General features: G+C 63.5%; 56 protein-coding genes and 2 pseudogenes (1 of these 58 running past the window's edge). 27 read left to right on the top strand and 31 right to left on the bottom strand.

Annotated elements, in window-relative coordinates:
• A partial coding sequence (locus tag AC3WLT_RS13770) for an integrase core domain-containing protein (RefSeq protein ID WP_492592387.1) occupies positions 1-107 on the top strand: 107 nt, incomplete at its 5' end.
• 41 nt (positions 108-148) lie between these two features.
• Here AC3WLT_RS13770 and tssA read toward each other — a convergent pair.
• The 9 genes from tssA to AC3WLT_RS13815 all read right to left on the bottom strand — a co-directional run bounded on the left by tssA (position 149) and on the right by AC3WLT_RS13815 (position 10949).
• A complete protein-coding gene (gene tssA / locus AC3WLT_RS13775) occupies positions 149-1252 on the bottom strand; it encodes a type VI secretion system protein TssA (RefSeq protein WP_492592388.1) in 1104 nt (367 codons plus the stop codon).
• 66 nt (positions 1253-1318) lie between these two features.
• Positions 1319-3994: a type VI secretion system ATPase TssH gene (tssH, locus tag AC3WLT_RS13780; protein ID WP_492592271.1), complete on the bottom strand. Its 2676-nt coding sequence runs from the start codon at positions 3992-3994 to the stop codon at positions 1319-1321.
• Positions 3995-4029: 35 nt separating this feature from the next.
• On the bottom strand, positions 4030-5124 hold the full coding sequence (gene tssG, locus AC3WLT_RS13785) for a type VI secretion system baseplate subunit TssG (RefSeq protein ID WP_492592272.1): 1095 nt from the start codon (positions 5122-5124) through the stop codon (positions 4030-4032).
• Positions 5088-6926, bottom strand: coding sequence for a type VI secretion system baseplate subunit TssF (gene tssF, locus AC3WLT_RS13790; protein WP_492592273.1), 1839 nt, complete (start codon positions 6924-6926; stop codon positions 5088-5090). Before tssF ends, tssG begins: the two co-directional genes overlap by 37 nt.
• 90 nt (positions 6927-7016) lie before the next feature.
• Positions 7017-7496, bottom strand: coding sequence for a type VI secretion system baseplate subunit TssE (gene tssE / locus AC3WLT_RS13795; RefSeq protein WP_007176945.1), 480 nt, complete (start codon positions 7494-7496; stop codon positions 7017-7019).
• Between the two features lie 84 nt (positions 7497-7580).
• On the bottom strand, positions 7581-8084 hold the full coding sequence (locus AC3WLT_RS13800) for an Hcp family type VI secretion system effector (protein WP_006052923.1): 504 nt from the start codon (positions 8082-8084) through the stop codon (positions 7581-7583).
• A gap of 72 nt (positions 8085-8156) precedes the next feature.
• Positions 8157-9647 (bottom strand): type VI secretion system contractile sheath large subunit, encoded by a 1491-nt coding sequence (tssC, locus tag AC3WLT_RS13805; protein WP_492592274.1) that lies wholly within the window; start codon positions 9645-9647, stop codon positions 8157-8159.
• Between the two features lie 14 nt (positions 9648-9661).
• Positions 9662-10210, bottom strand: coding sequence for a type VI secretion system contractile sheath small subunit (gene tssB, locus AC3WLT_RS13810; RefSeq protein ID WP_492592275.1), 549 nt, complete (start codon positions 10208-10210; stop codon positions 9662-9664).
• Positions 10211-10247: 37 nt separating this feature from the next.
• Positions 10248-10949, bottom strand: coding sequence for a tetratricopeptide repeat protein (locus AC3WLT_RS13815; RefSeq protein ID WP_492592276.1), 702 nt, complete (start codon positions 10947-10949; stop codon positions 10248-10250).
• Positions 10950-11322: 373 nt separating this feature from the next.
• Between AC3WLT_RS13815 and tssJ the strand changes: the two genes are divergently transcribed.
• The 3 genes from tssJ to icmH all read left to right on the top strand — a co-directional run bounded on the left by tssJ (position 11323) and on the right by icmH (position 14180).
• On the top strand, positions 11323-11949 hold the full coding sequence (tssJ, locus tag AC3WLT_RS13820) for a type VI secretion system lipoprotein TssJ (RefSeq protein WP_492592389.1): 627 nt from the start codon (positions 11323-11325) through the stop codon (positions 11947-11949).
• Between the two features lie 108 nt (positions 11950-12057).
• Positions 12058-13404 carry a type VI secretion system baseplate subunit TssK gene (gene tssK / locus AC3WLT_RS13825; RefSeq protein WP_492592277.1) on the top strand — a complete coding sequence of 449 codons (1347 nt, stop codon included), beginning with the start codon at positions 12058-12060 and terminating at the stop codon, positions 13402-13404.
• Entirely contained in the window at positions 13401-14180 is a 780-nt protein-coding gene (gene icmH, locus AC3WLT_RS13830; RefSeq protein ID WP_492592278.1) for a type IVB secretion system protein IcmH/DotU, read from the top strand. The genes tssK and icmH overlap by 4 nt, the downstream gene beginning before the upstream one ends.
• A gap of 124 nt (positions 14181-14304) precedes the next feature.
• Here icmH and zwf read toward each other — a convergent pair whose 3' ends face one another.
• From zwf to AC3WLT_RS13850, 4 genes and pseudogenes are all read right to left on the bottom strand, one after another.
• Complete coding sequence (gene zwf / locus AC3WLT_RS13835; RefSeq protein WP_492592279.1) at positions 14305-15786, bottom strand: glucose-6-phosphate dehydrogenase; 1482 nt, start codon at positions 15784-15786, stop codon at positions 14305-14307.
• A 239-nt stretch (positions 15787-16025) separates the two neighbouring features.
• Positions 16026-16988 (bottom strand): bifunctional Delta(1)-pyrroline-2-carboxylate/Delta(1)-piperideine-2-carboxylate reductase, encoded by a 963-nt coding sequence (lhpI, locus tag AC3WLT_RS13840; RefSeq protein ID WP_492592280.1) that lies wholly within the window; start codon positions 16986-16988, stop codon positions 16026-16028.
• A gap of 42 nt (positions 16989-17030) precedes the next feature.
• Positions 17031-17141, bottom strand: a pseudogene (locus AC3WLT_RS13845) (proline racemase family protein); the annotation flags it as partial.
• A 13-nt stretch (positions 17142-17154) separates the two neighbouring features.
• Positions 17155-17787 (bottom strand): cysteine peptidase family C39 domain-containing protein, encoded by a 633-nt coding sequence (locus tag AC3WLT_RS13850; protein ID WP_492592281.1) that lies wholly within the window; start codon positions 17785-17787, stop codon positions 17155-17157.
• Between the two features lie 396 nt (positions 17788-18183).
• On the opposite strand from AC3WLT_RS13850, the gene AC3WLT_RS13855 reads away from it, so the two are divergent.
• The 3 genes from AC3WLT_RS13855 (at position 18184) to AC3WLT_RS13865 (ending at position 21015) form a co-directional block, all read left to right on the top strand.
• On the top strand, positions 18184-18438 hold the full coding sequence (locus tag AC3WLT_RS13855) for a helix-turn-helix transcriptional regulator (protein ID WP_492592282.1): 255 nt from the start codon (positions 18184-18186) through the stop codon (positions 18436-18438).
• A 2-nt stretch (positions 18439-18440) separates the two neighbouring features.
• Positions 18441-19781, top strand: coding sequence for a type II toxin-antitoxin system HipA family toxin (locus AC3WLT_RS13860; RefSeq protein ID WP_492592283.1), 1341 nt, complete (start codon positions 18441-18443; stop codon positions 19779-19781).
• Positions 19782-20160: 379 nt separating this feature from the next.
• Entirely contained in the window at positions 20161-21015 is an 855-nt protein-coding gene (locus tag AC3WLT_RS13865) for a helix-turn-helix domain-containing protein (protein WP_492592284.1), read from the top strand.
• Positions 21016-21087: 72 nt separating this feature from the next.
• Here AC3WLT_RS13865 and AC3WLT_RS13870 read toward each other — a convergent pair whose 3' ends face one another.
• A complete protein-coding gene (locus AC3WLT_RS13870; RefSeq protein ID WP_492592285.1) occupies positions 21088-22980 on the bottom strand; it encodes an ATP-binding response regulator in 1893 nt (630 codons plus the stop codon).
• Positions 22950-23468: a putative pterin-binding protein gene (locus tag AC3WLT_RS13875; protein ID WP_492592286.1), complete on the bottom strand. Its 519-nt coding sequence runs from the start codon at positions 23466-23468 to the stop codon at positions 22950-22952. Before AC3WLT_RS13875 ends, AC3WLT_RS13870 begins: the two co-directional genes overlap by 31 nt.
• A 302-nt stretch (positions 23469-23770) precedes the next feature.
• On the opposite strand from AC3WLT_RS13875, the gene AC3WLT_RS13880 reads away from it, so the two are divergent.
• Positions 23771-24718: a phosphoribosyltransferase gene (locus tag AC3WLT_RS13880; RefSeq protein WP_492592287.1), complete on the top strand. Its 948-nt coding sequence runs from the start codon at positions 23771-23773 to the stop codon at positions 24716-24718.
• Between the two features lie 9 nt (positions 24719-24727).
• Here the strand turns inward: AC3WLT_RS13880 and AC3WLT_RS13885 are convergent, their stop codons facing one another.
• Positions 24728-26449, bottom strand: coding sequence for an ATP-binding domain-containing protein (locus tag AC3WLT_RS13885; protein ID WP_492592288.1), 1722 nt, complete (start codon positions 26447-26449; stop codon positions 24728-24730).
• Positions 26450-26665: 216 nt separating this feature from the next.
• Here AC3WLT_RS13885 and AC3WLT_RS13890 point away from each other — a divergent pair, with 216 nt between their 5' ends.
• A complete protein-coding gene (locus AC3WLT_RS13890) occupies positions 26666-27292 on the top strand; it encodes a glutathione S-transferase family protein (protein ID WP_492592289.1) in 627 nt (208 codons plus the stop codon).
• Between the two features lie 76 nt (positions 27293-27368).
• Positions 27369-27944: a Fur family transcriptional regulator gene (locus AC3WLT_RS13895; RefSeq protein ID WP_492592290.1), complete on the top strand. Its 576-nt coding sequence runs from the start codon at positions 27369-27371 to the stop codon at positions 27942-27944.
• Positions 27945-28070: 126 nt separating this feature from the next.
• On the opposite strand, the gene AC3WLT_RS13900 is transcribed toward AC3WLT_RS13895, so the two are convergent.
• The gene (locus tag AC3WLT_RS13900) at positions 28071-28625 is read right to left on the bottom strand and encodes a response regulator (RefSeq protein WP_492592291.1); all 555 of its coding nucleotides are present in this window, start codon (positions 28623-28625) and stop codon (positions 28071-28073) included.
• A gap of 563 nt (positions 28626-29188) precedes the next feature.
• On the opposite strand from AC3WLT_RS13900, the gene AC3WLT_RS13905 reads away from it, so the two are divergent.
• A complete protein-coding gene (locus AC3WLT_RS13905) occupies positions 29189-29920 on the top strand; it encodes a ribonuclease activity regulator RraA (protein ID WP_492592292.1) in 732 nt (243 codons plus the stop codon).
• A 10-nt stretch (positions 29921-29930) separates the two neighbouring features.
• Here the strand turns inward: AC3WLT_RS13905 and AC3WLT_RS13910 are convergent, their stop codons facing one another.
• Positions 29931-30611: a TetR/AcrR family transcriptional regulator gene (locus AC3WLT_RS13910; protein WP_492592390.1), complete on the bottom strand. Its 681-nt coding sequence runs from the start codon at positions 30609-30611 to the stop codon at positions 29931-29933.
• A gap of 75 nt (positions 30612-30686) precedes the next feature.
• On the opposite strand from AC3WLT_RS13910, the gene AC3WLT_RS13915 reads away from it, so the two are divergent.
• The 4 genes from AC3WLT_RS13915 (at position 30687) to AC3WLT_RS13930 (ending at position 35947) form a co-directional block, all read left to right on the top strand.
• Positions 30687-32198, top strand: coding sequence for an MDR family MFS transporter (locus AC3WLT_RS13915; RefSeq protein ID WP_492592293.1), 1512 nt, complete (start codon positions 30687-30689; stop codon positions 32196-32198).
• Positions 32199-32649: 451 nt separating this feature from the next.
• Positions 32650-33783, top strand: coding sequence for a hypothetical protein (locus AC3WLT_RS13920; RefSeq protein ID WP_492592294.1), 1134 nt, complete (start codon positions 32650-32652; stop codon positions 33781-33783).
• A 251-nt stretch (positions 33784-34034) separates the two neighbouring features.
• A complete protein-coding gene (locus tag AC3WLT_RS13925; protein ID WP_492592295.1) occupies positions 34035-35102 on the top strand; it encodes a TAXI family TRAP transporter solute-binding subunit in 1068 nt (355 codons plus the stop codon).
• 134 nt (positions 35103-35236) lie between these two features.
• On the top strand, positions 35237-35947 hold the full coding sequence (locus AC3WLT_RS13930; protein WP_492592296.1) for a hypothetical protein: 711 nt from the start codon (positions 35237-35239) through the stop codon (positions 35945-35947).
• A 58-nt stretch (positions 35948-36005) separates the two neighbouring features.
• Here AC3WLT_RS13930 and AC3WLT_RS13935 read toward each other — a convergent pair whose 3' ends face one another.
• Positions 36006-36908, bottom strand: a complete 903-nt coding sequence (locus AC3WLT_RS13935) for a LysR family transcriptional regulator (protein WP_492592297.1) — start codon at positions 36906-36908, stop codon at positions 36006-36008.
• 117 nt (positions 36909-37025) lie between these two features.
• On the opposite strand from AC3WLT_RS13935, the gene AC3WLT_RS13940 reads away from it, so the two are divergent.
• On the top strand, positions 37026-37475 hold the full coding sequence (locus AC3WLT_RS13940; protein ID WP_492592298.1) for a GlcG/HbpS family heme-binding protein: 450 nt from the start codon (positions 37026-37028) through the stop codon (positions 37473-37475).
• A 114-nt stretch (positions 37476-37589) separates the two neighbouring features.
• On the opposite strand, the gene AC3WLT_RS13945 is transcribed toward AC3WLT_RS13940, so the two are convergent.
• A complete protein-coding gene (locus AC3WLT_RS13945; protein WP_492592299.1) occupies positions 37590-38030 on the bottom strand; it encodes a hypothetical protein in 441 nt (146 codons plus the stop codon).
• Between the two features lie 22 nt (positions 38031-38052).
• Between AC3WLT_RS13945 and AC3WLT_RS13950 the strand changes: the two genes are divergently transcribed.
• The 4 genes from AC3WLT_RS13950 (at position 38053) to AC3WLT_RS13965 (ending at position 40886) form a co-directional block, all read left to right on the top strand.
• Complete coding sequence (locus AC3WLT_RS13950) at positions 38053-38649, top strand: putative pterin-binding protein (RefSeq protein ID WP_492592300.1); 597 nt, start codon at positions 38053-38055, stop codon at positions 38647-38649.
• Positions 38650-38776: 127 nt separating this feature from the next.
• Positions 38777-39694 carry a sap1 transcriptional regulator SapR gene (gene sapR, locus AC3WLT_RS13955; protein ID WP_492592301.1) on the top strand — a complete coding sequence of 306 codons (918 nt, stop codon included), beginning with the start codon at positions 38777-38779 and terminating at the stop codon, positions 39692-39694.
• 163 nt (positions 39695-39857) lie between these two features.
• The gene (locus tag AC3WLT_RS13960; RefSeq protein ID WP_492592302.1) at positions 39858-40124 is read left to right on the top strand and encodes a hypothetical protein; all 267 of its coding nucleotides are present in this window, start codon (positions 39858-39860) and stop codon (positions 40122-40124) included.
• Between the two features lie 159 nt (positions 40125-40283).
• Complete coding sequence (locus AC3WLT_RS13965) at positions 40284-40886, top strand: GNAT family N-acetyltransferase (RefSeq protein WP_492592303.1); 603 nt, start codon at positions 40284-40286, stop codon at positions 40884-40886.
• A gap of 117 nt (positions 40887-41003) precedes the next feature.
• Here AC3WLT_RS13965 and AC3WLT_RS13970 read toward each other — a convergent pair whose 3' ends face one another.
• Positions 41004-41558 (bottom strand): putative glycolipid-binding domain-containing protein, encoded by a 555-nt coding sequence (locus AC3WLT_RS13970; RefSeq protein WP_492592304.1) that lies wholly within the window; start codon positions 41556-41558, stop codon positions 41004-41006.
• Positions 41559-42123: 565 nt separating this feature from the next.
• Here AC3WLT_RS13970 and AC3WLT_RS13975 point away from each other — a divergent pair.
• The 5 genes from AC3WLT_RS13975 to AC3WLT_RS13995 all read left to right on the top strand — a co-directional run bounded on the left by AC3WLT_RS13975 (position 42124) and on the right by AC3WLT_RS13995 (position 46803).
• Positions 42124-43023 carry a LysR family transcriptional regulator gene (locus AC3WLT_RS13975; protein WP_492592305.1) on the top strand — a complete coding sequence of 300 codons (900 nt, stop codon included), beginning with the start codon at positions 42124-42126 and terminating at the stop codon, positions 43021-43023.
• 229 nt (positions 43024-43252) lie between these two features.
• Positions 43253-44575, top strand: coding sequence for an MFS transporter (locus tag AC3WLT_RS13980; RefSeq protein ID WP_492592306.1), 1323 nt, complete (start codon positions 43253-43255; stop codon positions 44573-44575).
• A 55-nt stretch (positions 44576-44630) separates the two neighbouring features.
• Complete coding sequence (locus AC3WLT_RS13985) at positions 44631-45671, top strand: amidohydrolase family protein (RefSeq protein WP_492592307.1); 1041 nt, start codon at positions 44631-44633, stop codon at positions 45669-45671.
• Positions 45668-46336 (top strand): RraA family protein, encoded by a 669-nt coding sequence (locus AC3WLT_RS13990; RefSeq protein ID WP_492592308.1) that lies wholly within the window; start codon positions 45668-45670, stop codon positions 46334-46336. The genes AC3WLT_RS13985 and AC3WLT_RS13990 overlap by 4 nt, the downstream gene beginning before the upstream one ends.
• Before the next feature lie 74 nt (positions 46337-46410).
• The gene (locus AC3WLT_RS13995; protein WP_492592391.1) at positions 46411-46803 is read left to right on the top strand and encodes a hypothetical protein; all 393 of its coding nucleotides are present in this window, start codon (positions 46411-46413) and stop codon (positions 46801-46803) included.
• A gap of 51 nt (positions 46804-46854) precedes the next feature.
• Here the strand turns inward: AC3WLT_RS13995 and AC3WLT_RS14000 are convergent, their stop codons facing one another.
• Positions 46855-47037, bottom strand: coding sequence for a hypothetical protein (locus AC3WLT_RS14000; protein WP_492592309.1), 183 nt, complete (start codon positions 47035-47037; stop codon positions 46855-46857).
• Between the two features lie 212 nt (positions 47038-47249).
• A pseudogene (locus AC3WLT_RS14005) lies at positions 47250-47399 on the bottom strand (IS21 family transposase); the annotation flags it as partial.
• A 170-nt stretch (positions 47400-47569) separates the two neighbouring features.
• Between AC3WLT_RS14005 and AC3WLT_RS14010 the strand changes: the two are divergent.
• Positions 47570-48097 (top strand): hypothetical protein, encoded by a 528-nt coding sequence (locus AC3WLT_RS14010; protein ID WP_492592310.1) that lies wholly within the window; start codon positions 47570-47572, stop codon positions 48095-48097.
• Positions 48098-48196: 99 nt separating this feature from the next.
• On the opposite strand, the gene AC3WLT_RS14015 is transcribed toward AC3WLT_RS14010, so the two are convergent.
• Both AC3WLT_RS14015 and AC3WLT_RS14020 read right to left on the bottom strand, forming a co-directional pair.
• On the bottom strand, positions 48197-48397 hold the full coding sequence (locus AC3WLT_RS14015) for a DUF2905 domain-containing protein (protein ID WP_492592311.1): 201 nt from the start codon (positions 48395-48397) through the stop codon (positions 48197-48199).
• Between the two features lie 171 nt (positions 48398-48568).
• Positions 48569-49279, bottom strand: a complete 711-nt coding sequence (locus tag AC3WLT_RS14020; RefSeq protein ID WP_492592312.1) for an HAD-IA family hydrolase — start codon at positions 49277-49279, stop codon at positions 48569-48571.
• A gap of 134 nt (positions 49280-49413) precedes the next feature.
• On the opposite strand from AC3WLT_RS14020, the gene AC3WLT_RS14025 reads away from it, so the two are divergent.
• Positions 49414-50385: a LysR family transcriptional regulator gene (locus AC3WLT_RS14025; RefSeq protein WP_492592313.1), complete on the top strand. Its 972-nt coding sequence runs from the start codon at positions 49414-49416 to the stop codon at positions 50383-50385.
• Here the strand turns inward: AC3WLT_RS14025 and AC3WLT_RS14030 are convergent.
• The 6 genes in view from AC3WLT_RS14030 to AC3WLT_RS14055 are tightly spaced (each overlapping or abutting the next) and all read right to left on the bottom strand, a layout consistent with a single transcriptional unit that may run on beyond the window.
• Positions 50356-50814 carry a helix-turn-helix domain-containing protein gene (locus AC3WLT_RS14030; RefSeq protein WP_492592314.1) on the bottom strand — a complete coding sequence of 153 codons (459 nt, stop codon included), beginning with the start codon at positions 50812-50814 and terminating at the stop codon, positions 50356-50358. The two genes, AC3WLT_RS14025 and AC3WLT_RS14030, sit on opposite strands and share 30 nt — an antisense overlap.
• On the bottom strand, positions 50811-52007 hold the full coding sequence (locus AC3WLT_RS14035; protein ID WP_492592315.1) for an NAD(P)/FAD-dependent oxidoreductase: 1197 nt from the start codon (positions 52005-52007) through the stop codon (positions 50811-50813). Before AC3WLT_RS14035 ends, AC3WLT_RS14030 begins: the two co-directional genes overlap by 4 nt.
• Positions 52004-53374, bottom strand: a complete 1371-nt coding sequence (locus AC3WLT_RS14040; RefSeq protein ID WP_492592316.1) for an FAD/NAD(P)-dependent oxidoreductase — start codon at positions 53372-53374, stop codon at positions 52004-52006. Before AC3WLT_RS14040 ends, AC3WLT_RS14035 begins: the two co-directional genes overlap by 4 nt.
• Entirely contained in the window at positions 53359-53673 is a 315-nt protein-coding gene (locus AC3WLT_RS14045) for a (2Fe-2S)-binding protein (protein ID WP_492592317.1), read from the bottom strand. The genes AC3WLT_RS14040 and AC3WLT_RS14045 overlap by 16 nt, the downstream gene beginning before the upstream one ends.
• Positions 53670-55517 (bottom strand): ABC transporter ATP-binding protein, encoded by a 1848-nt coding sequence (locus AC3WLT_RS14050; protein WP_492592318.1) that lies wholly within the window; start codon positions 55515-55517, stop codon positions 53670-53672. Before AC3WLT_RS14050 ends, AC3WLT_RS14045 begins: the two co-directional genes overlap by 4 nt.
• A protein-coding gene (locus AC3WLT_RS14055; protein ID WP_492592319.1) for an ABC transporter permease crosses the window boundary here: on the bottom strand, positions 55517-55646 show its 3' portion. It continues 830 nt past the right edge of the window; only the last 130 of its 960 coding nucleotides appear in the window; its start codon lies off the right edge, out of view; it ends in the stop codon at positions 55517-55519. Before AC3WLT_RS14055 ends, AC3WLT_RS14050 begins: the two co-directional genes overlap by 1 nt.

A 55646-nucleotide genomic window follows, 5' to 3' on the forward strand; every position in this document is an offset into this window, starting at 1 on the left:
GGCAGTCGGTGCAGATCTACAACCAGGAACGACCGCATCATTCTTTAAAATACAAAACGCCCGATGAACTTCATCGGGCGTTTCTAACCGCGAACAGCGGTGCGTAGGTGTCAACCTATGTCAGGACGGGTCATTGCCGTGGATGGCGTTAACTGTTTTCGTCAGGCTTCACACCCAGCAACTCGCGAATATGCGCGAGCGACCCATCGTCTTTCACGACCGAGGACAGCCACTGATGCAAAGGCATATCCGCGCATTCCGCCGCCTTGTCGGCGAGATAAGCGGCCGGATTATGCGGCTCCGTGCTGCGAAAGAACTTGGCCACCGCGCGCAATTGGGCGACGGCCTGCGCACGGCTCTGGATTCCTGCAATCGGACCGCTCGGCGTGGTCGTCAACACGGGCTCCTCGCGTTGCGGTGACGTCTTGAAGGTAGGCTCGGCGCGTTCGTGCTCGTCTGGCTTCGGTGCGTTCGGCGGCGCCGCTTCCGCGCTCACTCCAAGCTCGCGTGCGAAGCGCTCGGCCAAACGATAGACGCTGTCATACGCGTCCTTGACCTGACGGAAGCTCGGCGCGAAATCCGCGGCGCGCCGGTCCAGTTCCTGTTCGAGCGCGAGCATCGCCGCTTCGAACGCTTTCAGATCGGCCAGCAGCGCCGAATAAAACGCAGGCGGTGTGGCGCGTTTCGAAGCTTCGATCTGCTCGATCGACGGCTTGCCGCGCACGATATCGTCGGCGTGGTCCGGATCGCGTTTGACCGCTTGCGCGACATGCGTGGCGACGTCCCAATCGATCGTGCTGTACGAATTGCCTTGCGATGAAGTCAGCGGCATCGCGCGCAGCAGCTCGCCGGTGCGCCCGACCAGCCAGGCGACGTTGCCGAGGCGGTATTCGGTATCGTCGCCTTCAGGCAGCGGATGCACATGATCCCAATAGCGTTCGCACAGCCCGCTCAGCAACGCATAACCTTGCGTGAGACCGGTGACGCCCTCTTCGATCGCGAGCGCTTCGGTCAGCCACACGGCCAGCCGCAAATCCTTGGTCTGGGTTTGCAGCAGGCGGCTACAGCGTTCGACGACGAACGGCCAGTCGGCCTCTTTGATATCCGTGACCCATTCGCCCTGATCCAGCGACGGGTCTTCGAAACGGCGCGCGTGCTGGATCGCATCGAAATCGGCCGAAAACAGCAAATCTTCTCCGCACGGCGAGGATTCATTGATCGGAGCCAGCAGCGTGTTCAGGTTGGTCGGCATGACAGAAAGCAATAAGTATCCAGTACGGCATTAAATCAGATTGGCGGGCGCAGCGCGCATGCCCCTTTACACAACCGTGTATTCGAACTCACCCGCGTCGCTCGCCCGCACCGCGATGCGTTCGATCGCGACGCCGTTCGCAATGCGCTCCAGCACCTGCTGCGCGACTTCAGGCAGGAGCGTGCCGTTCAGAATGTGATCGACATTGCGCGCACCGGAATCCACTTCGGTACAACGCGCGAGCACCGCGTCGACGAGCGATTCGTCCCATTCGAACACCGCCTTGTGATTCGACTCGATGCGGCGGCGAATCCGCTCCAGTTTCAACTCGATGATTTCGGCGAGCACGTCATCCGAAATCGGATAGTACGGCACCACTTTCATGCGGCCGAGAAACGCCGGTTTGAACGCTTTGTACAACTGCGGGCGCAAGGTCTCGGCGAGTGCGTCGGCGTCCGGCAACGCTTCGGCGCTCTTGTTCAGGCACGCCTGCATCACCGCTTGCGAGCCGACGTTCGAGGTCAGAATGATCAGCGTATTGCGGAAATCTATTTCGCGTCCTTCGGCGTCGTCCATCATGCCCTTGTCGAACACCTGGAAGAACATTTCGAGCACATCCGGATGCGCCTTTTCGACTTCGTCGAGCAGCACCACCGAATACGGATTGCGCCGCACCGCCTCGGTCAGCACGCCGCCCTCGCCGTAACCGACATAGCCCGGCGGCGAGCCCTTCAGGCCCGACACACTATGCGCTTCCTGATACTCGCTCATGTTGATGGTGACCATCTTGCGTTCGCCGCCATACAACACATCGGCAAGCGCCAGCGCGGTTTCGGTCTTGCCGACACCCGACGGTCCGACGAACATGAACACGCCACGCGGTTTGTTCGGGTCTTCGAGATTCGCGCTGGCGGTGCGCACGCGTTGCGCGACCGCTTCGAGCGCATGATCCTGGCCGATCACGCGCGCGGCCAGCAGCGGTTGCAAGTTCAGCACGGTCTGGATTTCGTCCTTGACCATGCGGCCGAGCGGAATGCCGGTCCACGAGGCGACGATTTCTGCAACCACGTGAGCGTCGACCTGCAACGGCACCATCGGTTGACCGCCCTGCAATGCGTGCAATTCGGCGACGCGCGTGGCAAGCGTTTCGCGCGCCTGCTGCGCCTTTTCGGCCTGCCCGGCGTCCGCGCTGCTCACCCGCGCCGCGTCGATTTCCGCGCGCAAGCCGACGATCTCCGTGACCAGCGCGCGCTCCTTGTCGTAGCGCGCTTCGTCTTCGGCGAGATCCTTTAGGTCTTCTTCGCGCAGGCTGCGGAGTTCCGCGAGCCGCTCGTCGTGCAGCGCGCCGCTCGCCACTTCGCGTTCCAGCGCGGCGATTTCAGCGTCGATACGTTCGAGCCGTTTCTTTGTGTCGTCGATGGCGGCGGGCGTCGAGCTATGCGCGAGCGCGACCTTCGCGCAGGCGGTGTCGAGCACGCTGATCGCCTTGTCCGGCAACTGACGTCCGCTGATGTAGCGATGCGACAGACGCACCGCTTCGGTGATCGCGTCGTCGAGCACGCGGACATTGAAGTGCTTTTCCATCAACGCGGCCATACCGCGCAGCATCGCCGCCGCCAGCGTCTCGCTCGGCTCCTCGATCTTGACGACCTGGAAACGCCGCGCGAGCGCCGCGTCTTTTTCGAAGTACTTCTTGTATTCGCTCCAGGTGGTTGCCGCGATGGTGCGCAATTCGCCGCGCGCCAACGCCGGCTTCAGCAGATTCGCCGCATCGTTCTGCCCGGCCTGGCCACCGGCGCCGATGATCGTATGCGCTTCATCGATAAACAGAATGATCGGATGCGGGCTCTTCTTGACCTCGTCGATCACGTTCTTCAGACGGTTCTCGAATTCGCCCTTGACGCTCGCGCCGGCTTGCAGCAGCCCCATATCGAGCACATGCAGTGCGACGCCTTTCAGCGGTGCGGGCACGTCGTCCGCTGCAATGCGCCGCGCGAGTCCTTCGACCACTGCCGTCTTGCCGACACCCGCCTCGCCCGTCATGATCGGATTGTTCTGCCGGCGGCGCATCAGAATATCGATGGTCTGGCGAATCTCGCCTTCACGGCCGATCACGGGATCGATCTTGCCTTCGCGCGCACGCTGCGTGAGATTGCTCGTGTAAGTATCGAGGGCGGGCGTTTTCGAAGGCGCACCGGGCGTTGCATCGGCCGCCGCCGGGTTCCCGGCGCCTTCAGGCGCGTTCTCGGTTGCCTGGCCGCGTTCGACTTCACGCGACCCGGCGGTCAGTTCGTCGAACTTGTGCTTCAGATCCGTCACACGCACATCGCGCAGCAGCGGCGACATGCGCTCTGCAAACTGCGCGAGGTCCGGCGCGCTCAGCAGCGCCAGCAACAGATGCCCCGAACGAATCCGCCCGATCTGTGAATCGAGCGATGCAATCAGCCACGCCTGTTCGAGCAGCGCGATCAGATGCACGGAGAACACCGGAGTGCGCGTATTGCCGGTTTTCAAACGCTGCAACTCGCGTTCGAGATCGGCGCGCAGCGCGTGCGCATCGACCTTGCTCGCGCGCAGCACCAGCGCGACATCGCTCGCCGGTTCATCGAGCAGCGCCAGCAACAGATGTTCAAGGTCGACCTCATAGTGACCGCGTGCGAGACAATTGTTCGCCGCCAGCAAAGCCGCCTGTCGGCAGGTCGGATTCAGTTTGGCGATCAGGGTGTTGAGGGACGTGCTCATGTCGTGAGATCCGGGTCCAGGTTCTATCGTTATGGTCAGTGAATCACGTGCAATTCGTAGCGGGCATCCGCGCGATCGCCGTCGGCTTCCCTGGTGCACAGGAACGCGTCCCAGCCGAGGCGCGCGCCGTTGCCAAGAATGCTTGCGCCCACCTCCGCACGGCGCAACACCAGCGAGACCTCGTATTCGAGCGTCACGCCGGCGAGCAGCGTCAGCATGCGTTCGAGCCCGACGGCACGCTCGGCGCCGGGTAAGAACGCTTCGTAGTTCTGCTTGTCGAGCGGTCCGATCACGAGCCGCGCGCGCATGTCGCGCTGCCAGACCCGTTCGCCCGCCAGCGCAGTGGCGCCGAGCGTCGCGTTGACGCTGCCGAGCACGGTGAGCTGATCGCGCGGCACGTCGTACCATTTGCCGACGAACTGCTCGACGCGCACCGGCACCTTGAAGTACTCCGACAGCGTGCGTTGCAGATACGCCGCCGACACCGGCCGATGCCGCGCGGCCAGTGCGTAGCCGGCAATCGCTTCGTCGAACAGCGCGCCGTCGCCGCTTTGCAGACTGTTGCGCGTGTCGTCGTCGGCGACGCCGGCCAACGCGAGCAACAGCGGCAGATAGCGTTCGTCGCGATCCAGTTCGTAATGAAACGGCAGCCGGTATTTCTTCCATGCCGCGTAGAACAGCGCGGTCGCGCGATTCGCAAATACGTCGAAGAACTCGCGCGCCGCGCGATCGCGCCTGATCTGCTCGCGCTCGATGATCTGTTCGGTGTAGTGCAACGGCAATGCGCCCTGGCCACCGAGCAAACCGAAAAACGCCGGCGTGATATCGACCTTGTCGAGTGAACCGTCTTCGAGCGCGGCCGTGCGCTGCGGTTTCTCTTTCAGCGCTGCGCCTGCGTCGTCGTAAGACTGTGCGCTGTGAATTTCGCTCGGCGGAAACGACATCGACAGCGAATTGCGAAAGGCAATCCGCTGCGCGACGATTTCGCCAGGACGTCCAGCACTTGACGGCGTTTGCTGCGCGAACCACTTCTCGAGAATCCGCACCGCCTGAAAAAACTCGAAGCGATGCGGTTCGTCGAGAAGCTGCTCGACTACGCCAGAATCGATTCGCCGCTGCGCGGTTTGCATCGCAGGATCTCCTCGCCGGTGCGCTTCGACACGACGACCAGTTGCACAAAGCTGTTCAGATGCACGTACAGCCCAAAAAACGTGTCGATCACCCGTACGAACGACGCGAGGCTCGTACCGACGAAATGCTCTTCGTCGATCGTCAGGCGGATCTCGATGCCGCGCACGAACGTCGCGAACGGTTTGCCCGGCAGCCATTGCACGGCCGCGCACTGTTCGATGCCCACCAGCCCGTCGATATGCCGTGCGGACACCGCCGTGCGCCGCAAATCGTACAGAACCAGCATTTCCTTGAGCGCCGACAAGCCGCTATTGGCGAGCGATACATGATTCAGCGCCAGATGCGAAATCAGCCGCCAGTGCGCGGCGCGCCCGCGTTCGAAACGCACGCTCGGCGTCGGCCGGCGCAGCATCGTGATGCTGCCGGTCAGCGAACCGCCTTCGAGATACAGATCGCCGCCTTCGAGACCCACCGCGAGGCCAGCGGGCAAGTCGCGATTGGTGCAGGTCAAATCGAGGCTAAGCGTGTCGGTTTGCGGCGCGGCCGGTTCGAAGTCGATATCGACGATCGAAATCTCGGTCTCGTAGCCGGGACTTTTCTGCGCGACCCAATCGTTGCGCCGCGCGAACCAGTAATGCCCGGCCCGCCCCGCTTCGCCATGATGCAGCGAATAGAACGGCCGGAATTCGATCACCGATTCTCCATGCGCCTGCTGCCTGACCAGCTGCACCGAATCGATCGAATAAACCTCATACGCAAACGCGCGGCGCGCTTCGGCGATCACCGGATACGAAATCGCCTGATGGCTGATCCGGATCGGCTCGCCGTGCTGCTCGAACAGATTGACGACCGGCGTGCAGAACAGCCGGAAATGATGCGCCGACAACGAATCGAGCAGTCGCGCGACGTGCGAATCGCTGCGCACATCCTTGAGCACGACGTGCAGCGTCAGGCGCTGGCAGCGGCCGCTTGCGCGCGTCATCGCCGCCAGATCGAAGTCGGCGAAATTGAATTTTTCGGGGAATGCGAAGTATTCGGTCAGCAGCCGGTACGCCGGGTGCGATTTGGCCGGATAGTCGATCAGCGCGTCTTCTTCATCGAAGCCCGCTTGCACGACCGGCGATTCACGCAGTTGCTTCCACACGCCGCGCCGGTCAGGTTCTACATAGGTGGCCATTGCGTTGACGAACAGGCAATCGGCCAGCGCCGCGATAAACGATTGTTCGCCGTGCAGGTGAGTGCGCAGCGTACCGACTTTCAGCGCGGACAGATCGAGTTGCGGCGCCGTCGATTCGAACGTGATAGACACGATCGCCGTAGCGTTGCCCGGCAAAATGGTGGCGCTCGGCGCCATCGCCACCGACGTGTATTTCGCCTCGGAGATACGAATCGGCGCCAGCGTCACGTCGTAGGCGGTGCGGAAACGGCATTGCACGCCGCGAATCGGCCGCGATTTGAGTTCAGTGCCGCGCGCCACCAGGACCGGCTCGGTCAGGTGACTGAGCGCGGCGGAGGTCCCCAACTGCGCGATCGAGCAAGACGGAAACGGCCGTAGATAGTGCGGATACAGCACTTCCAGCAGCGCTTCAGTGAATTCGGGGTAGTCGTCGTCGAGTTTCTTGTTGATGCGCGCGCCCAGCAGCGCGAACGATTCGATCATCCGCTCGACGTGCGGATCTTCGCAGTGCTCGCCGGACATCGCCAGACGCGCCGCGATCTTTGGATAGCGCTCGGCGAAATCGCGCGAATAGCGCCGCAGAAATGATAATTCGCGCTCGTAATACGGCAGCAATTCTTCCATCGATCTATCCCCGGACCTGAACCATCTCCGCCCAAACTATCGCCGCCGTTGCGCGTAACGGCGGCAGAAAAGCGGTACTGAAGTGCGGTACTAAAGCTTCGCGCGTGCGCGCGTCACCGAGTATTGCAGCGTGGAAGGCTGCAGCATCGCATCGAAACTCACCGGTTCTTCTGCCGGATGCACGACCAGCAGCGCCTGAATCGCAAAGTTGAGCGCGTTGGTCGATTGTTCGTTCAGCTCGAGCGTTACCGCAACCTGTTGCAGACGCGGCTCGTGCCGCGCAATTGCCTGTTGAATCGATTTACAGATGAACGTGCGGTCGTAATGACTCGCGAGACTCAGGCCCGCGAAATCGTTCAGACCGTACGTCAGCACCGAGCGCTGACATTCCGGCAGCGCCGCCAGTTCGTGTTCGGTCAGCGCAATCCGCGTGTTCAGGATCGCCTCGACGTCGCGAGCGACAGTGCTCTTCAATTCATCCAACGACAATTGCCGCATCGCCGGGGAAGCCGGCAGATGCGGTTCGTCGTCGAACAGCTTGTCGAGAAAGCTGGGTTCGAAGCGTTTCATCAGGTACCGAGAACCGGTTCGACGCGAGGCGCGCACGGCATGCGCGAGCGGATTTACACCGCGCGCGCCATGTGCGCCCTGACATCAGACCGCGTACGTCTTGTCGTTCTTCGTCAGGCTCCACGCTCCTTGCGCGTTGCCGCCCTGGTTGCCGCCGATCTTCTGCTGCGTGTACTTCCACTGCACGGCAGCGTACTTCAGCGAGAACTGTTCGCTCGGCAGGCCTTCGCCCACCACGCTCGGCGTCACGCTCGAGATGATCACGTACTTGAGTTTCACTTCCAGGTACTTGATGCGGTTGCCTTCGCCGTCCGAACGCATGAAGTCGATCGTCACTTCGTCGAACGTCGTGCCGCCCGATGCGTGCTGATAGATCAGCGGGCTGACCACGTCGATATCTTTCGTGAACTGCATGTCAGCATGTTCGCAACGCTCGGACGTGTGACCGCCCGCCGTCGAAGCCGTTGCCGAACGCGGCTGCGTGATCGAGTGGCTCCACGAATCGATTTCGATCCAGCCAGCATGATCCTTATCGGCGGACTCGCCTTTGATCGCCGGATTGCCGAATTTTAAATAGATGTCCTTCATAACTCATCGACTCCCCAAAGAGGTGGTTTTAACAGCCTACCCGTGCGGCCCGCACGGGCTTTCTGACTTCGTTTATGAATTTGCCGGTTTCGGCAAGTCGGCGACAAGCCGCAAAGAGATCGAAAGCTCGTCCAGTTGAAAGTGCGGGCGCAGAAATGCGACCGAACGATACGCACCAGGCTTGCCCGGAATCTCCGAGACCTGTATCGATGCCTCACGCAGCGGAAACTGCGCTTTCTGCTCCTGAGTCGCGTTGTCGTCCAGCAGCACGTACTGGGAGATCCAACGGTTCAGGAATACTTCGACATTGCCGGCTGAAGCGAAACTGCCGATCTTGTCGCGCATCATCGCTTTCAGGTAGTGCGCAACGCGCGACACCGAGAAGATGTATTGCAACTGCGCGGACAACACGGCGTTCGCATTCGCGCTATCGGTGCTGTATTTCTTCGGCTTCTGTACCGACTGCGCGGCGAAGAACGCGGCATAGTCCGAGTTCTTGCAATGCACGAGCGGAATGAAACCGAGGTCGCTCAGTTCTTTTTCGCGGCGATCGGTAATCGCGATTTCGGTCGGGCATTTCAGCGCGACTTCGCCGTCGTCGGTCTTGAACGTGTGAGTGGGCAGATCTTCCACCAGACCGCCGCCTTCCACGCCGCGAATCGCCGCGCACCAGCCGAAGTCGTCGAATGCGGCCGTCAGGCGTGCCGCGAAGGCCCACGCCGCGTTACACCACAGATATTTGCTGTGATCGGTGCCGTCCACATCTTCAACGAAGTTGAAGCCTTCCGCGGTCGCGCCGTCTTTCGGATTGAACGGCAGGCGGCCGAGAAAACGCGGCAACGTCAGGCCGACATAGCGCGAATCTTCAGCGTCGCGGAACGACTTCCACTTTGCATATTCGACCGTGTCGAACACCTTGCCGAGGTCGCGCGGCTTGCCGAGATCCGCGAAGGTTTCAAGGCCCAGCAACTCGGGCGACGCCGACGCGATGAACGGCGCATGCGCGGCCGCCGCCACGTGCGACATCTGCTCGATGAAGTAGACGTCTTCCGGCTGACGGGTCACTTCGAAGTCGCCGATGATCGTGCCGAACGGCGCGCCACCGAAGGTGCCGAACTCTTCTTCATACACCTTCTTGAAGAGTGCGCTCTGATCGAATTCGATCGCGGTCTTGAAGTCGCGCACGAGGTCGCGCTTGGGCGCATGCAGCGCCTTGATCTTGACCGTCGCACCGGTATTGCTTTCCTTGCACAGGTAGTCCAGACCGCGCCACGTGCTTTCCATACGCTGGAATTCCGGCGCGTGCATCACCGCGCTCAGCTGCGCGGAGATCAGGCGGTCGAGTTCCGCGACGCGCGCGTCGATCGTGGCCGACAGATTGTCGGACACCACCACGGTGCCGTCGAGCACCTGATGCACGAGTTCGCCGATCAGGTCCTTCGCACGCGCGTGTTCCGAATCGGACTTCGCCACGCGGCTTTTCTCGACGATTTCGTCGAGCAGCGTGGATTCCGTGCCGCTTTGCGCGGTGGCGAGTTGGGCTGCTGCCGTTTGCTGGTTCATCTCACACCCCGTACTTATTCGCCCTGCTTGTCATGATCCGGCGCGCCGGCGTGCTGGTCCGCTGCGTTGCCCTGGTCTTTCGCCAGCGTTTGCAACTGCTGCGTGTTGTTGAGCACTTCGCTCAGCAGGTCCTCGAGCTTGTCATTGCCGGCCAGCTTGTTGCGCAGGTCGGCGAGCTTCGAACGCGCATCGAGCAGGCGCGCGAGCGGCTCGATTTGCGCGACCACTTCATCCGGATTGAAATCGGCCATCGACTTGAAACGCAGATCGACGGCGAATTTGCCGCCCGCTTCGCTCAGACGGTTTTCAACCTGGAACGCGGCGCGCGGTTCGATCGCCTTCATCACGTCGTCGAAATTGTCGCGATCGATGTTGACGAACTTGCGATCGCGCAGCTTCGGCTGTTCGATTTCGGACTGCCCCGCCAGATCGGCCACCACACCGACGACGAACGGCAACTCCTTTATTTCAATCGCATCGCCGCGCTCGACCTCATAGGTCAGTTGAACGCGGGGCGGCCGCACTTTTTGCAAGCGTTTTTGAATGCTTTCTTTCTTCGCCATCGTCGGCTCCCGGATGCAGATGAATCAGGCGTGTGGATCAGCGCAGTGCGCTGAACGGATCGGATGCACCGCCGCTTTTTGCGGCTTTGACGGGTGCGGCAGGTGCCGCCGCGGCCGGCGCCGGTGCTGCAGGCGCGGCCGGAGCTGCAGGCGTAGCAGCCGGAGCCGCCACGCTGGTGGCCGTATCCGCCGCATCTGCGGGCTTGCCCTTCGGGACGTGGCGAACGATGCGCTTCTTCTTCACCGCGGGTTTGTCGCTCGGATCGGGCGGGAACAACGAGGCTTCGCCAAGCGTGTCGCGCAGTTGCTTGGCGAGCGCTTGCGCGTCGGACTTCGCATCGCCCGCGAGCGACGCATCCTGACGCAATTCGCCGAGCGATTGCGTGGCGACGCGCAGGCCGGCTACAGCCAGAACGCTCTTCGCCTGACGGTCGCTCTGATCGCGTTGCAGCGCTTCTTGCGCAGCGACGATGGCCTGGCCGTAATGACCTTGCGTGAACTGGATCTGGGCAATGCGCGACCACGGTTCTTCACGGGTTGGATCGGACTTGGAAAGTTGCTGGTAAAGCGCGATTGCACGATCCTGATCACCGCCCTTGGCGACGGTATCGGCGTCCGCGAGTTGCTTATTAAAAGCCTCCGGCGTGGTCGCTGCGTTGTTGCCTTGTGTCGCGCAGCCGGCAATCACGCCGCATGCCAACACTACCCCAGATAATTTTACTAACAGACGCTCATTCATCGTTTTTCACCGACGTGCGAATTTTTTAATTCAAGGAGAAACCGGAGTTTTGCTTTGCTTCAAGTGCGCGGGTATAGTACAGGCCAATTTTCGATAATTCAACTTTCGTGTGAAGAAGCATTGCACAAAAAAAACGCATGCGGACGATTTAAACGAAACATGCAGAAATTGTTTCCTGGTGCAATAGTGGCAAAGCAGAGAACGGAAAAAATTTCCGCTCGGCCGGCGGCAAGCATGTATGTGCTGTGACAGCAATGCGCTTTGCATAAAGCGCAATACGCGGCATAGCGTTGCTGCTGATTGCCGCCGATTGCCGGATTGGTTTCGTTATTGGTGTTTTGACGGGGGGACGGCGTCGAGCCGGTCGATGTATATGAATTCGCGTCTTGTTCGCCGTGCATCGCTATTGATTGCAAACGCCGCTGCATGCGCGCTTCTGGGCGGCTGCGCGGCCGGCGTGACCGTGCTGGGAGCCGCCGCCAACGCGGCTTTGCAGGCAAGCGGCCTCGGCAAGCCGGACCTGCCCGATGCGCAAAAGCCGCCGCGCAATGTCGGGCTCACGTTATATGCCGCACCGAATCTGAATGCCGCCAATGATAAACGGCCATTGGCGCTCGTCGTTCGGCTTTACGTGCTGAAGGACCCCACTTCATTCCAGCAGGCGCCATTCGACGCCTTTACCGATCCGGCGAAGGAAAAGACCACGCTCGGCGACGATTTGCTGGGTGTGCGCGAAGTGACGCTGATCCCGGGTCAGCGCTACGTTGTCACTGAAAAAGTCTCGCGTGAAGCGCAGGCATTCGGTATCGTCGCGCTATTCCGCGATCCCGCGATGCAGCGCTGGAAATTCGCCTTCGATCCGGCGAAGTCGGAGAAATCCGGCATAATGATCGGCCTGCATAACTGTGCAATGACGGTGACCAACGGCGCGGTGATCCCGCCTGAACAGGGATTGCCTGCGCAACCGCTGAATATGCTTTCTTCCGTAAGTTGCGGTTAAAGATGCCGGGCAAATACGATTTAACAGTTTTTAGAGAATTAACAATGCAGCGCTCGAATCGGTTATCACCGGGCGCGCCACAAGCTGAACGCATATAACAGGTTTGAGATGAGTTATTCCGCAAAAGTGCTCTGGGGGGAAGGCCTTTTTCTCAGGCCGCAGCATTTTCAGCGTCAGGACGCCTATCACGAAGCACGCCTGTTCGAATCGATTCAGGCGATCCAGCCATACAACTGGGGCGTGCGTTCGGTGCGCTTCGACCGCGATGCGCTCGGCAGCAATGTGCTGCGCGCGAGCGAACTGTCGCTGGTGTTTCCGGACGGCGCGCTCTACTCCGCGCCGCAAGCCGACGACCTGCCGCCGCCGATCGCGCTGGACACCTTGCCGGACGGCATCAACGAATTCACCTTTTATCTGGCGCTGCATCCGCTGCGCGAAACCGGCGCGAACTATTCGCACGACAGCAACGCGGGCTTCGTGTCGCGTTACGTCAGCGAGCAGACGCCGGTGTCGGACCATTTCACCGACGCCGCCGAAGCCGACATCACCTTCCTGAAGACCAGCGTCAAACTCATTGCGCATAGCGAGCCGCGCGACCAGTTGCTGTCGGTGCCGCTCGTGCGCGTGCGCCGCACCGCTACTTCAGGCTTCGAGATCGACGACGGCTTCGTGCCGCCCTGCCTCGCGATCGACGCGTCGGCGATCCTGCACCAGCGGCTGCGTCAACTGATCGACGCATTGCAAGCCAAGGTCAATGCGCTGTACGGTTTTCACCGCGAGCCGACCAAGAACATCATCGAGTTCCGTTCCGGCGACATCGCGTCGTTCTGGCTGCTGCACACCGCGAGCGCGGCGTTCGCGTCGCTTGCGCATCTGTATCAGCACCCGGCGCTGCATCCGGAGCGCCTGTTCCAGGAGCTGCTGCGTCTTGCCGGCCAGTTGATGACGTTTTCGAAGGGTTATGCGCTGTCCGATCTGCCCGCTTACCGGCACGACGATCCGGGCCCGGGCTTCGCGCGGCTCGACACGATCCTGCGCGATCTGCTCGAAACGGTGATCTCGACACGCTACTTCGCGATTGCGCTCGAAGAGGTACGGCCGTCGTTCCATGCCGGCCGGCTCGACTCGGGCAAGATCGACGACAAGACCATGTTCTATATCGCGGTGTCGGCGGACATGCCGACCGCCGAACTCGTCGAAGCCGTGCCCGCGCGCTTCAAGGTCGGCGCGCCGGACGACGTCGACAAGCTGGTGCTCTCGGCAATGCCGGGCGTGCGGCTCGTCTACACGCCGCAGGTGCCGCCCGCCATTCCGGTACGGCCGGGCGCATGCTACTTCTCCTTCGAATCGCGCGGCGCACTGTATGACCGCATGTTGCAGGCCCAATCGGCGATGATCTACGCACCGTCGGGCATCAACGATCTTCAACTCGAACTGATCGCCGTCACATCATGAGCTACGCGCCTTCCCTGTTTGGCGGCAGCACGCCTGCCGCGCCCCCCGCCCCCGCCGCCGAGCCGAGCTACCAGGTTCGCTCGCTGCTCGATCTGCTGTACGACGGCTTCTTCATGCTGTTCCTGCTGAAGAACGGCCGCGAGCCCGGCGACGCGCACGAATTCAGCCAGCGTATCCAGCAGTTTCTCGGCGACTTCGAACGCGGCGCGAAAAAGCTCAACGCGTCGGCGGAAGACGTGTACGCGTCGAAGTTTGCGTTCTGCGCGGCGATCGACGAATCCGTGCTGTCGTCGACGTTCAGGATCCGTACTGAATGGGAGCGCCGTCCGCTGCAGCTGGTGCTGTTCGGCGAGCAGCTGGCGGGCGAGAAATTCTTCCAGTATCTCGAGGAATGCCGCGCGCAAGGCGCCGCCCGGCTGCAATCGCTCGAGGTGTTTCACATGTGTCTGCTGCTCGGCTTTCAGGGCAAGTATTTGCTCGAAGGGCCGGAGAAGCTCGCGTATCTGACCGCGCGTATCGGCGATGAAATCGCGCATATGAAGGGCAAGCGCGCGCCGTTCGCGCCGCACTGGCCGGTGCCCGACCAGGTCGCGCACCGGCTCAAGCGCGAGGTGCCGTTGTGGTCGATCGGCGCGGTGTTCGCGCTGGTCGGGCTGCTGGCTTACCTCGGCCTGAACACATATCTGCGCGATCAGACGCTGCATACGCTCGCGCCGTATTCGCAAGTGGTCAAGCTCGGGCCGCAGTCGGCTACGCTGACGATCTCGTTGCCGTAATTCGAGTTGTCGTCGCGGGGGCGTCGAAGGAGCGTAATGACGGCGTCACCCTGCAAAATAAAGGCGGCCCGCTCACGCGCGGCCGCCTTTGCATTACCACCTTCCTGTCACGCCGAAGAACCGCTTACTGCGACTCTTCCGCCCACACCGCATTTTCCCGCGCCATTAGCGCAGTCGATGCCGCCGGTCCAAAGGTGCCTGCCGTATAACCGCGCGGCCGCTCGCCCGATTTACTCCAGCCTTCCAGAATCGGCTCGGCCCATGCCCACGCGGCTTCGAGTTCGTCGCGGCGCATGAAGTGCGTCAGGCGGCCGCGAATCACGTCGATCAGCAAACGCTCATAGGCTTCCGCGCGACGCTCGGTGAAGGCCTGCTGCAAGTCGAGGTTCAGATTCACCGGCAGCATGTGCATGCCGCTGCCCGGCTCCTTCGCGAGCATTTGCAGCTGGATCGATTCCTCCGGCTGCAACTGGATCACGAGACGGTTGCCGTAATTGCGCCCGCCGCTCGGAATGATCGAGAACGGCAGCTCGGAAAACTCGATGACGATCTCCGACACCTTTTTCTGCATGCGCTTGCCGGTGCGCAGGAAAAACGGCACGTTGGCCCAGCGCCAGTTGTTGATAGACGCGCGCAATGCGACGAAGGTCTCGGCGCGGCTGTTGGGCGGCACGTTGTCTTCCTCGAGGTAGCCCTTGACCGGCTCGCCGTTCACCGCGCCGGCCGTGTACTGGCCGCGCACGGTATCGCGCGCGATATCCTCGGGCGTCATGGGGCGCAGCGAGCGCAGCACCTTGAGCTTCTCGTCGCGCACCGCATCCGGATCGAGCGACACCGGCGGCTCCATCGCAACGATGCACAGCAGTTGCAGCAAGTGGTTCTGCACCATGTCGCGCAGCGCGCCGGTTTTGTCGTAGAAGCCCGCGCGGCTGCCCACGCCGACCTCTTCGGCCACCGTGATCTGCACGCGCTTGATATACGGCGCCTGCCACAGCGGCCCGAAAATCGCGTTGCCGAAACGCAGCACCATCAGGTTCTGCACCGTTTCCTTGCCGAGGTAGTGGTCGATCCGGTAGATCTGCGCTTCGCTGAAATGCTTGCCGACCGCTATGTTGATTTCCTGCGCCGACGCCAGATCGTGGCCCAGCGGCTTTTCCAGCACGACGCGCGAATTCCCGTCGACCAGCCCCGCTGCCGCGAGGTTGTCGCAAATATTCGTGAACAGATCGGGCGACGTGGCGAGATAGAACACGCGCCGCGCACCGGGGCGCGACACCGCGTTCAGACGCTCATAGTCTTCGACCGAGTCGACGTCCATGCGCACGTACTCGAACAGCGACAGGAATTTGTCCCAGGCGCCGCTATCGAACGCTTTCTTTTCGATGAAGGGCTTCGCCTTCGATTCCATGAATTCGTTGATGTACTCCTCGCGCGACCAGGGCTTGCGGCCGATCGTGAGAATACGGGTGTCTGGCGGCAGGTTGCAGTGCAGATGCGCCATGTAGAGCGCCGGCAGCAGCTTGCGGAACGACAGGTCGCCGGTGCCGCCGAAAATGATCATGTCGAGCGGCAGGTCGGGGGTGGCAGAAGCGTGTTTAGTCGTCATAGCGCGGTCGCAACGTCGTGATGAAGGGGCGTCGGTCAAGGGGCAGAAAAAGGCGAAAGCGCCGGCTGACCGGCACTTTTTTCTGGCAAACGCATATGGTGCAACGTTTTGAGATTGTTTGCACGGCAACATGTGCCGCAGGTTGGCGCAATATGCCAACTTGCTCCCGTGAAACACGCGCTTACCGAGCCTTTGCCAGGACTTGAAAGGGACGTTTCGAACCGTCCGGCGCGCCGCGTTCAGCCGCCTGACAAGGCTTCGCGCGCCACCCGGCACGCCGCCAGATCCCACGCCGCGCAGCCGACGCTCTTGAACACGACCGGTTTTCCCGGCGGCACCGATGCGGCATTTTCCAGCGCCGAGGCGATTCCGCCGACCTGAGTCCAATCCACACCCGCCTGGATGAAATCGCCGGCTTCGTGCTTCGCTCCGGCTTCGTCGTCGACAAAAAGCGCGCTGTCCGCAATCGTGCGCGCGCCGATCTCGACCATCGCCGGCGTAAACGCGCCGACGCCGATCACGAGCCGCCCCAGACGCGCCGCTTCGTCGTAGACGGCCCGCTTGCTGGTAGTCAGCGCAATCACGACGTCGATCGACTGGGGAATGTTAGCGTCAGGATCCGCCAACGGCTGCGGGTCGCGCGCATTAGCACCATGCGCACCATGCGCGCCATGCTCGCGATGCGCGGCGCAAAACGCTTCGGCCCGCGCGGGCGTACTGCCCTTCACCCAGACGCGCGCATCGGGATACAGTTCGCCGATCGCTTCCAGATGGTTCACGGCCTGCGTGCCGGTGCCGATCAGCAGGAATTCGCGCGGCGCAGCGGCGGTGAAGGTCGCGATGCCGAGCATCGACATCGCCGCCGTGCGCCTACCGGTCACCGTCGGCCCGTCGAGAATGAAGAGCGTCTCGCCGGTGTCGGCGTCGAAGGCCATCACCTGGCCGTGAATCGTCGGCAAGCCGCGCGCTCCGTTGCTCGCGCACACATTGACCAGCTTGTGGATCGCGAGATCCGGCGCGGTGGCCGGCATCGACAGCATGATGCCGCCGTCGTTGAGCGGCACTACGAGGCGCTCCGGGCTCGCGATGCGCTGCTGCGCATAGTCGATGCTCGCGCGTTTCAAGGCGTCGACGAGCGCCGCATACGGAATCAGCCGCGCGGTGGCGGCGGCGTCGAAAATCTGTGTGATCGGGCGGGTCATAGGCGTGTTTATCGAGTCCTTGCAATGGGTTGCGTTCAGTTGCGTGACTTTCGTCTCCGACAATACCCGGCCACGAAAAATCGTGCCGATCACCGATTCGTTGACGAGCGTTTCATCGCGGCCCAGTTCGCCGCGCAGATAGAGTTGCGCGATGCGGCCCGCCCCTTTAGCGCGCGGCGCGGGTCAGCGTCATGCCGCGTCCGGCGTAAAAACGCGCCATCGTCGCGAACGGCAAATACACATCCGCCTGATGCGGCGCGACGCCCGACGGATTGTGAAACCACGCGCCGCCGCTGTCGCGCCCGTGCAGCAAAATCAGATGCCCGCCCTGGCGGCGATTCGGCCGCTCGGGATAGCGGATCTCCGGGCTCACGGAGACGATCGCCAGTGTGTCGCCGTCGATGCGCGCGGCCATCTCTTCGAGCGGCGCCTGCGGCAATACCTCGACCTGAATGCCGAACGCCTCGCCAGTCCAGTCGGCGAATGGCCGGTAGATCAGACCGTCGACACCGCCGTCGTCGCGCATCCGGTACACGCCGTGGCGCAGCGCTTCGTCGAGCAACGCCGCGCGCGGCGCGTGTTCGATGCGCCAGTAATCGAGCGCGGATTCGAGACATGTCAGGCCGCACAGCCGTTTGGCCCAGAACCGGTAACGCTCGGGCTCGCTGAAACCACTGCGCCGCCAGCCGGGATCGTCGCACGGGTCGCCCTGTTGCTCGACGATGTGGCTCACCCATTCAGGGTTGCCCCATTGCGTGTAGTACGGCACTCCGGTGTGGCGTAGCGTCGGTTCGTTCATGAGTCGCGCAAAGAGTGAAAGGGAAGTTTTTTTACAGCATGCTGCGAGGCCGCTGCATCGTGCCGTCGAAGCAGCGGGTAAGTCGTGGTCATCGGGCGGGCGGGTTTTCGGACGGGTTTTAAGTGTGGGCCTAATCTTCGCAGGCCGCTCGCTTGTCTGCAATGCTGCCGCGCCTGGGAGAACCGGACGGCGGCAGCTTTGGCACTGACGGGCAGCGGGTGCAGCGGGTGCAATAGGCCCCTTGTCGATAGACAATCTGGACAACCGTTATTCGCGTCACAGATAATTGTCGTTTATTCGCCAAACGGATATTCTGCAAGTATCTGCCACACAAATAATTGACAAATATTCGTGTGGCGAATAAAGTACATTTATTCGTTTAGCGGATAATTTACCATGATCCACCTCGTCGCCACCCCGGACCAGATGGCCCAGTTGCTTGCCGCCGGCCGGCGACAAGCGGGCCTGACCCAGGCGGAAGCCGCCGCGCGGATCGGCGTCAGCCAGAGCCGCATCTCGGCGCTGGAAACCGATGCCGCCGCCCTCACCCTCGCTCAGTTGCTGGCATTGTGCGGCGCCTACGGCCTGCAATTGCAGGTACGCGACAAGACCCAGCCGGCGCCTGAGCCGGCGACTTTGGTCGAGTGGTAAGCATGGGCCGCCAACCCCATTCGCGGGCGCTTTCGGTGTGGGCCAACGGCGCACGTGTCGGCGCCTGGCGCATTCCCACCCGCGGCTCCATGGAGTTCGCCTACGATCCCGCCTGGGTCGCATCGCCCGCAGGCCGCCCGCTTTCGCTGTCGCTGCCGTTCACGCCCAGCAACAGCGCGCTCAAAGGACCGCGGGTGCTGAATTATTTCGACAATCTGCTGCCGGACAGCGAGACGATCAGAAAGCGCATCGCCCAACGCTACCAGACCGATACGCTGGACGCCTTCGATCTGCTGCAAGCCATCGGCCGCGATTGCGTGGGCGCCGTCCAGCTGCTCGCCGAAGACGACGCGCCGGTCGGCGTCGAGCGGATCGAAGGCACGCCGCTTTCCGACAGCGAAATCGAGACCATGCTGGCGCGCACCGTCGGCAATCCGGCCCTCGGCGCGCCCGACGAGGCGGACGATTTCCGCATCTCGCTCGCCGGCGCCCAGGAGAAAACCGCGCTGCTCTGGCACGAGGGCAAGTGGCAACGGCCGCATGGCGCCACGCCCACCACGCATATCTTCAAGCTGCCGCTCGGGCTGGTCGGCAACAGGCTGGCCGACCTCAGCACCTCGGTCGAAAACGAATGGCTGTGTTTGCGGATTCTGCGCGCCTATGGGCTGCCGGTCGCGAACACCGAGATCCTGACCTTCGGCAAGCAGCGGGTGCTGAGCGTCGAGCGCTTCGACCGGCAATTGCATTCGAGCGGGCAATGGTTGCTGCGTCTGCCGCAGGAAGATTTTTGCCAGGTGTACGGCGTGCCGTCGCACCGCAAATACGAAAACGAGGGCGGCCCGGGCGTGCTGGACCTCGCGCGGATTCTCCAGCAATCGGTGAGCGCGCAGCAGGATCTCGAAACACTGCTGGCGAGCCAGATCCTGTTCTGGCTGCTGGCGGCGCCGGACGGCCACGCGAAGAACTTCAGCATTCGCCTGTTGCCGGGCGGACAGTACCGCCTGACGCCGCTTTACGACGTAATGTCGATCTGGCCGGTGGAAGGCAACGGCCCGAATCAGTGGTCATGGTTCAAGGCCAAGCTCGCCATGGCGATGTGGTCGAGGAGCAAACACGACGCGTTCCGCGACGTGCAGCGGCGCCACTTCAACACGATGGCGCTGAAGTGCTCCTACGGCGCGAACGCCGAGCCGCTGATCCAGCGGCTGGTCGAACAGACGCCGGAGGTGATCGAACGGGTCTCGGCCGAATTGCCCGAACGGTTCCCGGGCAAAGTCGCCGAGCGCATCTTCAAAGGTTTGAAAAACTCGGCGGCCAAACTCGAAAAAATGCCCGCGCAGTAAGGACCTGCGCGGGACCTGCATGGGACCTGCACGGGGCGCGCGCGGGCGATGCACACGGCGTCGCGGCCTCGGCGAGGCGCGCCGCCGCACATGCCCGGACAAACCCGGCATATTTCTCTACAGATGCGGCGAGGTTTCATCGGTAAAATGCATTCGATTCAGAACGCATAAGCGAGTCGCCGACTTTGTCCGTTTCGAGCCCCGGCCCCGGCCGGCTCGGCGACGGTCACACAAAATTACAGAGTGCGATATTTTTTACGATACATTTGCTGTCCCCCGCGTAGCCTCGTCAACGCATGGCAAACGTGCATGGCAATGCTGCGCGTATCGTATCGCGCTCCCCACAGCCACCCTTTAAGACGGCGGATTTTCACGCAGTATGGCCAACGAAACAAACTCACCTGACTCCATCGCAGTCGCCGAGCGTGTGCGCGAGTTGATGAGCCGGCATGGAATCGGCAAACGCCAGCAAACCACGGAACTATGCCGCATCCTCGATCTGAGTTTTTCGCAGGGACACCGCAAGCTGCGCGGCAACAGCCCGTGGACCCTGTCGCAGATCAAGAAGGTCGCCGAGGTATTCGGCGAACCCGCCGCGCAACTGTTCGGCGCGCAGTCGCTCGACCCCGGCATGGTCGGCGCAATCGCCCAGGAAGCGGTGTTCAGCATCGGCGCGATCGAGCTGGCCTGCACCGCGTGGGTGGGCGCCGCGCTCGAACCGGGCAGCCGCCCGGAATTCGTCGCCTACTCGAAACTCGGCCAATGGCGCGTCGCGCGTCACGACGGCACGCTCTACCAAAGCGCGTACGAAGTCCACAAGATCGAGATCTATCCGCGCCGCGCCGAAACCGATAAGCCGACCATCGCGGTGGTCGACGACGATCAGGCCTCCGCGGACAATCTGCGCGACTACCTGGAGCGCAGCGGTTTCACCGCGGTAGCGATTTACGGCCTCGCGGCATTCGCGGAGCACCTGCAAACGCAGGTCTTCGACGGCGTGGTGATCGACTGGCTGTTCGGCTCGCAAACTTCCGCAGCGGCGATTCGCTCGGTGCGCGCGTCGGAGAATCCGGACGCGCCGATTTTCGTGCTGACCGGCGAGCTGCTGACCGGCAAGGCCAGCGAATCGGAGATCAGCCAGGTCATCCGCAATTACGACGTCGCCTGCTATGAAAAGCCGGCGCGCATGGCGATCCTCGTCGCCGATCTATCCAAGCGGCTCAACCGGCCCTGACGCGCCGGCAAGCGGCTGAAGGTGCGTGCTCAGGTTGATGCCCACCGCCCTCCGCGAACCCCGGACGCCGCATCACGCGAAATGCCGCGAAGCCAATGCACGCTGCAATGCGCTGCGCAGTTCCTCGTAATGTACCGGCTTTAATAACGCATCGAAAAACGGCTGCGATCCGGCTGTTCCACCCTGCCCCTGTCTCTGTCCCTGTCCGCCTGCCACATCCGCCGCACCCACCGCCCCCGGCTCGGGCGCATAAGCGCTGACCACGATCACCGGCACGCCCGCCGACGGCCCGCCGCGCGCGGCGAAGTCCGCGAGAAAGGTATAGCCGTCGCGCTCCGGCATGTGCAGATCGAGCAACACCACGTCGCAGTGCCAGGCATCGAGCCACGCGAGCGCGTCGTCGGCATTGGCGACGGCGTGCGCATCGAAATCCATGTGCGCGACCATTTCGCTGAGCGATTCGCGAATCAGCCGGTTGTCGTCGACGATCAGCACGCACGGCCGCGCGCCGCCCGGTTCGGCGTGGGCCCCCCCCGCCACGTCGGGCGGCGCCGCGGCCGCGACCGGCGTGACCGGAATCGTCACCGTGAAGGTCGTGCCCTCGCCCACCGTGCTTGCCACGTCGACGGTGCCGCCGAACAGCCTGACCAGTCCCTGCACGATCGTCAGCCCCATGCCGGCGCCCTCGAAGCGGCGCGTGCGCGACGCATCCAGCTGCGTGAACTCCTGGAAGATCAGCGGAATCTGTGCGCTCGGCACGCCCGGCCCCGTATCGCTGACCACGAAGATCAGCGCCGCCGGCCGTTGCTTCAGCCGCAGGCGAACCGTGCCGGTTTCCGTATAGCGGATCGCGTTGGTGACCAGGTTGTTGACGATCTGACGGATGCGGTGCGGATCGGAATCGACGAGGCCGCTCACGCCACTCGCTTCGCTTTCGAGCTTGAGACCGCGCGCGGCCGCCGACATCGCATGTTCGTCGACGATCGACGCCAGCAGCTCGCGCGGCTCGAAATGCTCGTGGCGCAACTCGAGCTTGCCGGCGCCGAGGCGCGCATAGTCGGTCAGGTCCTTCATCTGCGCTTCCAGATGACGCGCCGCGGTTTCGAGCCGCTGGATCACCTTGCGGTCGGCTTCGGAATGAAAGTTGAAACCCAGCAATTCGATCGACGACACGATCGCGTGCAACGGCGTGCGCAGTTCGTGGCTGATCATGCCGAGAAACGCATCCTTCGCGAGACTCGCCTCGCGCGCGGCGCGGCTCGCCTGATGCTCCGCTTCGAGCGCCGCATGCTGCTGATGCATCAGGCGCGTGCGGCGGCGGCCGTTGAGCACCAGCAGCGTGGTCGCCGCCGCCGACAGCAACAGCAGCAGCAGCCCGCCGGCAAACAGCATGCGGCGCTTGTCGATGAAATCGCGGTTCATCGCTTCGCGGTCCGCCACATCCGCGAAACGGCGGCTCAACGCGAGATCGTTGACCTCGTTCCAGTGCGCACGCAACGCCGCGACGATCTCATTGGCGTGGCTGCGATCCTTGGGCAACACGTCGACCTCGGGCCCGATACCGCCCAGCAGATGATCGAGCGACTGGATTTCGTCCAGTTGCCGTTGCAGCAGCTCGAGCTGAGTGGTCAGCCGGCGCGTGGAACCGGCCATCACGTGCAGCTTCGATTGCAGCAGCTGGTAGCGCAGTATCAGCCGCGGATAGTCGTCATCGACACCCGACTGATAGAGCAGCAGCTGGTTCTCGAAGCGCGCGTAGGCAATCTGCAATTGCGCGGCGTCCCAGTAGAAGCCGTCGTAAGTGCCGGTCAACTGTTCAGTGGCGCGCGGATTGAGCAGGTTCGCGTACAGCAGGTAGCCGATCGCGCCGGCCGGCGCCGCGAGCGCGGTCAGCCAGATCAGCACGTAGAGGAAACGGCGCAATGGACTGCGCGCTATTTGACGATGAGAGCCTTGATCTGCCATACGAATTTCGAGTCGGCGCCCGCGAGTTCTGCAGGAAACGCGTCGCGCGGATAGATAAGAAACAACGGCCCGAAGTCGCTGATCTTCAGACGCTGCCCGTTCATGCTGTAGGCCACGATCACGCCGTAGCGGTCGCAGTCCGATACCGGCACCGTGTACGTGTAGTCGTCGAGCGTATGGAACTCCACTTCGCTGCCGTACGCGCCGACCGCCTTCAGGATATCCGCGAGCAGCGGCCCCGTGAAGGTGGAACGCGGAGTCCAGGTGGTCGCGGTCGTAATGGAATGGGCCGGCAGCGCGAGCAATTGCGCCTCCGTGAAGTGATACACCCCGTGTGAGGCGTCGGTGGTCTTGCCGATTTTGCCCGTCACGTCGAGCGCCAACGACTGCGCCTGCGCACCCCACGCGGCCAGTGCGAAAATCAGGCCCATCGCCATCATCCAGTACGCTTTTTTCCTGCCGTACATCCCTGCGGTCACCTTGGTCATTTGCTTTCTTGTTCCGTTATTTGCTTTTTGCGGGCGGCTTCGCACGGCATCGACTCTCGTCGATTCAGCGCGCCTGCCGCCCTTTTCCAGTCCGCTGCGCCGCCGGCCGCGGCACGCCCCGGCCGCGGCACGCCCCGGCCGGCGACGCGCGTCAACCCCGACGCGCGATCTTTGAACCGCATGCATAATATCGCCAAAATTCCCTGCCTCAAAAACGAGGGCGCGCGCCGCGCCGCCGCCGCGCGACGTTCGCTGTGGACATAACGCCCGCCACGCGCTGGCAACACGATGCAACAAGAGTCATGAACAAGCCGGTTTTGCCCCTGACGTACGAACAACTCGACCACTGGATCGAATCGCTGCAACTGGCGTTGCTGGCAGAGCGCTTCACAATGGCGATCGGCATACTGCGCGGCGGCGCGCCGCTCGCGCTGATGGTTTCGCATGCGGCCGGCACGCCGGTGGCGTTTCTGCGCTACGACCGCAAGACTCGCACGGCGGCCTGGGATTCGACGCTGCCGATCCCGCCCGCGGGCGCCAAGGTGCTGCTATGCGAAGACATCGCGGGGCGCGGCTTTACGCTGGCCGACTGCATCGCGTTCCTCGAGCGGCACGGCCTCGACGTCAAGACCCTGACCGGCGCGGTCGATGATCTGAGCCGCATTCAACCCGATTACGCGATCGACGCGCGCGGCTACTTCGCGCTGTTTCCGTGGGAGCGTCAGGCGTACACCGAGCGTTATCGGCAGGACTGGGAGCGCGTCGAAGCAGGCGCCGCGCCCGCGATGGCCGACGATCATGAATACGCGACCTACGCGATCGACCTCGACGGCATTCTGCTGCCCGACGTGCCGCTCGCGCGCTACGACGAGGATCTGGCCGCCGCGCTCGCCGAACGCGACGCACTGCGGCCTTTCGAGGCGCTGCCCGGCATCGATTTGCCGCGGGTTCGCACCATCATCACCGGCCGGCCGGAGCTGGATCGCGCGCGCACCGAGGCATGGCTCGCCCGGCACGGCTTCGGTCATATGCAACTGGTAATGCGCACGCCGGACACGCACGACGAAAGCCCCGCCGGCGCCGCCGCTCACAAGGCCAGCGCGGCGTTGCGCGGCGGCGTCACGCATTTTGTCGAGAGCGATCCGGTGCAGGCGCTGCTGATCGCGCAGCAGGCGCCGCTGTTGCGGGTGATCTGGTGGGACGCGCACACGCAAACCGGCACGCTGGTCAGCGCGCGCGCGTGGCACTGAGCGTGGGCCCTACGCTTCTTTCGCTTCCCGGGTCGCTGTCGCTTCCTTGCCGTCCCGCGGACGCAGATGCCGCGCGGCCCGTTGCGACGCGACGACGATCAGCTTCATCGTCGCGCGCGTGGCGCCGACGAACAGCTTGCGGGCGGTACGCTCGTCGAACGCATCGAAGTCGACCTCGGTGAGGATCACGCACGGCGCCGCCTGGCCCTTGAAGCGATAGATCGACTCGAACAGCACATCGCCTTCGCGATACTCCGGGTTGCCGAACAGATCGTACTTGCCGGTGAAGCTGCGCAGCCGATGCGGCCCGAGGTGATCCTGCGCGCTCATCGCCGAGCCCTCGCGGCCGCGAAACGACAACACCGCGATATCCTGCTTGCGGAACCCGAGCGACAGCGCCTGCGTGATCGCACGCTTGGTTGCGTCGATGCTGCCCCCGGCGGCGTTCGCTTCGTCATAGACTGACAGCGAAATCTCGGAGCCGTCGAACGGACTGCCCGACGCGAGCCCCGCCGCGACCGGCACCGAGGCGCCGACCACGTCGCGCACGTAGTCGAGAATGTCGCGCGGACTGCGGTAGTTGGTGGTCTCTTTCAGCGTGGTCCAGCCGGGCAAAGTAACCGGCTCACGCATATACAGATTCTGCAACGGGTCTTCGAGCCACCACCACGCGGCGCCGGGCCGTAAAAGGCGTTCGAGCGCGGCCACCCAGGGCTGCTGGAAATCCTGCCCTTCGTCGACGATCAGCACGTCGAACTGCCAGCGCGCGTCGATCGGCGTTTGCACAAAAATCGTTTCGAGCTGGTCGAACGCCCCGGAGGAAGTCCCCTTGGGGGACACGTCGCGGGCCTGGAAATCCGGCTCGCGGCCCGCGTCGCGCGCGATCCAGTCGCATAGCTGGTGGTAGTTCGCCACCTTCGCCTCGGGCGGCGCGACCCGCACGATGTGATCCGCGAGCGGCCGGTTGAAGCACACGTACAAAGGCCGCTGCCCGCGCGCCACGGCGTCCTTCATCACCTGCACCGCCAGTTGGGTCTTGCCGGAACCGGCCGTGCCGATCACGCGTAACCGGAACGGCGAGAACTCGAGCCGCCGCGCCCATGTCGCGAGACCGCCGGCCAGCCGCGTGACGAGCGTGCCGGCCTGACCGACCAGCGCGCTGGTGTCGGGCGTGAGCGCGAGTTCGTCGGCGAGAAAATGGTGGATCTTCGGCGCGCAGGCGAGGCGCGGCTCGTCCGCCGGCAATGCGTCGCGAATGATCGCCGCGAGCCGGTCGCGGCGCGTCGCGTCGACGATGCGCGCGGGATTCACGCCGGCGATCGCCGCATCCTTGACGATGTGGTCCGGACAATACAACAGCTCTTCGATGAAATAGGTCCCCGCGCCGAACGCGGCGGTAAAGCGCCGGTGCATCCCTTCGACGGTGTGCGCGAGCGCAATCGCCACGTTGCGTTCCGTCTGAAGATAGACCTTGACGAGCCCCTTCGGCGTCTCGCGCAGGAAGCCGGTTTTCTGCTCGACGATCATCACGCGTCCCGACGGACTGACGATCACGAAGTCGGCCTCACCGAACACCGAGAAGTTCTGATTCAGCCGGGTCCAATGCACGCCGTGATAGACGGTGTAATCGTGCGGCAGGGCTTGTTCCAGCAATGCGAGGGTTTCGCGTTCGCGTGCCGCCGCGCCGGTGGCGGCGAGGCTCTTCCAGTCGTCGGGGACAATGCGGGCCATGCGGTGCCTCGTCAGATTCGGGTGCGCTCATTGTACGCAACGCGCGCGCCTTGCCGGCACGGCGGATTGCACCGCTGCGGGCAGCGCGGATTGCGGCCCGATGTGGTCCGACGCGTGGCCCGACGCGTCGCAAAGCCGCGGCATCGTGTATCGTTACCGGTCGAACGCCGCGCGAGGTGCGCGGCTTGCCAACTGTAAGAAAAAAGGATTGACCGGATGATTACGATCTGGGGACGCGCCAATTCAGTCAACGTCCAGAAAGTTTTGTGGTGTTGCGATGAACTGGTGCTGCCGTACGAGCGCATCGACGCGGGCCTGCAATTCGGCCGCAACAACGAACCCGACTATCTCGCGATGAACCCTACGGCCAAGATTCCGACGCTGGTCGATGACGACTTCGTGCTGTGGGAATCGAATTCGATTCTGCGTTATCTGGTGCTGCAATATGGCGAATCGAGCCTCTTGTACTCGTCCGAGCCGAAACTGCGCGCGAGCATCGACCGCTGGCTCGACTGGTCGCTCTCCACGCTGCAACCCGCCGAGCGCCCGGTGTTCTGGGCCCTCGTGCGCACGCCGGCCGCCGAGCGCGACGCCGCCAAACTCGCCGCCGACGTCGAAGCGGTCACCTTGCTGTGGCGGCTGCTCGACACGCATCTGCGGGGCCGTTTCTTTCTCGAAGGCGAGAAGTTCACGCTGGCCGACATCGTGATCGGCGCGTACGCGAAACGCTGGTTCGGGCTGGACGGTATCGAACGCCCCGCTCTGCCGAATCTGGAGCGCTGGTATTCGCGGCTTGCAACGCGCCCGGGTTTCAAGAAATACATCGACGCCCCGCTGACCTGAGCCTCTGTGCGGGCGGCCGCCATCGCCATGCTGCAGCCCTGCCACAGCCAGGCGCGATGGCCTTTATAATCGACGCATGAAGACCGCCAAGCCCGCCGCAACCGCCGACAAAGCCACACCCGCCACCGCCGCTCGTCCTCATGGGCCAGGGCACACGCACGGCGCTTCGCCGGAAGCCGCCCTCGTGCTGGCCGAAGAATATTGCCGCGAGCGCGGCGAGAAGCTCACGCCGATCCGCCGCAAGGTGCTGGAATTGCTGCTGAATTCCGGGCGCGCCACCAAAGCTTATTCGCTGCTCGATGACATGCGGCAGATTCATCCCGGCTCGGCGCCGCCCACGGTTTATCGGGCGCTCGACTTTCTGCTGTCGGCGGGGCTCGTGCATCGGATCGAATCGATCAACGCGTTCACCGTCTGCCACGATCTGACCCAATGCCAGCACGGCATTCTGGTGGTCTGCCAGCAATGCGGCAACGTCACCGAACTGCATCAGCCGAAGCTGCGCCAGGCGCTCGTCGCGCAAATCGAAGACGCGGGCTACCGCCTTGCAAGCGAAGAAATCGAATTGAAGGGATTGTGTTCCGCCTGTCAGGCTGCGGAAGCCGCAGCCTCTGCGGCTGGTTCGGCAACGCCGGTAGCCGCCGCTAAATAAGAGCGGGTATTAGCCATCTGGCCGTCGCGGTTTCCAGCGTCAAGGCGCTGGAAACCGTTTGGTGTCGGACTCGAAGCGGCCTGGAATCGGGCCTGAGATCGGGCCCGAAATCGGCCGCCAGACTGATCAGCCCGCGGCGCGGGCGTCGATCGCGTCGTGCAGCAACGTCACCAGGTCTTCCGGCAACGCCGGTTTGGTCATGAAATGCTGGAAACCTTCGCCGATGCTGCGCAGCCGGTAAGCGTCGTCGGTGTGGCCCGTCAGCGCCACGGCTACCGAGGGCGCGTGATCGCCGCGAATCTCGTGATCGCGCAGCCGCTGGATCAGATAGAAGCCGTCCATGGCCGGCAATTCGAGGTCGCACACCACGGCATCGGGCAACAGGCGCAGCGCTGCCTCGACGCCCTCTTCCGCATCCGCCACCGCGACGACATGCGCTCCTTCCGCTTCGAGTAACAAAGTCAGCGATTCCCGGCTATCCGGGTCGTCTTCGACGAGCACGATCGTGGCCTGATCGAGTCTCAATGCTCCGTTCATTTTCCGTTGTTGCTCTATAAAACCGGTTAGGCCGTCAGACGCGGCCAGCGTATCGCCCTGCTGTTGTTGCGGTTCCTGCGGTTGTTGCGGTTGTTGCGGTTTACCGCCGAACCCGGCGGCTACGGTATTGGTATTGCTGTTCATGATTCCGACTCGCTTTCACACGGCGAGTTGCACACAGGCTCGCGATTGTAAAACATGGCCCGAGCGCAACACGCTGCGCACACTAACCCGCCAAAATTGCACGTCGATGAAAAAAACGGCCCTCGGCATCATTGCAATGAAAGGCAATGACCGGCCGATGCCGACACCCGATTCGCCGACGCGGCTCGCGCAAACCCGCTTGCACGGGATGATGCGTAGCGGCCCGCGCGGCTTCTGTTCCGACATCCAGTGTTCTCTTGCGACGCCCGCAGGACGACACTCGGTGTGGCGCTCAGTGCGGCCATTCCTGCGCGGCGTGCACATCCAATCTGCGCATCCACTCGTTAGGGAGCACATTGCGTGCCGCGGCGTGCCTCGCCGGTGTCACGCCGCGGCGGCTCGTTTATCGTCTATAGAAAGCCTGTCGCGCCACCCGCGACGGCGGCGCTATCATCGTGTCCGCGAGACCGCATCGGTTGCGTTCAACCGAGCGCTGCAGCACGCCATGTGATTACCCGCTGATCGCCGTCTTTTCGCTCCCACACTTGAGGCCGCCCGACACCATGTCCGATCTCGACTCCGCCACGCTCGAAACGCTCCGCCATGTCAGCACCGCCACGCTGACCACCCAACTATTCAAGCGCGGCTTGCGCAATACCTTCATGCAAGGCGTCGCGTCGCTCGCCCCACACAGCGGCGCAAATCTGGTCGGACCGGCATTCACGTTGCGCAATATCCCGTCGCGCGAAGACATCGACGTGCTCGACCTGTTTGCCAATCCCGAGTACGCGCAGCGCAAATGCGTCGAGACGATTCCAGCCGGCCATGTGCTCGTGCAGGATTGCCGCGGCGAGCGCGGCAGCGCGTCGTTCGGCTCGATACTGACGCAGCGTTTGCAGGTCCGCGGCGTGGCCGGCATGGTGTCCGACGGCCCGGTGCGCGACAGCACAACGATCGCCGCGCTCGGCATCCCGGTGTTCTGCGCGGGCGCGAGCGCGCCGCCGAATCTGATTCGCCACCATGCGGTCGATATCAATGTGCCGATCGGTTGCGGCGGCGTAGCCGTGTTTCCCGGCGATGTGATCGTCGGCGACGCAGACGGCGTGGTCGTGATCCCGCGCGAGATGGCCGCCGAAGTCGCGCAAGCTGCCGCCGAACAGGAGCAACTCGAAGAATTTCTCACCGGCCGTATCCGCACGGGCGCAGCGCTGCCCGGCACGTACCCGCCGAGCGACGCGACAAAAGCGGCTTACGAAGTGTGGAAAAAGAATCGCGGCGCGCACAAGCCACGCTGAGCGCAACCGGCTACCGCTGCGGTCCGACGCCGTGTGTCAGCAGCGCCACCGCATGCCGCGCGATCTCCTCGCCGCCGATATTGCGGCGCACCGGATCGTCACGCCACAGCTTCGAGGTGGCCAACGGCAGAATCGTCAGCCCGAGCAAGCTGACAAACACCAGTGACGGCTCCAGCTCCGCATTCAGACGCCCTTCCTTTTGCCAGCGCGCGATACACGACAACGCCGCCTTCTGCTGAGCGTCGCCGAAGCGTTCGTGCATGCGCTGGCGCAGCAAGCCGCCATCGCTGATCACTTCGCGTACCCACAGCGACGGGAACCACGGATAGTCCGCCGCGACCTGCACGAACCGCTGCGCGAGTTGCGTGATGGCCGCCACCGGATCGTCCGGATTTTCCTGGAACGGGCCGCTCAGAGACGCGCGCAGCGGAACGAAACGCTCGTCGATGAGCACGTCGAGCAGTTGATCGCGCGTCTTGAAGTAGTAATGCACCATCGCCGGCGTGAAACCCGCCTCGCGAGCAATCGCCCCGAGCGTGGTGTCGACGATGCCCTGCCGCGCGAACAGCGCCAGCGCGGCATCCAGCAGACGGCTGCGCTGCTCCGAACCGCGCGCGGAGCCTGACGGCCTCCCCGGCCGCCGGGCCGGCGCGCTGTTCAAGCCATGCTCATCGGACGCATTACTGGTCATTACTTTCGATTTGACGACTAAAGGGATGTCGCATATATTAATCTCCGAATTAATTAATTTCAACGCCGTGGTGCCATGGATCAATCTACAACGACTCAACCCGCCGAGCTGGCGCACGATAGCGGTCACCCGCCGATCCGTCTGCTGTTTCCGGCGCTGCTGCTCGTCATGCTGCTCGCCGCGCTCGATCAGACCATCGTCTCGACCGCGCTGCCGACCATCGTCGGCGAGTTGGGCGACCTCAACAATCTGTCCTGGGTGGTGACCGCGTACCTGCTCAGCTCGACGATCGTCGTGCCGCTGTACGGCAAATTCGGCGATCTGTTCGGCCGCAAGATCGTGCTGCAAACCGCCATCGTGCTGTTTCTGATCGGCTCCGCGTTATGCGGCATCGCGCAGGACATGACCCAGCTGATCGTGCTGCGCGCGCTGCAAGGACTCGGCGGCGGCGGGCTGCTGGTGGTCACCATGGCCGCCATCGCCGACGTGATTCCGCCGGCCGAACGCGGCCGCTATCAAGGCGTGTTCGGCGGCGTGTTCGGTCTGGCGACGGTGGTCGGGCCGCTGCTCGGCGGCTTCCTTGTCGAGCACCTGACGTGGCGCTGGATTTTCTACATCAACCTGCCGCTCGGGGTGATCTCGCTGGTGGTGATCGGCGCGGTCTTCAAACCGCAGGTCCGCCATGTGAAGCACACCATCGATTACATGGGCGCCGCCTTTCTCGCCGGCGCGCTGACCTGCATCATCCTGTTCACGAGCCAGGGCGGCACGATCCTGCCGTGGTCGTCGCCGCAATTGTGGTTCACGCTGTGCATGGCACTGGTGGCGATCTGGGGCTTCATCCACGAAGAGCGGACCGCCGTCGAACCGATCATGCCGCTTGAACTCTTCAGGCAACGCACGTTTTTGCTGAGCAGCCTGATCGGCTTTATCGTCGGCGTGTCGATGTTCGGCGCGGTGACGTTCCTGCCGCTGTATCTGCAGGTGGTCAAAGGTTCGACGCCGTCGCAAGCAGGCATGCAGATGCTGCCGATGATGGGCGGTCTGTTCGTGATGTCGATGGTGACGGGCCGCATGATCAGCAAGATCGGCAAGTACCGCATGTTTCCGATTGCGGGCACGCTCCTCGTGGCGGTCGCGATGCTGCTGCTCGCCCGCCTGCAACTCGCCACGCCGATCCATGTGATGTATATCGACATGGGCATTCTCGGCTGCGGACTCGGCATGGTGATGCAAGTGCTGATTCTCGCCGTGCAGAATACCGTCGAGTTCAGGCACATTGGCGTGGCCACGTCGGGCGCGACGCTGTTCCGCTCGATCGGCGGCTCGGTCGGCGTGGCCGGCTTCGGCGCGGTGTTCTCGAATGGTCTCGCCGCGCGCCTCGAAACGCTGATTCCTCCCGACACCGAATTGCCGCACGCGCTTGGGCCCACCGCGATCCGCCAACTGCCGCAAGCACTGCGCGACGATTATCTGCAAGCGTTTGCCGGCGCGTTGCACACGGTCTATCTGTCGGCGGCATGCGTGGTCCTGCTCGCCTTCGCACTCGCGTGGCTCCTGAAGGATCATCCGCTGCGCCAGCAGTGATCCCCTATCGGGCTACGCCGCTGCGCGCCTGAATCACGAGGTCGGACGCTGGCTGCTTCGACCTCGTTCTGTTTGATCGTCATACTTTGATCATCACTCTTTCGTCCTACCAATCGTGCCGCCGCACCATCACGCTGCAGCTGCACCGTCGCTGTGAAAAAAACGCGCGGCCCATTCGTTCTGCCGACATATGCGGTGTTTCACAGTGTTTCGGCATACCGACAAAATGTGCGCCTACGCACAAAAGGTAGGTGAGAACGTCGATTGACGTTCTCACGGAAACGCCACATATTTAAAGCAGCAATTTAAAGCAGCGGCACCGCATAACAAGGATTTGCGGCCCAACGTTCTTCAGCGCATGTGGATCGTGATTTACGCCGACATTGCTCCGGCCTCAGCACGATCTGGAGCATGCCGTACCGGCATTGTTTCCCACAGGTGGGTCCACAGCATGTCCACCCAGACACTAATCGGCCATAGTTTTCCGACGCCTTGCAAACGCTGTGGCGGTGCGCTGTACCGGCAGGTCGATTACTGCCCATATTGCGGCGCGATACATCCGCTCGAAGGGGACCCGCACAAGCGCGTCGAGATTCCCAGCAGCCGCGCCGGCGCGATGAACAAATCGACGCCAAAGAGCAGCCTCGAATCGACGCCGCCGGCCGACACCGGCCACGACGCCGACATTAGCGAGGCCGATCGGGTCGAGGCCGCGATGCATGCCCCTATCCTCACGTCGCCCGATGCACCCATTGCGCCGCTCGCCAATCCGCCGCACTGGAGCGGCGGGCACGGAGCTTCAGTGCGGATGATGCTGATGGGGAGCGCGTCGATCGTCGCAATCGGACTAACGTATGTCGGCTATGCACTATTCAGCGATGACCACGAATGGCAGAACAGCAACGCCGACCAGAGCGCCGACACCCACCGGGACGCGAGGACGGCGACTGGAATAATCGCGCTGTACAAACCTGCGCCGTCGCCCAATCAGCCCAATCAGCCCAATCAGGTTAGCCAGGTTAGCCAGGCCAAACCGATCAAGCCGGCTAATCCGGCAACTGCGGCTCCGCCGGTTGCGCCAGCCTCCGCCGTCGCTGTAAAACCTCAGGCAACGCCGCAGTTCCGCAATGCCGCGCAAGCCGTGCAAGCGGCGCGCGCGGCCTTCCGCGCCAACGATCTGACCGCAGCGCAAGCAGCGCTAAGCGCGGCGCAAACGCTGCAACCGGACAACGCCGACGCGCAGAATCTGCTGGGCGAACTGAAGCCATTGACCGCACGCCGCGATACCGCGTTGCGGATGGCGCAAGTGTGCGCCGCGCAGCAGTCGTGGACCTGCGTGCGTCAACACGCAAACGACGCACTCACGATCGACATCGGCAACGCCACCGCGAAGACCCTCCTCGAGCGTGCGATTCGCGAAACCGGTTGGGCGCCGCTCAACTCGCACGCCGCGGCAAGCGGCCCGGCGCAAGCCAGACAGCAGGCACAGCCGCAGACGCAACCGTCGCAAGCCCGGTTGCAAGTGCCGTTGCCAAAGGGTATGCCGGCGAACAGCAGTACATTGGCGACAGCGCCGGCACGGTAGAAAATCATCTGGATAACGAATTGTTAAGCCGTATTCACGACCATTAAGTGACCACTAATCGACCGCTAATCGACCGCTAATCGACCAATCAGACGACCGTAATTTCTCGATCAATCGCATGGCCACTGAGCGGCAACAGACGGACATTGCACGCGAAATGCTTGGAACATGACATGGCAAACCGGCTCACCGACGCTTCGCGCGCGCCGACGCGCGAGCCTGTTCAAACCTGACCGATAGGTAGATCGACCATGCTGAAGAGACTTCTGGCGGGATGGCTTGTGCTGATGGTCATGTCTTCGTTTGCCGTCGCCGAGCCCACGCACTACAAGATCGTCACCGGTCCGGAACGAGGCACCTATATCCAGATCGGCCAGGACCTGTCGAAATGGGTGGCGGGACCTGCCGGCATCGACCTCGAAGTGATGGCTTCGAAGGGCTCGGCTGAAAACGTGCAGCGCATGCGCTTCGAGCCGGGCGTGAAACTCGCTCTGGTGCAATCCGACGTGTACCAGGCCTACATCGATATGGCCAACGCGGGCAACGCCGACGCGGGCACGGCGATCCGCCCGTTGCGGCTCATCATGCCGCTGTACGACGAAGAAATTAACGTCGTGGTGCGCACGGACTCGCCATTGAAAACCTTCGCCGACATCAAGGACAAATCCATCAGTGTCGGTCTGATCGGCAGCGGCACCGCTCAATCGGCAACCACCTTGTATCACCTGATGTTCGGCCAGGCGATCCCGGAACAGAACGTTCAGCATCTGAGCAACGAAGATGCGCTAGCCGCCTTGATCGCGAGGAAGGTGGACGTCGCAATCATCGTCGTCGGGCAGCCGGCAAAGCTGTTCAACGACATGAACCCCGACCTGCTGCAACAGATCCGTCTTCTCAAGGTCGATCCTGCCGCGCCTGAAACCGCCCGCGCGAAGCAGACGTATTTCCCCGCGACGATCCGCGCGAGCAGCTATCCGAACTGGCTGAAAGAAGACGTGCCCACGCTCACCGTCAAGGCCTTTCTCGTCACCTACGACTACGGCCTGCGCGATACCGTCGGCAAGCTGAGCCGCTTCGCCGATTCGTTGTGCGCCAACTTCGACAATCTGCAGGAGCACGGGCATCCCAAGTGGAAGCAGGTGAAAATCGAGTTGCCGCCCCTCGTGCGCGGATGGAAATACTACGGGCCGGTCGAGAAACATCTGCGCGCATGTCTCGCGAACAAAAGCGCGGCGATCAGCACGGCGACGACGCAAGCCGCGCCGAAACCACGCCCCTCCTGCACAGACCAGGAACGCCTGCTTCTGCTGTGCAAATAAGCGTTCCTGCCGTCCTTCAACGTGCGCTGACGGCAGCGCACGTGATCGCATGTTGCTAGCCCCCTCTGACGCGTTTCGCGAGCATTCGATTATCATGAGTCAATCGAATCGCTTCAACGACGCGCTAGTTAGATATGACGAATACAGGCAAGGTATTGATAACCGGGGTGCTCCTGGTTGAGTTGGGATTCGCCTCTTATTTACTGTTCCCAAAAAGTGACAAAGCAACGGCGGAAGCCGAGGCCGGGATGAACAGCCCCCCAATCATCCAGGGGGTCGATTCCCGATTTGGCAGCGATCACGTCACCGCGGGAAGTGTGGTTAGCGCAACGCCGCCCGCCAAAGGCACAAACAGCATCGTCGCGGCACCGCGGCCGCAGCCATCTCCGGTCGCGAAGGTGGCGCCTGAACCTGCTCCGGCGGCCAGAATCGTTGCAACAGAACAGAAACCGTCAACCGCGTCGCGTCAAGAGCCAACGCCAAAGCCGGCACCGACGCCAACGCCGACGCCGACGCCGACGCTCGAATCAGCGAATGCCCAGCAGTCCTTCAGTTCGAAAGCAAGTTCCGCACCGCGAAGCGAGCGCGGCCGTGAAGGTCTGTATCGCCACGGCTCGAATCCGGTCGCATCGGCGATAACGGACCAACTGGTCAAGGAGTCGGCCAAACTCGATCCGGCACTGCCGCCACCACCGAACCAACCCGTTCGTGACGATCCGCATCGCCGCGGCTCGAACCCGGTCGCGGCGGCGATGACGGACGCACTGGTCAAGGAGTCGGCCAAACCCGATCCGTCATTGCCTCCACCTCCGCCGCAGTCGCCGAACCGGCCCGCCACGCAGTAAGCCGGTGTAAGCCGGCGCGGTAACGACCTGCGAAGCGCCGGCTGCCGTATACGTGCAATCAGGTAACGCTCGCGTCTATTCCCGGGACAAGGCGCGCAGCCAGAAAATCAATCAGCGCGCGTACGCGACGCGGAACCGGACGGCCCTCCGCCCACAACAGATGCACGGGTACGGGCTCGGGCTCGAACGAGTCGAGCACCGTTACCACCTGACCATCGTCGAGCAGTTTTTGTACCTGGAAAATCGGTGCCCGGCCGATCCCTGCTCCGGCCGCGGCCGCTGAATTGCAGGCTAGCGCGCTCGTCGACCGGAAGCGCCCCGCGACCTCGACTGCACCGCCTGCCCGGTTGAATCTCCAGGTTTCGCGTAGAGCGTGCTGGCGCACGACGCAGTCGTGCGCGGCAAGCTCGGACGGATGGGCCGGGTAGCCGCGCGAAACGAAATACGCCGGCGAACCGAAGACGACACGCCGCAAGGTACCCACTTGCCGCGCTCGCAGATTCGAATCCGGCAGATGACCGAGGCGAACCACGAGATCGATGTTGGCTTTGGCGAGATCGAGATGCTGCTCGGCAAGCACGAGTTCTACCCTGACGTTTTCGTGGATCGCCAAAAACTGCGCGACAAGCGGCGCAACGAATTCAGCGCCGAAAGCCGTCGGTGCGCCGACGCGAATACCGCCGCGCAACTGGGTCGCATGCTCGGCGAGTTCATCACGTGCGGCTTCGATTTCTCCGAGTGCGGGCCGCAGCCGCGTGGCGAACCTCAAACATGCCGCGGTCGGCTGCACACGGCGCGTCGTTCGGTGGAACAAGGTCGTGTTCAGATCGCGCTCGAGCGCCGCAATGGCGCGGCTCACTGACTGCAGCGTCCGCCCCAGCGATCGCGCCGCCGCGGTCAGACTGCCTTCGTCGAGGATCGCCAGCAGCACTTCATAGTCGTCTTTGTTCATGCGCGTCATTCTCTCGTTTCCTGGAAGAATGTCTGACGGCTCGCGCGGCTATGCGCGGCCACGCCGCCGCCGTACATTCTAGCCATCTCGACAGCGACACCCGATCAGATTCGCAGGAGGCGACGAATGACTCAACGAAACGGCAACGAAATGCCCATGAGCTACAGCAACCGGTTCAATCTGGCCGATGCGCGCCAGGTCGTGGCGGCGGCCGAAGAGGAAGCAACGCGTCACGGCTGGCCCATGGTGATCGCCGTCGTGGACAGCGGCGGGCACCTGATCCTTCAGCAGCGGCTCGATGGAGCGCAACTCGGCAGTATCGACGTCGCAAGACAGAAGGCCGAAACAGCCGTGCTGTTCCGGCGTCCCACGCGCGTTTTCGAAGACGCGCTCGCACAGGGGGGACTCCATCTGCGCCTGCTCGGGATGAACAATCTGGTGCCGCTGGATGGTGGCATTCCGCTGATCCGCGACGGCGCCGTAGTCGGCGCCATCGGCGTGTCGGGCATGCGCTCCGACCAGGACGCGCAGGTTGCCGAGGCCGGCGCTGACGCGCTGCCGGCAGCGAAGCCATAAGGAAGGCGCGGAAGGCGCCGCCCCCGAGAGCCGTTCACGCTGCGGCCACCACCGTCACGTCGCGACATGCCGGCGGCACACCGTATGCAGCACCGCGGATTCGTCGAATTTTCGCTAAGACAGCGAAGCAAGCATGATCGACAATCGTCGGAGATGAGCCTTGAACGCGTCGCTCGTTTCGCGATCGTTTTTCGGGTCCAGGTGCGACGTCTCGGCGAACTCGACCTGCTCATGGAAATCATTGGCGACCTTGCGCCTCATGTCCTGCGGCATCGCCCGTAAGATGGCGACCAGCAAGGCCTCCTCGGCGTGCATCATGCCCAGAATTGAACGGGTATCCATATGAGAGGCTCCGTGGTAGGCGTCGTACGTGCAATCTAGCACGATCCGCAGGCGCATTGCGGTGCGTTTGTCCATGATGCGCGCTGTCGGAGCAGGCTGAAACGCCCGGCAAAGGAAGCGGGCGAAGCGGACGAAGAGGGCCATGCGACACACGAGGCGGTAATTCCCCGACAATACGGGTGCGACGGTTTCAACCACCACGTTCGCATCCATACGACAAAGGGAGTCACCGTAAATGGACAAGCGCCAATTCCTGGCCAGCGCTGCTGTACTTGGTGCATCCGCCACACCTGCGTTCGGCCGGAAGCATGGCCGGAACGAATCCTGTGCCGCATCACCCGTGCTTCTGACGATCACCGGCGCGATCAAGCGCAGTAATCGCGGCGCACTGGATCCGGCGTTCGACCAGTTGCTCGCGAAGCAGCAAGTCAAATTTCCGCAGGCGTATGCGCTCGACTTTCAGTCGATTGCGAGCCTGCCCGCCGTGACGATCAAGCCCACCACCGAATACGATGCCCGGCAGCATACGTTGAGCGGCCCGTTGCTCGGCGACGTGCTCGAATACGTCGGCGCGCCGGGCGCAGGAGAGACGCAGATACTGCTGCGCGCAATCGACGGCTACGCGGTCATGACGACGCTCGACAAAGTACGCGCCTATCGCTTTATCGTGGCGACGCATATGGACGCCAAGCCGATGCCGCTTGGCGGCGTGGGGCCGCTATGGGCAGTCTATGACGCCGACCATATTCCCGAGCTGGCGGCCAGGCCGCTCAAAGATCGCTTCGTGCTATGCCCGTGGGGCCTGTATCACATGCAAGTGATCGAAGCGTAACGACGGCGATGACGCGGCGGCAAACGTCGCCCGGCTTCATTTCACGGCGGCCCTTGTTTGGCGGCCCTTGTTTACATGTCATCATTCTGGCGAACGACAAGCAACTCATCAAAGACAACGCGCCGCCATGCCGACCGCCTTCGCCCAAACCGTCGAAGCCCGCTTCGCCGAACTCACTCCCACAGCCAAGCGGATCGCCAGCTATCTGCTCGCGAATCTCGACCGGCTGGGCCTCGAAACCGCCGATCAGATCGCGCAGCAGGCCGGCACCAGCGGCATTTCTGTCGGCCGTTTTTTACGCAGCGTCGGCTACCGCAATCTCGACGATCTGAAGCGCGAACTGCGCGGCACGCAGGAACGCCCGTGGATGATCACGGACCGGCTCGACGCGTTTCGCCGTGCGTCCGGTACATCCGACGCGTCTGACGCGTCTGACGAACACGTCGCCACCGCGCAGGCCGGCAGCGCCGCCGCCCTCAACCCGGCCCTCGCCCGCTCGCTCGAACTCGAAATCGCCGCGATCCAGCACGTCTACCGACTCGCGCAATCGCCGGTGTTCGCCCATGTCGCCGAACGTATTTCGAACGCGGATGCCGTCTACATTCTCGGCATTCAATCGACGCGCGGCATCAGCAACGCGTTCTACAGCTACCTCGAATATATCCGCCCGCGGGTGTTCTATTCCGACGGCATGTCGGGCTCCTACGTCGATTCGCTGAACTCCGGGTTCGCGTCGCCGTACCTGATCGTCACCGACACGCGCGCCTACTCGATGATCGCCCGCCGCTATTGCGAGGCCGCCACGCGGCGCGGCCTGCCCTTTGCGCTCGTCACCGATATCTATTGCCCGTGGGCGCGGGATTTCGCCGGCGATCTTCTGCAGGTCAAAACCGACGTCGGCCAGTTCTGGGACTCGCTCGCGCCCCTCACGTGCCTGTTCAATCTGCTGATCACCGCGATCGTCGAACGGCTCGGACCGACGCTTGACGAACGCGTCGCCCGCAACCGCGAACTGCAAGGCGAGCTCAATCAGTTCGAGCCCTGAAGCTTCGACGGCGAGGCCGGCGTTGTGCTCGACCATGAAGAACGTCACGCCGTGGCGGTCGATCGTATTGATCAACTCCAGCACCTTGTCGACGTACAACGGCGACAAACCCACCGTGGGCCACATTGCGGTATCCTCACCGGCTCGTTCAGAAGGAGGATTCATGAAGCTTTCGATTTGCCTGGCGGTTGCCGCCCTCGCGCTGTCCGCAACCGCGTACGCGCAAACCTCGCAGACCTATCGTTTCGGCGAAGGCCAAAACACGCTGCCCTCAGGCAATACGCATCCGGCACCCGCGCCGGGCGCGCAGGCGCAACAGCCGCAGCCCGCCGAACACGCTCCTTCCAAGGCCAAGCCGAAGTACAAGGCAAAGCATCATCGGCATCATCGCGGGCATGTGACGCAGCCGGATCGGTACTCGCACAACTGATCGGCGCCGCGCTGTTACGGCCTATCGATACCGCCTTTCGGCACCGCCTATTCGATACGACCTATTCATCGCGGCGATTTTTGACTCGCTTCAAATCCGCGCGCGTTGCGGGCATAGTGAAACGTATCCGCAGAGACACCGGCTACAACAGGAACACGTATGAGTACCGCCCGCCACGCACCTTCTTCAACCAATCCGGTCCACACCCCACCCACCGCGCCGCTGATCCGCGACGTCACCGAAGCCGATCTGCCCGCGATTCAGGCGATCTACGCGCACCACGTGCTGACCGGCGTCGCCTCGTTCGAAGAAACGCCGCCTTCCGTCGACGATCTGCGCATGCGGCTCGCGTCGGTCCGCAGTCACGGCCTGCCGTACATGGTGGCCGAGATCGGCGGCGAAGTCGCCGGCTATTGCTACGCGACGCCCTACCGCCCGCGCGCCGCATATCGCAACACGATCGAAGATTCGATCTACGTCGGCGACGCATATCGCGGCCGGGGTCTGGGACGCGTGTTGTTGCAGGCGCTGATCGAACGATGCGAAACCGGACCGTGGCGCCAGATGGTCGCCGTGATCGCCGACGAAGGCAGCGGCGGCTCCCTCTCGCTGCATCGGCAACTGGGCTTCGAGCTGATCGGCACGTTGAAAGCGGTCGGCTTCAAGCACGGCCGGTGGCTCGACACCACCTTGATGCAGCGAACCCTGGGCGTGGGCGACGCGACCGTACCGGACGATCATCTCGCGTCGGCACGCAGCTGAAGCGCTGCAAGCCGGCGCGACCATGGCGAAGGACGGCATTCCGCTCTCCGCTCGCCGACCTGCTCGACGCCGTCGGCGTCTCCCGGCCGCATTTCAACGGCGGCCCGGACAGCTCCGTCAACGTGCACGCGGCAAGCGTGTGAACAGCGTCGGGTAGTCGATCACCAGGCCGTCTTTATCGACCTTCATATTCGCCGTGAAATTGCGGAAGATGCCCTCGTAGCGATACTCGCGGTTCAGCTCGATGCACGAATACGCCTGCTCGACACGCGTGACCTGCAAATCAGGCGTCGAAATGTACGCCACGGAAATCGGCTGACGCTCGCCGACAGCCAGTTGCAAGCGGCGGATCGGCAGCGTGTTGGTGAACGGCGTCGCCGCTATATCGATGTCGATACATCCCTCGATCGAGCTCAGCACGAGGCCGTGGCCGTCGCGCCAATGGCCCGCGCCGTCGCCGTGCAATTCCAGCTCGCCGCCGCCGACGATCTTCAGCCACGCATACGTGGTGCGCCACTGCGAATCGCAGCGCACCTTGTAGTGCAGGCCGTAGGCCTTGCCGTAGCGCTGCCCGACCACGGCGCTTTCGACCGCAACACCGTCGTCGCGGGCGTCGAACGCCAGATGCTCGACGCCGTCGCCCTCTTCCGATATCCATCGTAGTTCACGCATCAGCTCGTCTCCTAGTGGAACGGCGTGGCGAATCCGTGGGTCCGCGTGCCGGCTCCATATCGTAGCGCGAACGTGGCGGGAATGCCCGGCGCGGCGTCAGTAGCCTATGCTTGAATTCGCTCCCGATGCGATTCGCCGTGGCCTGCACGGTTGCCGCATTCGTCAGATCGACGAGTTCGACGAACTGCACCCCCGAGCCCCGCGTCGCGCAACCGCGCCGCGGCCGCTTCGCCGAGGCTGGCGTGCCGCGCGCCGAGCAGCACGCACAGCCCCGCTTGCGCCAGCGAGCGGGGCGATGTCGTACCCGATGCCCTTGTTCGCGCCGCTAACCAGCGCGATCCGTTTTGCGTCGTCTTGCATACGTGCTCCGTTCATGGGTTGGCCGGGTTGAAATGTCGGTTTATGAACCATCGGGTCCTGCTTCAAACATGCTGCAAACTGTCGTACGCCTGCGTGTCTGCATCAAGAACGCAGGCGAAGACAATGTACTCTTACGCCAAGGAGACGGTTCGCTACGAATCACCCAGCGTGTCGAATATCTATTAATCAGCCAGGAATGTAAAAAATGAATCTCAGGGCTCTACAGTGCTTCGTGATTCTTGCGGAAGAGCTCAATTTCAGTCGCGCAGCCGAGCGCCTGCATATCGCGCAGCCGGCCCTGAGCCAGCAGATCCGCTTGCTGGAAGAGCGGCTCGGAACACAGCTCGTGGACCGGACAAGGCGCCCGCTTCACTTGACGGAGGCCGGGCACTATCTCTGCACGGAGGCGCGTCAAATACTCGACGCCTGGGAGCAGGCGACACTCGGCGCGCAGGAAATCAGCATCGGCCGGCGCGGGTGGCTGAGCATCGGCTTCACGCGATCCGCGATGTACAGCATCCTGCCGCCCGCGCTCAAAGCGTTCCATCACGCTTACCCGCAGGTCGAACTCAAGCTCTTCGAAATGCTGACCGAAGAACAGACCGACGCGCTGCGCGACATGCGCATCCACGTCGGTATCGGGCGGCAACCGCTTCCGGTCGCGGGCTGTACTTCCTATCCGATTCTGCGCGAGCGCGTGATGGCCGCACTCGCGCCGGACCATCCTCTTGCGGGACGAAAAAAAGTGCGTATTGCCGATCTCGCCGATACGCCGTTGATCCTCTACCCGAAACATCAGAACGCGCAATTCAAGCATTCCGTCCAGTCGCTCTATCGCGACGCAGGGATCACACCGTTCATCGCGCATCAGGCCTATGAAATCCAGACCGCTATTGCTCTGGTTGCAGCAGGATTGGGCGTGACATTCGTGGGCGAATCGGTTGCAAGGCATGGACGCGCCGACGTGGTGTTCCGCCACATCGAGGGCCCCGGCTCGTCGCAACGCACAACGCTAGCCGCCACCTTTCGCACCGACGACACCTCCTCCCATCTGCACGCCTTCCTTGCCTGTCTCCCCGAGCCGCTTGCCGGCGCCACACTATAAGAAAATATATATACAAGAATAAGCAAGCTGTCTTGGACTGACCGTCCACACGTTCTTATCATTGGCGTCACGCTTTAGCCCGACGCCATAGCCAATTGCGAACGGCCCGAAAGCGCGGCCTGCACGGCCTGAGGAACTGCCGGCAACGACCCGGCGGTCCGCCGGTCCGGCAGCCAGACGATAAGAACGCGGCAACGGCCACGGCCGTCGCCGCCAGGCAGGAGACAGCATGACCCATTTCAACGAAGCGGCGACCATGCGAAAAGTGTACGGGCGGCTCATGCCTCTGCTTTTCGCCATGATGTTCTTCAACTATCTGGACCGGATCAATATCGGCTTCGCAGCGCTCGACATGAACCGGCAACTGGGTTTCAGTCCGGCCGTGTTCGGTTTCGCCGGCAGCATCTTTTTCGTCGGCTACATGTTGCTGGAAGTGCCGAGCAACCTGCTGCTGCATCGCGTCGGCGCGCGCCGCTGGATCGCCCGCATCCTGCTCACCTGGGGCGCGGTGGCGGCGGCAACCGCCTTCGTCTTCAACGATTCGAGCTTCTACGTTTTGCGCTTCCTGCTCGGCGTGATGGAAGCCGGTTTCCTGCCTGGCGTGGCGGTCTACCTGACCAAGTGGTTTCCGGTGCGCTATCGGGCCCGCGCGGTGGGCGGCTACATCATCGCCGGTTCGTTTTCGGCCGTGCTCGGCGGCCCGATCTCGACGGCGCTGATGACCTACGCCAACGGCACCCTTGGTTTGCACGGATGGCAGTGGATGTTCATCCTCGAAGGCGTGCCGGCGATGCTGCTGGGCCTGCTCACCCTGCGCATCATGACCGAGCGCCCCGCTGATGCAAACTGGCTCGCCGATGACGAGAAACGCTGGCTCGAATCGACCCTCGAAGCCGAGCGCAAAACGCTGGGCGAACACGCTCATTTCTCGCTGCTGCGCGTGGCGAACGACATCCGTGTGTGGAGCCTTGCGTGTCTATTCGGTTGCGCGCTGGTCGGCATCTATGGCCTGTTCCTGTGGCTGCCGCAGATCGTCAAAAGCCTCGGCCACCTGAGCAACCTCGAAGTCGGCTTTCTATCGGCCGCGCCGCCGCTGCTGGGCGTGTTGGGAACGTTCGTGATCAGCCGCAGTTCCGACCGCACCGGCGACCGCAAGAAACATCTCGCGTTCGTGTACGGCATGAGCGCACTGGCGATAGCGGGCAGCGCCTACGCGCCGAGCCCGGTCATCGCTTACCTGCTGCTGTGCCTGACCGGTCTTTTCATCTATGCCGGCAACCCGCTGTTCTGGAGCCTCGCGTCGTCGTTCAGAACCGGCGCGGCGGGCGCCGCAACCATCGCGCTCATCAATACCGTCGCGCAGTTCGGCGGACTGGTCGGACCATGGAGCATCGGACTCGTGCGCAATGCGACGGGCAACTTCAAGCTGGCGCTGCTGACGATCGCGGCTTTTCTGGTGGTCGCGACGATCATCGCGCTTGTCATGCGCGTCACGCCGGCCGAGGACGAAACAGCGTCGCTGGCGGCCGCCGACCCCGCAGCGCGAACCTGAATTCAATCGCAGTACCAACACACCACGCCGACAGACCACGAACGGATATCCCAGCATGATCATCGATTGCCACGGTCACTACACGACCTCGCCGCCGCAGCACGAGGCCTGGCGCGCGAAGCAGGTCGCCGCCCTGCAAGACGGCGTGTCCCCGCCACCGCGGCCGGCCATCAGCGACGACGAGATTCGCGCGAGCATCGAAACCGGCCAGCTTCGAATCCAGCGCGAGCGCGACACCGACCTGACGATTTTTTCGCCGCGCGCGGCCGGCATGGGCCATCACCTCGCCACCGCCGACGCCAACGCCTACTGGTCGAGCGAATGCAATGACCTCGTGCATCGCGTGTGCACCCTCTTCCCGCGCAACTTCGCCGCCGTCTGCCAGCTGCCGCAAGCGCCGGGCGTGCCGGCCGCCAACTGCATCGCCGAGTTGCGGCGCTGCGTGGAAGAGTTGGGTTTTATCGGCTGCAATCTGAACCCCGATCCGTCCGGCGGTCATTGGGCGGGACCGCCGCTCACCGACCGCTCGTGGTATCCGCTCTACGAAGCGATGGTGGAACTCGACGTACCGGCGATGATCCACGTCTCATCGTCGTGCAATCCAAATTTTCACGCGACAGGCGCGCACTACATCAACGGCGATACGTCCGCGTTCATGCAACTGTTGAGCGCCGACCTGTTCGCCGACTTCCCGACGCTGCGCTTCATCATCCCGCATGGCGGCGGCGCGGTGCCGTATCACTGGGGACGCTATCGCGGGCTTGCGCAGGACATGAAACGGCCGCTGCTCAACGAGTACCTGCTGAAGAACGTGTTCTTCGACACCTGCGTGTATCACCAGCCGGGCGCCGAACTGCTTGCCAAGGTCATACCGGTCGAAAACATCCTGTTTGCTTCGGAGACCATCGGCGCGGTCCAGGGCATCGATCCCGAAACCGGGCACTACTACGACGACACGCGGCGCTATATCGACGCCATCGAGTGGCTGAGTCCCGCCGACCGGCAGCGTATCTATGAAGACAACGCCCGCGCGGTGTATCGGCGCTTGTCGCGTCAACTGGAACTGCAATTTTCAGCGGAAGGGATAACCACATGAACCCGATCGGATGGCGCGAATACGAGTCCGCGCCGCAAGCGGGCAGCGCGACGCTCGATGCTTTGCGCGAACTGGCGGTCTCCCTGTTGAGCGACAACATGGCCCGCTCGAGCGGCATGGTCGGCTTGCGTCCCTTCCATCAGCCGAAACCGATGGCCGGAACCGCAGTCACGGTGCGCACGCGGGCCGGCGACAATCTGGCGATTCATCGCGCATTCGACTTTTGCCGGCCGGGAGATGTTCTGGTGATCGACGGCGCCGGCGAACTCACGCAAGCGCTGATGGGCGACATCATGGCCAGCTATGCGGAGAGCCTGGGCGTGCAGGGTCTCGTGATCGACGGCGCGATCCGCGACGTCGGCGCGATACGGAGACGCGATTTTCCTGTGTACGCGCGCGCCGTCACGCATCGTGGCCCCTACAAGAACGGCCCGGGAGAGATCAACGTGCCGGTCACCGTCGGCGGAATGGTCGTCCATCCTGGTGACGTAATCGTCGGCGATGAGGACGGTTTGCTCGCAATCCCACTCAGCGACGTGGAAACGGTGATCGAAGGCGCGCGGCGCCAGGCTGCCAAGGAAGCCGCGGCGCTGAGTTCGATCGTCGACGGTTGTTTCGATCGTTCATGGGTGATTCCGCACCGCGACCGGATGATGAATGGCTGACGCGCAAGCGACTGCCTGTTATTCTGCGTCGCGTTGGCGTCATCCACTCAATCCCTGAACATAATCGGTCCGTCATGCCGGAACATCTAGACGCGTCAGCCCTCATCGAACTCGCGAGGTGTGCTGAAAGTGTCGCCAGTGCACCATGCAGCTGTACGCGAACTTCGCTGGACGGCTGGCAATCCCAACCGCTTTCTCTAGACGAAACACAGTTTCAGGAGATCGGCACGCTCGTGTCGAATGACGAAGCCGAACCCACGTTCAGCGAGTTCCTGCCCAGCAAAACGAGTTATTGGTCCGCCGATGCACCCATCGCGCCGCGCTATTTCCCCTATAACCGCTGTGGTGTCTGGGAATGTTCGCAGTGCCGCCGTCTCTATCTGCGTTATACCGAAGGCGGTGGATACTTCGTCGATCGCAGGATCCGCGCCGTGCAGTCCGTCTTGATTCAGGACGTTCCTCTGTAACGGTCGATCTGGGAAGACCGCCAGCGCCAGCCAGTGACCGCGCACACGGTCTCAGAAGTTCCTCGGATCCATCGGCTTTAATTGCCATGGCAGGTCAAACGGCAGAAAACGCTGCAACTCTGGCGGAATAAGGTCGACGTGCGGCCCGATCAGATTGCCGCCAGCGAGACGGCGCATCGCCGATTTATCGAGCCCGTCCACGCGGGCCAGATCTTTGATAACAAGTGTGGTCATGATGCTCTCCTGGAGATGGTCGATGAGGGCCTTTGACACGGCGCTCACCAACCGCCATGCATGGACCATGCCATCCGACAGCGAGGCTCTCTACTCACCTTCGTCGTCGCACAGACGCAAGACGTGTCGGTGCTCAGCCAACACCGGCGGCTGCGATGTTGGGGCGGCGGGGATAGTCCCTCCCCGCTTCCGGCGATACGATATGGTTGTCCAAGCGCAAATTGCAGATCCTGATGCTCGACGAAGCGTCCCGAAAGATGCCGGCTGTGTCCAAGGGCCACCGAGATGCGCCAGATGGAGCGGCGCTGACCCTGAGCGTCGCCAAATTCGACTTTGAAATGCGCGAAGTCGACCTTGACCTGTCCGCTGACAAGGTGGTCGACCCGGCCACGCTCAATCGCCTGCACGCATGTGCAGTGACAGCGCGGCCCGGGCCGGCTGGCGATCCGGGGCGCCGCCGCACTTTTTTTGCAGATTTTCCTAGAATGGCTAGGGAGAGCGGTGCGAATCTGCCGCGCTCAAGGAGATCATCATGGAACTTCACATGCATTCGCACCATTTTGCGCGCCGCATGCCGGACTGGCGCGCAGCGGTGATCGGCGGCTGCGTGGCAGGCGCGGTGTTCCTCGTGCTCGAGCTCCTCGCGATGTGGGCGATAGGGCAGAGCCCATGGGGGCCGCCACGGATGATCGCGGCGATCGTCCTTGGCCGCGATGCGCTGGCACAGCCTGCGACGTTCGCCGTCGGCATCATGCTGACGGCGCTGATCGTCCACTTCGTGCTAGCGATCGTTTTCGCCGTCATTCTCGCGGTGATCATGGCGCCGTTCAGCCTCGATTCGAGCGTCGGAATGGCGTCGCTCGCCGGCGGGCTGTTCGGCGTGGCCGTGTACCTGGTCAATTTCTACGGCATGACCGCGTTTTTCCCGTGGTTCGCGGAGGCCCGCGGGTGGGTGAGCTTCATCGGCCACATCGTGTTCGGGCTGGTCGCGGCCGATATCTATCTGCGCCTCGAGAGGAAGGAGGCAGAGGCGGGTGGAACGGGCGCGGCGACGGGCTGATACCTTCCCGCTAGTTAGTCGGCTAGCTAAAACGGCCGCAGATCGCTTGCGTCAATTCGCGCGGCTGCGGCCGTTTTCTTGTGACCGGGCGTCTCGGGCTCATCGCCTGAACAGCCAGATCAGGATCGACAAAACGACCGAAATGACGATGCACGTCACGATCGGAAAATGGAAGCTGAACCCCGGCCGTACGATGTTGACGTCGCCGGGCAGACGCCCGAGCGGGAGCCGGGATAGCCACCGCCAGCCGAGACCTGCGGCGACGAGGAGTATTCCGCTGATTATTAGAACGCGTTGCATGGCGATGTTTTAGATAGAGCGCGTCGAGAAACCATACGAGCCTGGCCGTGACGTCCAATGCCTTTTGAGGGCGCTCCAGAATATCGTAGTACGCATTGCGCTCGCTCGGCGGTCGCCGATCAGCGCTGACGAAACCGGCGCTCGTCCCGCGAGCGCCGGCGCCATCTGGAATCAAGCGCTCCGCGCTTCGGCCTCGACCGCGTCGGCCAGCGCCGCCATCGTCGCGAACCTGAACGTCGGCGTCGTGACTTCGGACGGCGTCGGCGTCGCGCCGAAACCCTTCAGGCCTTGCCGGCGTTCGATCCAGCACGTCGAATAGCCCAGCGCGGTCGCCACGCCGATATCGTGATACTGGCTCTGCGCCGTATGCAGAATCTCGCCGAACTTGTAGCCGAACGCAGCCTGCCGACCACGGTTGTACGCAAAGAATTGCGGATCGGGCTTGGCGACGCCGGTTTCATCGCACGTCACCGTGTCGTCGAACGGATCGCCGAGCGTGTAGGCGTAAGACGAAAGCGCCACGCGATCCGCATTCGTCATGGCGACGAGGCGAAAGTGTTTGCGCAGACGTTTGAGCGCATCGACTGAATCGCTGAATGCGGGCCAGTCGAGCACGTCGCGCTGGAACGCAGCGGCAGTTTGCGCGTCGTCCGGCAGACCCAGCTCTTTTGCCAGCGACAGATAAACGTTCGCCATCTCCTTGCTCGAACGGCCCGGATGCTTTTCACGGCCGCGCATGTACGGCTGGAAGATCTGATCGTCGGTCAGGTCCTTTGCTGCGTCGCCGCCGAGCCGGCGCACCGAAGCGAGCACGCCGCTTTCAAAGTCGATCAGCGTGCCGACGACGTCGAAAGTCAAAACCTTGAATTGAGTCAATTTCATTTCGTAATCCTTTGAAGTCCGTAAGTAAGGTTCAGTGAATGACGCCAGGTCTTGCCGCGCGTTTCGAAAAAATATACGGGCCGATCTTATTGACAGCAATTCCCTAATTATTGGATCGGGCATAACATGAAGTTATGCCGAATCTCCGTCGAAAACTACCCAGCGCGAACGCCTTGTTCGTGTTCGAAGCCGCCGCCCGTTGTGGCAATTTCACGCGCGCGGCGCAGGAGTTGTATGTCAGTCAGCCGGCCGTCAGCAGAATGCTCGCGCGCATGGAAGATCATCTCGGCGTGCAATTGTTCGAGCGGGTGCGCGGCGGGATTGAACTGACGGAAAACGGCAGGATTCTCTACCGCAAGATCAGCGAGGGGTTCGGTGGAATAGAAGACGCGCTGCGTGAAATCGAAGCGCGCGCCACCGGTGTGGAAGCCGTCACGCTCTCGGTATCCACGGCGTTTACCACGCACTGGCTGATGCCGCGGCTGAACCGCCTCAAGCAGGCGTTCCCGTCGATCGATCTGCGTTTTCAGCTTATTTCAGGGCGCATCGGCGGTCCGCTCGTCGACGTCGATCTCGGCATGCGTTTCCTGAGGGAAGAAGAATTCGACGCCAACAGCGCACTCGTGATGCCCGAGACGCTGCTGCCGATCTGCAACCCACGCTATTACGCGCAGATGCAGCAGGAAGCCGGCCGCGAAAAAGGCGACACGGTGATCGTCATGGACGACGAAGAACGCGGCTGGCATGAGCGCTTCACGGCGTTCGCGGAACATCGGCGGCGGGCGGCCAACATGCTGGGTTTCAACGACTACGCGATCGTCGTGCAGGCCGCGCTGCTCGGCCAGGGCATCGCGCTCGGCTGGCTCAACGTGGTGGCGCACTGGCTGTGCGAAGGCGCGCTGGTGCCGGCCGAAAACGAAATCATCGTGACCAGCCGGCGCTTCTGCGTCGTGTCGCCGCCCAATCGACCGATGCGGCCGGTCGTGGCGAGCTTGCGCGACTGGATCATCGAAGAAACGCGGGCGGATATACGCACGGTCGATCGCACGCACCCGGCGCTCGGCATCCGCGCCGCGCTAAAAAAAGCCGGACTGGTGCTCGGCTGAACGTTCGGCGTTCAGCAAGGTTGCGGACGCCTCCACCCTCGCCGCTCGCTTCGTGATGGACAAAGAAGAAGCGGAAAGTTGCTTGCCGCCATGCGTCGCCGCGTTCGCTGCCGCGCGCTCGATAAACATGCTGGGCGTCATGCCGCAGCATCGTTTGAAATGGCGGCCGAAATGGCTCTGGTCGAAGAAGCCGACCTCGGTCGCGACGACGGACCCGGGCACGCCTTCGAGCAATAGCGTCTGCGCGCGCTGAATCCGCAGCCCGCACAGATACCGGTACGGCGACGCCCCATACTGCTGGCGAAACACGGTCGCAAACCGCGAAACGCTGAGCGCGGACAGCTCGGCAAGCTGCGCGAGCGTCACCGGCTCCGCGAAATGCGCTTCGATAAATGCCCGGGCCGCGCTGAGCGCGATGGACTGTTTCATGACGTCGCGGCCTCGGAACGGGCGGCCGGATGCTTCGCAAAACGCGCGATGGCAAACGCGTCGAGCGGAATCGGCGTACTGCCTGTATCGACGAGTTCAGCCATCGTCTCGCCGACGCCCGGGCCGATCTGGAAACCCGAGCCGCAGAAACCGAACGCGTAATACAGACCATCCACCTTGCTGCTGGGTCCGATCACCGGCTCGCCGTCGGGCAGATAGCTCTCCACCCCGCTCCACACGCGAATCACGTGCAGCGGCGCCAGCGCGGGCACGAGGCGGCGCAGTTGCGCCAGTTGCCGCACGGTGTTGCGCGGCACGACCGAAGCGCGCGAAGTGACGGCATCCGCCGGGCCGCCGGGACCGCCGCCGAGAATGATGTTGCCGCGCGGAATCTGGCGGAAATAAATGCTCTCTTCCTTCACGGACGTGAAGACGCCCATCGACGACCTGAACACGTACGGCACCGGCTCCGTGACGGCCATCTGCGGCCCGCTCGCGGTCAGCGGCACGGCTTCGCCGAACTGCTCGGAGAGCCGGTTCGCCCAGGCGCCCGCGCAGATCACGAGTTGCGCCGCGCGATAGACGTCGCCGCGCGCGCTCTCCACGCGAAAGCGGTCGCCGTCCTTGTCGACCCGGACGATCTCGGTGTTCTCCACGATCCGCGCCCCCAGACGCGCGGCGGCCCGGCCGAACGCCGGCGCGGCGAGACGCGGGTTCGCGTGGCCGTCGAGCGGCGAAATCGATGCCGCCAGCACCTCGCGCCCGAGGAACGGAAAGCGCCGGAACATGGCTTCGCCGTGCAGCACTTCGAGTTCGAGACCATAGGCGCGCGCGTCGATCGCGTACTGGTCGAAATTCTCCACGTCCTTCTGGTGGTAGCACACGCGCGTATGGCCCGACGGCAGGAACTCGATGTCCTCGCCTAGCAGCTCCGCGGAGCGCTGCCAGGTCCGCAGCGCACGGTTCGCCATCGCCAGTTGCGGCAGCGCGCGGCCTTGCCGGCGAATCCCGCCGAAGTTCACGCCGCTCGCCTGCTGCCCGGTGAGTCCGCGCTCGAGCAGGATCACCGAACGGTTGCGCTGACGCAGAAAGAACGCGGTGCTCGTCCCCATGATGCCGCCGCCAATCACGATCACATCGGCTTCGGTTGCGTTCGTCGCGTTCGTCGTGCTCGTTGTGTTCATGGCGCTCATTCGCCCGCCTCCTCGACCAGCGCCACGGGCAGCGGCTTGACAGGCGCCTGCCCGCGCAGCCGTCCGACCGACGACAACGGCACCGACGCCGCCGCCGCGATCACCTCGGCGCCGGCGTGGCCGCAATAGCGTCCCTGGCAGCGGCCCATGCCGACGCGCGAAAACGCCTTCGCGCGGTTGGCCTCCTGCGCGCCGGTTTCGCGCACGACGCGCCGCAATTCGCCTGCGGTAATTGCCTCGCAACGGCAGATGATCGTTTCGTCCGGAAGCGACGCGGCGAATTTCGCCGGCCACGGAAAGGCTTCCCGCAAACCCGCGGCGAAGCGCGTGAAGCGGGCCAGTTCGGCGCGCAAACGCTCGACGCCCTCGACCCGCATACCGTGATCGTGCATCGCCGCGAGCGCCGCGAGGCGGCCCGAGCGTTCGGCGGCGTCCGCGCCGCGAACCCTTGCGCCATCGCCCGCCAGGTAGATGCCCGTCAGGCTGCTGCGGCCGTCCGCGTCGATTTGCGGCAGCCATTGCTGGGTACGCTCATCGAACAGAAACCGGCAACCCGCAAGGTCCGCCAGCTGCGTTTCGGGACGCAAGTGATAACCAAGCGCGACCGCCTCGCACGCGACCTCGAAGCGCTCGCCGCCGGGCAACGCGACTTCGACGCCGCTCACGCCCTGTTGCGGCGAACCCTTGATTTCGACCGGCCGCACGCCGCGATAAACCGGCACGCGCGCCTGCGCCAGTACGCGCGTCAACGCAATGCCCTTTCTGAGCGCGGAGGGAATCGCCAGCAGCCGGGGCAGCGCGGCAACGCGCTGCATGAACGTCGACGTATCGAGCACCGCGGCCACCTGCGCGCCGGCCTTCACGTATTGCGCGGCGACGAGATACAGCAGCGGGCCGCTGCCCATCATCACGGTGCGCGCGCCGATCGCGCAGCCCTGCGATTTCAGCGCGACCTGCGCGCCGCCCAGGCTGTAAGCGCCGGCCAGATGCCAGCCCTTGACCGGCATCAGCCGGTCCGTCGCGCCGCTGCAAACAATCAGCGCATCGAACGCCAGCGTCCGGTACTGCGTACCGCTCACCAGATGCACCGTGTTCGGTGTGATATTCCAGACCAGCGTCTCCGGCAGATAGTCGAGCTTGCCCTTGAGCGCATCGAAGCTCTGATGCAGCGCCGCGGCGCGCGCCGCCTCGGTGCCGTAGAGCGTCTCGTAGCTGCGCGAAAAACCTTCCGGTTGCCGCCGGTAGATCTGCCCGCCGTCGCGCCGCCCCTCATCGATAACGGTGGGCCGCAGGCCCGCTTCGACCAGTGCCTGGGCGGCGCGCACACCCGCCGGGCCGGTCCCGATGACGACTACCCGCGGGGCCATACGCCCTCCCCGGCCTCGGCCAGCTTCGTGACGATCGACATGCCCGGCGCGGCCGGCGTAGTGCAGGCGCGAACCCGCTCGCCTTGCGCGGTCCAGACCCAGCAGTCCTGGCAGGCGCCCATCAGGCAGAAACCGGCGCGGCGGCCGTCGCCGAATTCCGAATCGCGCAACGCCGTCACGCCGGTCAGCAGCGCGACCATCAGCGTGTCGCCCTCGGCGGCCTGCTGCACGACGCCGTCCACCGTGATCGGGAAGGTCTTGCGGCCGGTCTCCGCGACCCGCACAAATCGTCCGCTCATGCCAGGGTCGCCTCTACGCTCTGCAAACGGTTCAATTCAGCCGCCGGATAGTGACAAAGAATCTCCGCGCCCGAAGGCAGCTTCTTCAGCGACGGCGGCGTCATATTGCACATCCCGTCGATGCGCACCGGACAGCGCGCGCGGAACGCGCACAACTCCGGGATGTCGGCGCCCGGCCCGAGCGGCGGCAAGGCGGCAGCACCAATCTCGCGGCGCGCGTCGAGCCAGCCTGGCTTCAGCGCGGGCACGGAATCGACCAGCAGCTCCGTGTACGGGTGGTACGGCGGCGCCGCGAGCACGTCGCGCTGCCCGGCTTCCACGCGATGCCCCGCGTACAGCACGATCACTTCGTCGCAGATCGCGCGCACAGTCGAGATATCGTGGCTGATGAACATGTACGACACGCCGAGTTCGCGCCGCAATTCGCCCAGCAGGTCGAGGATCGCCGCGCCGACGACCGTATCGAGCGCGGAGGTGACTTCGTCGCACAGGATCAACGCGGGATCGGCGGCGAGCGCGCGCGCCAGGTTCACGCGCTGCTTCTGACCGCCGGACAGTCCGGCAGGCGTGCGCGTGGCGACCGACGCCGGCAGCTTGACCAGATCGAGCAGCGCCAGCATGCGTTTGTTCGCGGCGGAACCGCTCAGACGGTGATAAAAGGCGAGCGGCCGGCCGAGGATATCGGCGATCGAATGACTTGGGTTCAGCGCGGTGTCGGCGTTCTGGAACACGATCTGGATCTGCCGGTATTGCTCCGGCGTGCGCTGCGACAGTTGCGCCGGCAACGGCTTGCCGTTGAACAGCACCTCGCCGCGCGCACGGTCGACCAGACCTGCCACCACCCGCGCCAGCGTCGTCTTGCCCGAGCCGGATTCGCCGATCACGCCGAGCGTGCTGCCGCGCGGGATCGACAGGCTGACGTCGTCGAGCACCCGCACCGCGGGCACGCCTTTGCTGTCGAGCCGTCCATAGCCCGCCGCGAGGCCGCGAATTTCCAGCAGCGGCGGCAGCACGCGGCCGGTCTTGTCGGCGAGCGTGTCGAATTCCATTTCCGGGCGGCGCGTCGCGGCGAGCAGCTGGCGCGTGTACGCATCCACGGGTGCGTCGAGCACTTGCGCGACCGCGCCGTTCTCCTTCACCGCGCCGCCGTTCAACACGACGATCCGGTCCGCCATTTGCGCGACCACCGCAAGGTCGTGCGACACATACACGGCGGTCGTGCCGAGTTCGCGAACCACTTTCTTGAACGCCGCGAGCACTTCGATCTGCGTGGTGACGTCGAGCGCGGTGGTCGGCTCGTCGAACACAACGACGGCCGGATCGGTAATCAGCGCCATCGCGGCCATCAGCCGCTGCAACTGGCCGCCCGACACCTGGTGCGGATAGCGGGCGCCGATCGTCTCCGGCGCGGGCAGCGCGAGCGCGCGGAACAGGCCGACCGCCTTGGCGCGCGCCGCCTCTTTCGTCATCAGCCGATGCAGCAAGGCCGGCTCGGTGACCTGGTCCATGATCGTGCGCGCCGGATTGAAGCCGGCCGACGCGCTCTGCGCGACATACGCGACGGTCCGCGCCCGCAACGCGCGACGGCCGTTCGCGTCGAGCGACAGCACGTCCACATCGCCGACCCGCACCGAGCCGCCGCTGATCGAGCAGCCGGCGCGCGCATAACCGAGCAGCGACAGCGCGATGGTCGTCTTGCCCGAGCCGGACTCGCCGATCAGCGCGAGCACTTCGCCCTTCTTCACCGAAAAATCGACACCCTTGACGATCTCGGTCACCGGACCCGGCGCCGCACCCGCGACGACCCGCAGGCCCTTCACTTCAATCATGTCGTGAGCCGCCATCACGCACCTCCTTGACCACGGCCACGGCGCCGCAGGTTGTCGATCAGCAGATTCATGCCGATGGTCAGCGTCGCGATCGCGACGGCCGGCATCAGTACGGCAGGCGCGCCCTCGGACAAGCCGCCGATG

This window comes from Paraburkholderia sp. FW306-2-2C-D06C, from assembly GCF_058781505.1.

Coding starts and splice junctions, on each gene's coding strand:
- tssA (WP_492592388.1), bottom strand. CDS start 1,252: ATGCCGACCAACCTGAACACGCTGCTGGCTCCGATCAATGAATCCTCG.
- tssH (WP_492592271.1), bottom strand. CDS start 3,994: ATGAGCACGTCCCTCAACACCCTGATCGCCAAACTGAATCCGACCTGC.
- tssG (WP_492592272.1), bottom strand. CDS start 5,124: ATGCAAACCGCGCAGCGGCGAATCGATTCTGGCGTAGTCGAGCAGCTT.
- tssF (WP_492592273.1), bottom strand. CDS start 6,926: ATGGAAGAATTGCTGCCGTATTACGAGCGCGAATTATCATTTCTGCGG.
- tssE (WP_007176945.1), bottom strand. CDS start 7,496: ATGAAACGCTTCGAACCCAGCTTTCTCGACAAGCTGTTCGACGACGAA.
- AC3WLT_RS13800 (WP_006052923.1), bottom strand. CDS start 8,084: ATGAAGGACATCTATTTAAAATTCGGCAATCCGGCGATCAAAGGCGAG.
- tssC (WP_492592274.1), bottom strand. CDS start 9,647: ATGAACCAGCAAACGGCAGCAGCCCAACTCGCCACCGCGCAAAGCGGC.
- tssB (WP_492592275.1), bottom strand. CDS start 10,210: ATGGCGAAGAAAGAAAGCATTCAAAAACGCTTGCAAAAAGTGCGGCCG.
- AC3WLT_RS13815 (WP_492592276.1), bottom strand. CDS start 10,949: ATGAATGAGCGTCTGTTAGTAAAATTATCTGGGGTAGTGTTGGCATGC.
- tssJ (WP_492592389.1), top strand. CDS start 11,323: ATGAATTCGCGTCTTGTTCGCCGTGCATCGCTATTGATTGCAAACGCC.
- tssK (WP_492592277.1), top strand. CDS start 12,058: ATGAGTTATTCCGCAAAAGTGCTCTGGGGGGAAGGCCTTTTTCTCAGG.
- icmH (WP_492592278.1), top strand. CDS start 13,401: ATGAGCTACGCGCCTTCCCTGTTTGGCGGCAGCACGCCTGCCGCGCCC.
- zwf (WP_492592279.1), bottom strand. CDS start 15,786: ATGACGACTAAACACGCTTCTGCCACCCCCGACCTGCCGCTCGACATG.
- lhpI (WP_492592280.1), bottom strand. CDS start 16,988: ATGACCCGCCCGATCACACAGATTTTCGACGCCGCCGCCACCGCGCGG.
- AC3WLT_RS13850 (WP_492592281.1), bottom strand. CDS start 17,787: ATGAACGAACCGACGCTACGCCACACCGGAGTGCCGTACTACACGCAA.
- AC3WLT_RS13855 (WP_492592282.1), top strand. CDS start 18,184: ATGATCCACCTCGTCGCCACCCCGGACCAGATGGCCCAGTTGCTTGCC.
- AC3WLT_RS13860 (WP_492592283.1), top strand. CDS start 18,441: ATGGGCCGCCAACCCCATTCGCGGGCGCTTTCGGTGTGGGCCAACGGC.
- AC3WLT_RS13865 (WP_492592284.1), top strand. CDS start 20,161: ATGGCCAACGAAACAAACTCACCTGACTCCATCGCAGTCGCCGAGCGT.
- AC3WLT_RS13870 (WP_492592285.1), bottom strand. CDS start 22,980: ATGGCAGATCAAGGCTCTCATCGTCAAATAGCGCGCAGTCCATTGCGC.
- AC3WLT_RS13875 (WP_492592286.1), bottom strand. CDS start 23,468: ATGACCAAGGTGACCGCAGGGATGTACGGCAGGAAAAAAGCGTACTGG.
- AC3WLT_RS13880 (WP_492592287.1), top strand. CDS start 23,771: ATGAACAAGCCGGTTTTGCCCCTGACGTACGAACAACTCGACCACTGG.
- AC3WLT_RS13885 (WP_492592288.1), bottom strand. CDS start 26,449: ATGGCCCGCATTGTCCCCGACGACTGGAAGAGCCTCGCCGCCACCGGC.
- AC3WLT_RS13890 (WP_492592289.1), top strand. CDS start 26,666: ATGATTACGATCTGGGGACGCGCCAATTCAGTCAACGTCCAGAAAGTT.
- AC3WLT_RS13895 (WP_492592290.1), top strand. CDS start 27,369: ATGAAGACCGCCAAGCCCGCCGCAACCGCCGACAAAGCCACACCCGCC.
- AC3WLT_RS13900 (WP_492592291.1), bottom strand. CDS start 28,625: ATGAACAGCAATACCAATACCGTAGCCGCCGGGTTCGGCGGTAAACCG.
- AC3WLT_RS13905 (WP_492592292.1), top strand. CDS start 29,189: ATGTCCGATCTCGACTCCGCCACGCTCGAAACGCTCCGCCATGTCAGC.
- AC3WLT_RS13910 (WP_492592390.1), bottom strand. CDS start 30,611: ATGACCAGTAATGCGTCCGATGAGCATGGCTTGAACAGCGCGCCGGCC.
- AC3WLT_RS13915 (WP_492592293.1), top strand. CDS start 30,687: ATGGATCAATCTACAACGACTCAACCCGCCGAGCTGGCGCACGATAGC.
- AC3WLT_RS13920 (WP_492592294.1), top strand. CDS start 32,650: ATGTCCACCCAGACACTAATCGGCCATAGTTTTCCGACGCCTTGCAAA.
- AC3WLT_RS13925 (WP_492592295.1), top strand. CDS start 34,035: ATGCTGAAGAGACTTCTGGCGGGATGGCTTGTGCTGATGGTCATGTCT.
- AC3WLT_RS13930 (WP_492592296.1), top strand. CDS start 35,237: ATGACGAATACAGGCAAGGTATTGATAACCGGGGTGCTCCTGGTTGAG.
- AC3WLT_RS13935 (WP_492592297.1), bottom strand. CDS start 36,908: ATGACGCGCATGAACAAAGACGACTATGAAGTGCTGCTGGCGATCCTC.
- AC3WLT_RS13940 (WP_492592298.1), top strand. CDS start 37,026: ATGACTCAACGAAACGGCAACGAAATGCCCATGAGCTACAGCAACCGG.
- AC3WLT_RS13945 (WP_492592299.1), bottom strand. CDS start 38,030: ATGGATGCGAACGTGGTGGTTGAAACCGTCGCACCCGTATTGTCGGGG.
- AC3WLT_RS13950 (WP_492592300.1), top strand. CDS start 38,053: ATGGACAAGCGCCAATTCCTGGCCAGCGCTGCTGTACTTGGTGCATCC.
- sapR (WP_492592301.1), top strand. CDS start 38,777: ATGCCGACCGCCTTCGCCCAAACCGTCGAAGCCCGCTTCGCCGAACTC.
- AC3WLT_RS13960 (WP_492592302.1), top strand. CDS start 39,858: ATGAAGCTTTCGATTTGCCTGGCGGTTGCCGCCCTCGCGCTGTCCGCA.
- AC3WLT_RS13965 (WP_492592303.1), top strand. CDS start 40,284: ATGAGTACCGCCCGCCACGCACCTTCTTCAACCAATCCGGTCCACACC.
- AC3WLT_RS13970 (WP_492592304.1), bottom strand. CDS start 41,558: ATGCGTGAACTACGATGGATATCGGAAGAGGGCGACGGCGTCGAGCAT.
- AC3WLT_RS13975 (WP_492592305.1), top strand. CDS start 42,124: ATGAATCTCAGGGCTCTACAGTGCTTCGTGATTCTTGCGGAAGAGCTC.
- AC3WLT_RS13980 (WP_492592306.1), top strand. CDS start 43,253: ATGACCCATTTCAACGAAGCGGCGACCATGCGAAAAGTGTACGGGCGG.
- AC3WLT_RS13985 (WP_492592307.1), top strand. CDS start 44,631: ATGATCATCGATTGCCACGGTCACTACACGACCTCGCCGCCGCAGCAC.
- AC3WLT_RS13990 (WP_492592308.1), top strand. CDS start 45,668: ATGAACCCGATCGGATGGCGCGAATACGAGTCCGCGCCGCAAGCGGGC.
- AC3WLT_RS13995 (WP_492592391.1), top strand. CDS start 46,411: ATGCCGGAACATCTAGACGCGTCAGCCCTCATCGAACTCGCGAGGTGT.
- AC3WLT_RS14000 (WP_492592309.1), bottom strand. CDS start 47,037: ATGACCACACTTGTTATCAAAGATCTGGCCCGCGTGGACGGGCTCGAT.
- AC3WLT_RS14010 (WP_492592310.1), top strand. CDS start 47,570: ATGGAACTTCACATGCATTCGCACCATTTTGCGCGCCGCATGCCGGAC.
- AC3WLT_RS14015 (WP_492592311.1), bottom strand. CDS start 48,397: ATGCAACGCGTTCTAATAATCAGCGGAATACTCCTCGTCGCCGCAGGT.
- AC3WLT_RS14020 (WP_492592312.1), bottom strand. CDS start 49,279: ATGAAATTGACTCAATTCAAGGTTTTGACTTTCGACGTCGTCGGCACG.
- AC3WLT_RS14025 (WP_492592313.1), top strand. CDS start 49,414: ATGCCGAATCTCCGTCGAAAACTACCCAGCGCGAACGCCTTGTTCGTG.
- AC3WLT_RS14030 (WP_492592314.1), bottom strand. CDS start 50,814: ATGAAACAGTCCATCGCGCTCAGCGCGGCCCGGGCATTTATCGAAGCG.
- AC3WLT_RS14035 (WP_492592315.1), bottom strand. CDS start 52,007: ATGAGCGCCATGAACACAACGAGCACGACGAACGCGACGAACGCAACC.
- AC3WLT_RS14040 (WP_492592316.1), bottom strand. CDS start 53,374: ATGGCCCCGCGGGTAGTCGTCATCGGGACCGGCCCGGCGGGTGTGCGC.
- AC3WLT_RS14045 (WP_492592317.1), bottom strand. CDS start 53,673: ATGAGCGGACGATTTGTGCGGGTCGCGGAGACCGGCCGCAAGACCTTC.
- AC3WLT_RS14050 (WP_492592318.1), bottom strand. CDS start 55,517: ATGGCGGCTCACGACATGATTGAAGTGAAGGGCCTGCGGGTCGTCGCG.